This is a genomic window from Sphingomonas sp. (assembly GCF_039595165.1).
Lineage (GTDB): Bacteria > Pseudomonadota > Alphaproteobacteria > Sphingomonadales > Sphingomonadaceae > Sphingomonas.
This window is the reverse complement of the sequence record NZ_JBCNMA010000002.1, coordinates 1-57,671: the sequence shown is the minus strand read 5'-3', so window position 1 is coordinate 57,671 and position 57,671 is coordinate 1. Positions and strand designations below refer to the sequence as shown.

At 66.0% G+C, this 57,671-nt stretch carries 32 protein-coding genes and 3 pseudogenes (1 of these 35 running past the window's edge); 23 read left to right on the top strand and 12 right to left on the bottom strand.

What is annotated here, in order from left to right; genetic code table 11:
* The 5 genes and pseudogenes from ABDV68_RS00625 to ABDV68_RS00605 form a co-directional block, all read left to right on the top strand.
* A protein-coding gene (locus ABDV68_RS00625) for an MFS transporter (protein ID WP_343517704.1) crosses the window boundary here: on the top strand, positions 1-1,133 show its 3' portion. It extends 61 nt beyond the left edge of the window; 1,133 of the gene's 1,194 nt are visible here — the last part of the coding sequence; the start codon falls outside the window, past its left edge; it ends in the stop codon at positions 1,131-1,133.
* 469 nt (positions 1,134-1,602) lie between these two features.
* Entirely contained in the window at positions 1,603-3,390 is a 1,788-nt protein-coding gene (locus ABDV68_RS00620) for a GGDEF domain-containing protein (protein WP_343517703.1), read from the top strand.
* Positions 3,391-3,773: 383 nt separating this feature from the next.
* Positions 3,774-4,013: pseudogene (locus tag ABDV68_RS00615) on the top strand (serine acetyltransferase); the annotation flags it as partial.
* 103 nt (positions 4,014-4,116) lie between these two features.
* Positions 4,117-6,489, top strand: a complete 2,373-nt coding sequence (locus tag ABDV68_RS00610) for a TonB-dependent receptor (protein ID WP_343517729.1) — start codon at positions 4,117-4,119, stop codon at positions 6,487-6,489.
* Positions 6,490-6,549: 60 nt separating this feature from the next.
* A pseudogene (locus ABDV68_RS00605) lies at positions 6,550-7,190 on the top strand (peroxiredoxin).
* A gap of 4 nt (positions 7,191-7,194) precedes the next feature.
* On the opposite strand, the gene epsC reads toward ABDV68_RS00605, so the two are convergent.
* The 6 genes from epsC to ABDV68_RS00575 all read right to left on the bottom strand — a co-directional run bounded on the left by epsC (position 7,195) and on the right by ABDV68_RS00575 (position 16,014).
* Complete coding sequence (epsC, locus tag ABDV68_RS00600; RefSeq protein ID WP_343517702.1) at positions 7,195-8,127, bottom strand: serine O-acetyltransferase EpsC; 933 nt, start codon at positions 8,125-8,127, stop codon at positions 7,195-7,197.
* Between the two features lie 38 nt (positions 8,128-8,165).
* Positions 8,166-9,758: a thioredoxin family protein gene (locus ABDV68_RS00595; RefSeq protein ID WP_343517701.1), complete on the bottom strand. Its 1,593-nt coding sequence runs from the start codon at positions 9,756-9,758 to the stop codon at positions 8,166-8,168.
* A gap of 41 nt (positions 9,759-9,799) precedes the next feature.
* Positions 9,800-11,965 (bottom strand): TonB-dependent receptor, encoded by a 2,166-nt coding sequence (locus ABDV68_RS00590; RefSeq protein ID WP_343517700.1) that lies wholly within the window; start codon positions 11,963-11,965, stop codon positions 9,800-9,802.
* A 185-nt stretch (positions 11,966-12,150) separates the two neighbouring features.
* Positions 12,151-13,347, bottom strand: coding sequence for an OsmC family protein (locus ABDV68_RS00585; RefSeq protein WP_343517699.1), 1,197 nt, complete (start codon positions 13,345-13,347; stop codon positions 12,151-12,153).
* A gap of 523 nt (positions 13,348-13,870) precedes the next feature.
* On the bottom strand, positions 13,871-14,884 hold the full coding sequence (locus ABDV68_RS00580; RefSeq protein WP_343517698.1) for an inorganic phosphate transporter: 1,014 nt from the start codon (positions 14,882-14,884) through the stop codon (positions 13,871-13,873).
* 8 nt (positions 14,885-14,892) lie between these two features.
* A complete protein-coding gene (locus tag ABDV68_RS00575) occupies positions 14,893-16,014 on the bottom strand; it encodes a DUF47 family protein (protein ID WP_343517728.1) in 1,122 nt (373 codons plus the stop codon).
* Positions 16,015-16,202: 188 nt separating this feature from the next.
* On the opposite strand from ABDV68_RS00575, the gene ABDV68_RS00570 reads away from it, so the two are divergent.
* The 6 genes from ABDV68_RS00570 to ABDV68_RS00545 all read left to right on the top strand — a co-directional run bounded on the left by ABDV68_RS00570 (position 16,203) and on the right by ABDV68_RS00545 (position 22,333).
* Positions 16,203-16,391 carry a hypothetical protein gene (locus ABDV68_RS00570; protein ID WP_343517697.1) on the top strand — a complete coding sequence of 63 codons (189 nt, stop codon included), beginning with the start codon at positions 16,203-16,205 and terminating at the stop codon, positions 16,389-16,391.
* A 444-nt stretch (positions 16,392-16,835) separates the two neighbouring features.
* Complete coding sequence (locus ABDV68_RS00565) at positions 16,836-17,546, top strand: response regulator transcription factor (protein ID WP_343517696.1); 711 nt, start codon at positions 16,836-16,838, stop codon at positions 17,544-17,546.
* Positions 17,543-18,868 (top strand): ATP-binding protein, encoded by a 1,326-nt coding sequence (locus ABDV68_RS00560; RefSeq protein ID WP_343517695.1) that lies wholly within the window; start codon positions 17,543-17,545, stop codon positions 18,866-18,868. Before ABDV68_RS00565 ends, ABDV68_RS00560 begins: the two co-directional genes overlap by 4 nt.
* Before the next feature lie 140 nt (positions 18,869-19,008).
* Entirely contained in the window at positions 19,009-19,701 is a 693-nt protein-coding gene (locus ABDV68_RS00555; protein WP_343517694.1) for a carbonic anhydrase, read from the top strand.
* The gene (locus tag ABDV68_RS00550) at positions 19,698-21,212 is read left to right on the top strand and encodes a SulP family inorganic anion transporter (RefSeq protein WP_343517693.1); all 1,515 of its coding nucleotides are present in this window, start codon (positions 19,698-19,700) and stop codon (positions 21,210-21,212) included. The genes ABDV68_RS00555 and ABDV68_RS00550 overlap by 4 nt, the downstream gene beginning before the upstream one ends.
* Complete coding sequence (locus tag ABDV68_RS00545; RefSeq protein WP_343517692.1) at positions 21,209-22,333, top strand: aspartyl protease family protein; 1,125 nt, start codon at positions 21,209-21,211, stop codon at positions 22,331-22,333. Before ABDV68_RS00550 ends, ABDV68_RS00545 begins: the two co-directional genes overlap by 4 nt.
* A 316-nt stretch (positions 22,334-22,649) precedes the next feature.
* Here ABDV68_RS00545 and ABDV68_RS00540 read toward each other — a convergent pair whose 3' ends face one another.
* Positions 22,650-24,620, bottom strand: coding sequence for a glycoside hydrolase family 2 TIM barrel-domain containing protein (locus ABDV68_RS00540; protein WP_343517691.1), 1,971 nt, complete (start codon positions 24,618-24,620; stop codon positions 22,650-22,652).
* Positions 24,621-24,921: 301 nt separating this feature from the next.
* Here ABDV68_RS00540 and ABDV68_RS00535 point away from each other — a divergent pair, with 301 nt between their 5' ends.
* Positions 24,922-26,505, top strand: a complete 1,584-nt coding sequence (locus ABDV68_RS00535) for a DUF5597 domain-containing protein (protein WP_343517690.1) — start codon at positions 24,922-24,924, stop codon at positions 26,503-26,505.
* 55 nt (positions 26,506-26,560) lie between these two features.
* Positions 26,561-29,398 (top strand): TIM-barrel domain-containing protein, encoded by a 2,838-nt coding sequence (locus ABDV68_RS00530; protein WP_343517727.1) that lies wholly within the window; start codon positions 26,561-26,563, stop codon positions 29,396-29,398.
* Between the two features lie 74 nt (positions 29,399-29,472).
* Here the strand turns inward: ABDV68_RS00530 and ABDV68_RS00525 are convergent, their stop codons facing one another.
* Positions 29,473-31,071 (bottom strand): alpha-L-fucosidase, encoded by a 1,599-nt coding sequence (locus tag ABDV68_RS00525; RefSeq protein WP_343517689.1) that lies wholly within the window; start codon positions 31,069-31,071, stop codon positions 29,473-29,475.
* A 185-nt stretch (positions 31,072-31,256) separates the two neighbouring features.
* Here ABDV68_RS00525 and ABDV68_RS00520 point away from each other — a divergent pair, with 185 nt between their 5' ends.
* The gene (locus ABDV68_RS00520) at positions 31,257-33,020 is read left to right on the top strand and encodes a sialate O-acetylesterase (protein WP_343517688.1); all 1,764 of its coding nucleotides are present in this window, start codon (positions 31,257-31,259) and stop codon (positions 33,018-33,020) included.
* Positions 33,021-33,026: 6 nt separating this feature from the next.
* Here ABDV68_RS00520 and ABDV68_RS00515 read toward each other — a convergent pair whose 3' ends face one another.
* On the bottom strand, positions 33,027-35,249 hold the full coding sequence (locus tag ABDV68_RS00515) for a hypothetical protein (protein WP_343517687.1): 2,223 nt from the start codon (positions 35,247-35,249) through the stop codon (positions 33,027-33,029).
* 85 nt (positions 35,250-35,334) lie between these two features.
* Here ABDV68_RS00515 and ABDV68_RS00510 point away from each other — a divergent pair, with 85 nt between their 5' ends.
* The 9 genes and pseudogenes from ABDV68_RS00510 to ABDV68_RS00470 all read left to right on the top strand — a co-directional run bounded on the left by ABDV68_RS00510 (position 35,335) and on the right by ABDV68_RS00470 (position 52,974).
* Positions 35,335-37,776: a glycoside hydrolase family 3 N-terminal domain-containing protein gene (locus ABDV68_RS00510; RefSeq protein WP_343517686.1), complete on the top strand. Its 2,442-nt coding sequence runs from the start codon at positions 35,335-35,337 to the stop codon at positions 37,774-37,776.
* A 178-nt stretch (positions 37,777-37,954) separates the two neighbouring features.
* Positions 37,955-41,050, top strand: a complete 3,096-nt coding sequence (locus ABDV68_RS00505) for a TonB-dependent receptor (RefSeq protein ID WP_343517685.1) — start codon at positions 37,955-37,957, stop codon at positions 41,048-41,050.
* A 53-nt stretch (positions 41,051-41,103) separates the two neighbouring features.
* Positions 41,104-42,642, top strand: a complete 1,539-nt coding sequence (locus ABDV68_RS00500; protein ID WP_343517684.1) for a tryptophan halogenase family protein — start codon at positions 41,104-41,106, stop codon at positions 42,640-42,642.
* Complete coding sequence (locus tag ABDV68_RS00495; protein ID WP_343517683.1) at positions 42,639-44,180, top strand: tryptophan halogenase family protein; 1,542 nt, start codon at positions 42,639-42,641, stop codon at positions 44,178-44,180. The genes ABDV68_RS00500 and ABDV68_RS00495 overlap by 4 nt, the downstream gene beginning before the upstream one ends.
* Before the next feature lie 39 nt (positions 44,181-44,219).
* Positions 44,220-45,821 carry a beta-xylosidase gene (locus ABDV68_RS00490; protein WP_343517682.1) on the top strand — a complete coding sequence of 534 codons (1,602 nt, stop codon included), beginning with the start codon at positions 44,220-44,222 and terminating at the stop codon, positions 45,819-45,821.
* Between the two features lie 63 nt (positions 45,822-45,884).
* Entirely contained in the window at positions 45,885-47,519 is a 1,635-nt protein-coding gene (locus ABDV68_RS00485) for a family 43 glycosylhydrolase (protein ID WP_343517681.1), read from the top strand.
* Positions 47,520-47,580: 61 nt separating this feature from the next.
* Positions 47,581-48,897, top strand: a pseudogene (locus tag ABDV68_RS00480) (non-reducing end alpha-L-arabinofuranosidase family hydrolase).
* Between the two features lie 4 nt (positions 48,898-48,901).
* Complete coding sequence (locus ABDV68_RS00475) at positions 48,902-51,319, top strand: glycoside hydrolase family 2 TIM barrel-domain containing protein (protein ID WP_343517680.1); 2,418 nt, start codon at positions 48,902-48,904, stop codon at positions 51,317-51,319.
* A 23-nt stretch (positions 51,320-51,342) separates the two neighbouring features.
* Positions 51,343-52,974, top strand: a complete 1,632-nt coding sequence (locus ABDV68_RS00470) for an alpha-L-fucosidase (protein ID WP_343517679.1) — start codon at positions 51,343-51,345, stop codon at positions 52,972-52,974.
* Between the two features lie 299 nt (positions 52,975-53,273).
* Here ABDV68_RS00470 and ABDV68_RS00465 read toward each other — a convergent pair whose 3' ends face one another.
* The 3 genes from ABDV68_RS00465 to ABDV68_RS00455 form a co-directional block, all read right to left on the bottom strand.
* Positions 53,274-54,494, bottom strand: a complete 1,221-nt coding sequence (locus tag ABDV68_RS00465) for a glycoside hydrolase family 27 protein (RefSeq protein WP_343517726.1) — start codon at positions 54,492-54,494, stop codon at positions 53,274-53,276.
* A 310-nt stretch (positions 54,495-54,804) separates the two neighbouring features.
* On the bottom strand, positions 54,805-56,106 hold the full coding sequence (locus tag ABDV68_RS00460) for a VCBS repeat-containing protein (RefSeq protein WP_343517678.1): 1,302 nt from the start codon (positions 56,104-56,106) through the stop codon (positions 54,805-54,807).
* Between the two features lie 40 nt (positions 56,107-56,146).
* The coding region (locus ABDV68_RS00455) for a GMC family oxidoreductase (RefSeq protein WP_343517677.1) at positions 56,147-57,671 on the bottom strand (1,525 nt) is incomplete at its 5' end.

Genomic DNA, 57,671 nt, shown 5'->3' with positions numbered 1-57,671 from the left:
GCATTGCGGGCACGGATCTCGTCCTGCCGGCAGTCCCCTCCCTCCCCAGGGCGCTCGACGGCACGGCCGAACATGCGCAATTCGTGCTCTCCGCCTTCACCGGGGGCGCCGCCATCGGCTTGCTCCTCTTCGGCGAACTCGGCGCGCGGATCGACCAGCGGCGACTGCTGCTTGGCTCCCTAACCGTGTATGGCCTCGCATCCCTCACCTGCGCGTTCAGCAACTCGCTTTCCACATTGATCATCCTGCGCTTCATGCAGGGTGCCGCGGGCGCCGCCGCCGCCGTGTTCGCGCCGGGAATGCTGCGGAGCATCTATGGCGAGGCGCGCGCGGTGCGCGCGCTCGGGGCGCTTGGCAGCATTGAAGCGCTTGCGCCCGCCCTGGCGCCGATCGCTGGCGCTGGTCTCCTCATTATCTGGGACTGGCGCGCCTCATTTCATCTGCTCGCGGGGCTGGCGCTGGGGCTGGCGGTGCTGATCGGTTGGCGAATGGACCTCCTGCCCGCTCGGTCGACACCGCAATCGAGCGGGAGCTACCTGCTTCTGCTCTACAACCGCGCTTTCCTCGGCCATTCGCTCGGTTATGCCTTCACGCTGGGCGGACTGCTCGTCTTCGTTTTTGGCGCACCGAGCGTCTTCGTGAACATTCTCGGCCTCGGGCTCGGGACGTTTGTCGCGATGCAATGCTGCGGCATCCTCTGCTTTGCGGTCGCGGCAAATCTGGCCGGACGACTGTGCGAACAATTGGGAGCCATGAAATTGATCTGGCTCGGATCGGCCATGGCCTGTGCGGGGGCGATTGCCCTTCTGGGCTATGGTCTCGCCGGCGGGACTCAGTCTGCAGTGATCGTCAGCCTTTTCACCGTGCTGAATACGGGGCTCGGGTTGCGCGGCGCCCCGGGATTCCACGCAGCGCTGCAGGCGAGCGGTGGTGACGACACACGCAGTTCTGCGCTGATCGTTCTCGCCATCCTCGCGACCGCGTCGCTCGGCACCGCGCTCGTGGCGCCGTTCATTTCATTGGGCCTCTCGGCGATCGCGGGCGGGGCGGTACTCTGTACCCTGCTCGGGCTGTTCGCGCTTTCCGTTGTTCCAGGCTCGGTAAGAGAAACGAGCTCCGGGACACGCCCGTGATGAATCCTGACCAGCTAGCTCGCCACAGCGGGTTGAGCATGACGTGAGCATTCTTGACGCCGAGCGCGTCGCTTTGGTCGATCCGAGGTCGCGTCGGCGGGTCGAGCAGCAAATCTATGGCATTGAGCCATATTTGCTATGACGGTGACGCGAGCCTGATCGAACGCGACGGCGGAGATATTGAAAGTCCGCTAAGGCGTGGCGAGCTGCGGTTCGAGTCGACCCTGCCACCTCCGCAATGCGCTCCGTTTCCGGGTCGTTCCGCCAACAGCAGGCGACGCTGATAGCGGTTGCTCGGTCCCGAATGCATGGATGAAGTTTCCGCGATACTGGGCGCCCGAGCACGGTGCACAGAATAAGGAATCTTAATCACTTATGCCCAGGCTGCCTAGTTAGGGCCGGCTGGAAGGGCCGGTTTGGTCGGCCGTCGAGAGGGACGATGCTACACCTCCAGAATATCATTCTCGAGATGATCGCAAAGGGCGAGACACTCGCGAGTACGATGGAGCGCCTGTGCTTAGAGGTGGAGAAGGTCGCGCCTGACGTGATTTGCTCGGTCCTGGCGGTTGATCCCACGGGGATAATTCGACCGCTTGCAGCGCCGAGCCTGCCCGCTGAATATTCTGCGGCGCTCGAGGGGCTTGCGATTGGGCCGGTGGCCGGATCCTGTGGTACGGCAGCCTATCTTCGCACCGATGTAGCGGTAACCGACATCGAGACCGATCGCCGTTGGGCGCTCTATAAGCATCTCGCTCTACCTCTTGGCCTGCGAGCATGTTGGTCAAGCCCAATTCCCGACGCCGACGGCGTGTCGGTGGGTATATTTGCATTCTATTATCGCGACCGGAGAGAACCGACCGAGGCCGAGAGAGAGATAGTTCGGCATTGTGTCTATCTCTGCGCGATCGCACTTGAGCGCCATCAGCGCGTCCTAGAGCACGAACGGCGCGCGTTCACAGATGCGCTTACTCATCTGCCTAACAGAGCCGCCTTCAATGCTGCGCTTGGTGAGCTGAATTGCGATACGCCTGGTGCCTGGGCCTTGCTGATGCTGGATCTCGATAATTTGAAGATCGTGAACGACACCTTTGGGCATCAGGCGGGCGATCATCTTCTGCAGACAGTGGGCCAGCGCCTCGCTGCCCAAGTCGCGCCCAATTCCACGTTCCGCATCGGTGGCGACGAGTTCGCAATAATCATTCGGCAGACCGAAGCTTTGCTCGATCTCGATCGCACAGCTGGAGAAATTTTGTGCGCGCTTGATGAGGTTGCCGATTGTGCGGGCCATATCGTTGTTCCGCGCGCGACAATTGGCGGTGCAATTCTCTCGGCGGGAGATCGAATTCCCGACCGCGTTCGCCAACACGCCGATTTCGCGCTGTACCACGCCAAGGAGACGGGCCGCGGGGGCTTCGTGCGGTACTGGCCGGGGCTGGGGACCAACATCATGCGCCGTAGAGGCGATATCCGCGAAGTGGATGCGGCACTACGCGAAGGCCGGATCGACGCATTCTACCAACCCATCGTCGAATTAGGTTCGCGCGAGATCGCCGGGCTCGAGGCGCTTTGTCGGATGCGATTGGGCGACAAGATCGTCTGCGCAGCCGACTTCCACGAGGCGACCAAGGACGTTCATGTCGCGACCGCCTTGACGAAGCGGATGGCGGAGCTCGTCGCATCGGATGTGCGTACCTGGCTCGAGATGGGCATTCCGTTCAAACACGTTAGCATCAACGTTTCGTCCGCCGATATGCGAACTGGCAATCTGGGCCAGTTGCTGGAAGCCGCGTTCAGGAAGGAGAACGTGTCCCTGAAGCACGTCGTCCTCGAAGTCACCGAAGCCGTTTACATGGGCGACGGAGATCGGCTCATCCACAAGGCGATAAAAGCCTTGCGTACCAAAGGTATTCAGGTTGCGCTCGATGATTTCGGAACCGGCTTCGCGTCCCTGACGCATCTGTTGACGGTGCCGATCGACATCATAAAGATCGACAAGAGCTTCGTGGACCGGCTTCTAACAGATGGCGCAAGCCTGGCGATTGTCGAGGCGCTCATCCAGATCGCGGGGAAACTCAGCATCCAGTTAATTGCCGAAGGCGTCGAGAACGAGGAGCAGGCCCATCGGCTTCAATCCGCGGGGTGTCTGCTGGGTCAGGGCTACCTGTTCTCCAAGGCAGTTGACCGCTTCGACGCCACCGCATTGCTGACCGGCAACGCGGGCGGGCCGGTAGGACATCGAGCTTCAGGAAGTGGTTAGACTATGCGGTGCGCTCCGACCGGATGAGGAAATGCGAATTTCACCCTGTGGCACGGAATGAAACTCGACGCTTTCACGTCTTCCAACCGGGCAGCTAAGCGCCCTCATTTCGGCCGTTCAGCCAGTTCGCGGCCCGCCCCGAAAGACGCCATTGCATACATTGGCGATTCTATCGTTGATTGGCTCTCGACAGCTTTGAGGCGAGAAGGACTATTGTGGAGTCCTTGCGCTCTCCAACTGACACGCGCGATCAAAGCAGTCGCGCCGTCGGTACGGTTCACTTAAGATCACGAATGCCGAGCGATCCTGATTGATGGCGATTTTGAGATGACCGATCCTGAGGAAGCGATTGGCGGCGAAAGCCGCGAAGGCGGGGCCTGGGACAGCTTGAGCTCGCCCATTCGCAGCCGGCCAGCGCCGAGGACGAAGCGGCACGGATCGTCGGCGGGTTGGCCGCGTCGCTGCCAACGCTTCGCGAAGCGCTCGACAGCGATGTCGAAGCGGCCCTCACCGGCGATCCGGCGGCGCGCAGTGCCGAGGTGCTGCTGAGCTATCCCGGCGTCCTGGCGGTCATCCATCACCGTCTCGCTCATCGCCTGCGCGTGCCAGGCGCATCATTGGTGCCGATAGCCAGCATTCATTGCCCAACAGCTTTTCTAAGCTGAAAGCACATGCAGATAATGGGAATTTATTCCTCTGAATTTGAAGGGGTTTTCAGTGCGCAATCTGTCTCTCAACATTGCCCTTGTCGCCACGGCGTCGATCCTTGCGCTTACACCGGCGGTGGCTGCCGCGCAGGAAACGCAAGGTCAGAACGTCGCGGGAGATACGGCGGAGGACGGCGAGATCGTCGTGACGGGTACTCGCGTCGCGGGGCGATCGAGGCTCGAGACCGCAGCGCCGGTCGACGTGCTTTCCGCGACCAGCCTGCGCCAGCAAGGCACCACCGAGCTCGCTCAGGCGCTCTCGAACGTTGCGCCCTCGGTCAGCTTCGCGCGCCCTTCGGCGACCGATGCCACCGACGCGATCCGTCCGGCGACGCTGCGCGGCCTCTCGCCCGACCAGACGCTGGTCCTGATCAACGGCGTGCGCACCAACGCCTCGGCGTCGCTCAACGTCAACGGCACCATCGGCCGCGGCTCGGCAGCGGTCGACCTCAACACCGTGCCCACCACTGCGCTCGACCGGGTCGAGGTGCTGCGCGACGGTGCGTCGGCGCAGTATGGATCGGACGCGATCGCCGGCGTCATCAACCTGCGCCTGCGCGAAGCGCGTTCCGGTGGCGGCGCGAGCGTCACCTATGGCTTCTACAACACGGAGTTCGAGACCGCGCGCGCTCGTCGCAACGTCACCGGCGAATCCACCGTCACCGTGGCAGGCTGGCAAGGCATCGGCCTCGGCAGCGAAGGGTTCCTGACGCTGTCGGGCGACTATGTGCGCCGCAATCCGACCAACCGTTCGGATGCCCCGGCCGCCAATGCGCCCACCGGCGCCAGCGGCGTCGCCCTGCGCGGCCGGTTCGGCGACCCCGAGGTCGATCAGTATACGCTGTTCGCCAATGCCGGCACCGGGTTTGGCGACGGCTGGAATCTCTACGGCTGGGCCGGCTATCAGCAGCGCGACACGTCGAGCGCGGCGTTCCCGCGCCCGAACAATGCAGGGGTCGTCCAATATCTCGCCGCGGTCGGCTATCCCGACGGCTTCATCCCGCTGATCGAGACCAAGTCGACCAACTTCACCTCCGCGCTGGGCGTGAAGGGAGAGGTCGCGGGCTGGTCGGTCGATCTCTCGGCCGGCTACGGCCGCAACAAGGTGGCGTTCCGCACCGAGAATTCGGCGAACTTCGCCTGGGGCGCCGCCTCGCCGCACAGCTTCTACGACGGCGCGGTGATCTACGACCAGTGGACCGCCGGCCTAGACGTGTCGCGCCAGTTCGACGTGCTCGGCTCGCTCAACGTCGCTTGGGGCCTGGAGGGCCGGCGCGAAGGCTATAAGATTACGCCGGGCGAGCTCGCCTCCTATGCCGCCCCCGCAACCGGCGCCGTTCCTGGCGCGCCGACGATCGCGCAGGGCTTTGCCGGCTTCTCCCCGCTGAACGAGATCGAGCGCAGCCGCCGGTCGGGCAGCATCTATCTCGACCTCGAGGCGCAGCTCTCCGACAGCTTCCTGATCGCGGTCGCGGGGCGCGGCGAGAGCTATTCGGACTTCGGCGAGATCGCGACCGGCAAGGTCTCGGCGCGCTACGACATCACGCCCGGCATCGCGTTGCGCGGCACGGTCTCGACCGGCTTCCGCGCGCCGTCGCTCCAGCAGCAATATTTCACCTCGATCTCGTCGGTCATCTCCGGCGGCAATGTGATCGAGACCGGCACCTTCCCGTCGAACGATCCGCGTGTCGCTTCGCTCGGCGCGCGCGCGTTGAAGCCCGAACGTTCGACCAACTTCTCGGCGGGCACGGTGCTGCGCTTCGGCGGGTTCGACCTGACCGTCGACGGCTATTACATCAAGCTGCGCGACCAGATCGCGCTGTCCGAGAACATTCCGGTCACGACGCTGCCCAACATCAGCGCGGCGCGCTTCTTCATCAACGGCCTGCGTTCGACCACGAAAGGCATCGACGTGGTTGCCCGCTACCGGTTGCCGACGCAGGGCGCGGGGATTTTCGACCTGACGCTGGCCGGCAACTTCAACGACGTCGAACTGACGTCGCGCCCCGGCACCGCGCTGTTCGGTCGCAACCGCGTGCTGACGCTGGAGGAAGGCACGCCGCGCGAGAAGATCGCGGGCACGATCGACTGGACCGACGGCCCGCTCGGCGCGACGCTGCGCGCCACCTATTATGGCGACGTCAACCAGCCCGCGACGACCGCCGCGGGCGACATCCACACCGGCAAGCATACGATCACCGATCTCGAGCTGCGCTATCGCGCGCAGAAGGGGCCGGAGATCGCGCTGGGCGTCAACAACCTGTTCGACGTCTATCCCGATCGCGTCGCGGCGTCGCTCAACGGGCCGAGCGGCGTGCTGGGTTTCCCCTATTACTCGCCATTCGGGTTCAACGGCCGCTACCTCTATGCGCGCCTTGGCCTGAACTGGTGAGCGACGTGCCGGCCTGAATCCGAAGGAGCCTGCGACCCGTTCAGCCCAAGGAGACGACGCATGTCACTCAAGCTCTTCGATACCGTCCCGGACTTCACGCAGGAATCGACCGAGGGGCCGCTCAACTTCTATCGCTGGCGGGCAATGACTGGGTGCTGCTCTTCTCGCATCCCAAGGATTTCACGCCGGTCTGCACGACGGAGCTGGGCGCGGCGGCGAAGCTCAAGCCCGAGTTCGACAAGCGCGGGGTCAAGCTGATCGGCCTGTCGGTCGACTCGGTCGACCGGCACCTCGAATGGGCCGGCGATATCGAGCGGACGCAGGGCGCCGCGCTCAACTTCCCGCTGCTCGCGGACGTCGACCGGCGCATCGCCAACCTGCTCGGCCTGATCCATCCAAACGCGTCGGATACCAACACGGTGCGCAGCGTGATCGTGATCGATCCCGCGCGGCAGGTCCGGCTCACGCTGACCTATCCCGCCTCGACCGGCCGCAACTTCGCCGAGATCCTGCGCAGCATCGACAGCCTGCAGCTGACCGACCGCCACCGGGTGGCGACGCCGGCGGACTGGAAGCAGGGCGACAACGTCATCATCCTGCCCTCGGTCGATCCGGCGGAGGCGAGATCGCTGTTCCCGCATGGCTGGGACGAGCAGACGCCCTATCTGCGCAAGGTGCGCCAGCCCGGGATCGGCGCCTGATCCGTCAGTCCCGCCCGGCGAGCTGGGCCTCCAGCCGCGCTTCGTCCGCGCCGTGGAGCCGCACCGCACCGGGCTGGACGACGATGCTGCCCGCCGGCACGTCCTCGAGCAGCCAGACATTGCCGCCGATCGTGCTGCCGCGGCCGATCGTCACGCGGCCGAGGATCGTCGCGCCGGCATAGATGATCACGTCGTCCTCGACGATCGGGTGACGGGCGTAAAGTTCGCGCGGTCCGGCGGGCGCGAGGCCGAGCGGACTGCGCGCGCCCAGCGTCACATGCTGGTAGAGGCGCACGTTGCGGCCGATGATCGCGGTCTCCCCGATCACGACGCCGGTGCCGTGATCGATGAAGAAGCCCGGGCCGATCGTCGCGCCGGGATGGATGTCGATTCCGGTTCGCGCATTGGCGAGTTCGGAGACGAGGCGCGCGACTACCGGCACCCCGAGCGCATGCAATTGGTGGGCGATGCGGTGGTGCAGGATCGCGGTGGCGCCGGGATAGCTGATCAGGATCTCGTCGACCGTGCGCGCCGCCGGATCGCCGACGAACGCCGCCTCGATATCCTGGTCGAGCTGTGCGCGTACATCGGCCAGCGCCGTCGCGAACAGGCGCACGATCCGGTCGGGCTGGTCCGCATCGAACGGCTCGCTCGCGAAACCCTGCCAATAGCGGAACTCGCGCGCGATCTGCTCGCGCAAGGTCGCGAAGGCGCGGGCCAGCGCCTCGGCGACGAAACCGTCCTCACCCGCCGGCAGGCCGTCGTAGCGGCCGAGCCGGACCGGGTAGAGCGCCGCGGAAAGGTCCGCGACCGCGGCGGCAAGCGCATCGGGCGCAGGAAAGCGGGAGACATCATGCTCCCGGCGCTCGTTGCGCCAGGCGAGGCGGGCGGCACGCAATGCGGTAACGGTATCTTCGATCTCGAATGCGTAGGTCATCAGGCTCTTTTCGATGGGGCAGACGGCGACGACCTCGCTCAGGCTCTGGCGAGCCAGCCGCGGCATGCAGCCGACGCCACTTTGTCGGCCTGCTTGGCGCAGACCTTGTCGGTCTGGCTGCGCAATTGAGCGAGGACCAGCGCGCCGTCATGCTTTGCGCTCCATTGCGCGAGCGACTTGCCGAGCCCTTCCAGCCGCTGGCGCGTGCGCTGGCGATAGCCGGCCGGCTGTTCCGCGAGCTCGCCGACGACTTGCCCGGCGGCCTTCTCGATCGCCGCCTTGTTGCCCGGATCAAGGCGGATCAGGCCCTCGACATAGGTCACGCCCCATTGCACGCGGCTCGCCGGCCCTTCCGAGGTTTCGTAGCCGCGGCGCAGCCACGCCACGGCGCCGGCCGTGTCCCCGCGCTGCTCAGCAAGCCTGGCGAGCGACGGCATGTAGTAATAAGGGCTGGCCGACTTGGCCAACTCGGCCTTCAGCAGCTTCTCGGCGCCGGCCCTGTCGCCGATGTCGGACAGCAGATGCGCGGCCGAACTGATGAGCGACTGGCGCGCGTAGCGGTCCGTGGTCTCGCGATCGGCGCGCGCGACCTGCGCCTTGACCTTGTCGACGAGCGCCTGGGGCAGCGGAGCCTTGTCGCCGGCGCGCGCGCGGAACAGGTCGAGCTCGGCACCCGCCAGCGAAAGGCGATCACCGGCATCCAGCTTGGCTTCCGCCTCAAAGCCCTTGAGCACGGCGGCATATTTGCCGGCGAGCTGGTCTCGCTCCGCGCCCGGAGCGCTCGCCGCCGCGAGGATGGCGCCGCTGCGGTCAATCAGCGTGTCGCGATTGCTCCGCAGTTCGGCGGGGTCGGCGAGCACCGCTTCCACCGCGCGGCGCGCCTCGATGCGCCGGGCTGCGTCGAGCGGCGGCGAATCCGGCTTTCTCGATGCAAGCGACTGTAGCACGAAGCGGCGTTGCAGCGGTGCTGCCGGTGCTGCCGCGGCGAGCTTCGCGAGCACCCCGGTCGTGTCACCGCCCTGCACGAGCCGGCCATTGTCGAGCGACCAGCCATAACCTGCCAGCAGCGTCCAGTCGTCGGCCGAGAGCTGCTTGGGCCGGGCGAGGGCATCCTTGAAGATCGCTTCCACGTCGCGCCCGCCGCGCTTGACCGCATCCAGCACCGCCTCGACCTGTGCGGTGTCGCCGCTGCTGAACAGGCGCGTGATCTCGCGCCGGTCGGGGCGAAGCACGATCAGTGTCGGATAGCCCTGGATGTTGAACCGCTCGCCCCAGGCCTGCGCGCCCTTGGAATCGCCGTCGAGATAGACCGGGATGAAGTCGCGCGTGCGCTCGATGAAGTCTGGATTGCGAAACAGGCCCGCCTTCAGCCGGTTGCAGGGCGGGCACCACACCGCGCCCCAATAGAGCAGCACCGGCTTGTCCTGCTCACGCGCCTCGGCAAATGCGTCCTCCACGTCGCCGTGCCGCCAGGCGATCTCGGTCGCCTTGGCCTCGGCGCCGGATTTGACCTCGGCCTGATTCTGTGCGGCGGCTTCCTTGTCGATGCTTCCGCATGCGGAAAGGGCGAGAAGCGCCGCGGCGCTGCCCAATGTGACGCGGGTCAGATGGCGGGGTCGGGACACGATCATGGCTGGTTCTCCGGATAGGCGGGGGGAGCAAGGGCGCGGCGTCACAGGTCGATGCTGAGATCGAGCGAGAAGGTTCGCGGCTGGCCGGGCGAGAGCGAGTAACAGCAGGTCGCGGTCCCGCTGTTCCAGTAGCTGGTGTCGAACAGGTTCTGGACTTGCCAGCGCAGCGTCAGCTCGCGGCCGCCGACGTCGAAGCGATAGTCGCCGCCGACATTCGCGAGCACCACGTCGGGCGTGTAGACCGTCCAGTCCTGCGCCTGGTTGTTGTAGATAGCGGCCTTGCCCTGATAGCGGACCAACCCACGAAAGCCGAAGCCGGGCAGGAATTCCGGGCGGTAATCGACATCGACCACGCCGGTCCAGCGCGCGGTGCCGTGGACCGGCTTGCCGACCAGCCAGGCGTTGGTCGCGCGATGATGCTTGCCGTCGACGAACGCGCCGGACGCGCCGAACGAGAGTTGTTCGAACGGCGTGATGCGCGCCGCAGCCTCGACGCCCTGGAACCGCTCGACGCCGTCCTGCACCAACCGGTTGTCGGCCGTCACCAGATTGGCGCCGCGATCGAGGCGGAACACTGCGATGCTGGCGTCCCAGCTCGCCCGCGACCATTTCGCGCCGATTTCGTACTGCTTGCTCTTCAGCGCAGGCAGGATCTCGCCGAAATTCTCGTAGGCGTTGCCGACGATCGTGCCGGCGCCGAGCGCCTCGATATAGCTGGCGTAATAGGTCGATCCGCTGTCCGGCTTGACCAGCAACGCGAAGGTCGGCGTGGCGCCGTCGCTCCTATAGTCGTTGGTCAGCGCGCGCGAGAGCCAGTTCCACGCCTTCGCCTCATAGGCGGCGTAGCGCAGGCCAGCGAGCAGCGAGACCGTGTCAAACACGGTCACGGTGTCGCTGATGAAGGCGGATTTCTCCTGCTCCCAGCCGGTTCGGCGGGTCTCGATGTTGCGCGACTTGTCGTACTGCCAGCGCGCGGGAACCGGGTTGAACAGGTTCGAGCCGGCCTGGATCGTCGCGAGGTTCTGCGCGCCGACGGTGACGCCGTCGCGCCAGTCGACTCCGGCGGTCACCTGGTGCTTGATGCCGCCGGTCGAGAAGCTGCCGTCGAGATAGGCGAGCGCGAGATTATTCTCGTTGATGTTGAGGCCATCGAACAGGCGCAGGCCATAGTCGCCCGCCCGGTTGATGAGCATGATCCGCTCATAGGGTAGCCGCTGGTTGTTGCTCGACCGGCCATAGCTGACGCGCGCTTGCCAGCCCGGTGCCAGATCCCAGGTCACGCCGGTGCTGACGTTGTACAGCCGCCCATCGGTGTAGGTGTCGTCCGAAGCGAAGCGCGTGCGGCCGCTGACCGGATCGGGCACCTCACGGTCCTGGTAGGTCGGCACGACGGGCGAGGCGTTGCCGCCGACGACGAAGCTTGGCTCGGCGCGGTCGATGCGGTTGTTGTTGTAGAAGCCCTCGGCTTGCCAGACGAGGCCCGGAGCGAGCTCGGCCCTCAGCGCCAGCGCCACGCCGCGGCGCAGCAACTTGCCATGGTTATAGGTCTCGCCGAACTCCTGAACCAGATTGAGCCGCGCGCCGAACTCGCCGAAGGTCTCGCTGACGTCGACGTGCTGGCGGAACAGCGAAGCGGACTGATAGCCCAGCGTGACGCGCAGCAAGTCGTCGGTCGGCTTCTTGGTGATGTAGTTGATGATCCCGCCCGGGACACCGAATCCGTAGATGAATCCGCCAGCGCCTTTGAGCAGCTGCACTTCCTGCAGGAATTCCGGCGGCGTGTCCGCGCCCTGCGTGCTGCCGATCGGAGTGCCGTTGTAGAGGTGGGTGCGCACCGCGGCGCCGCGGACCGTCACCCATTGCGCATGGATGTTGTAGCGACTGCCGCCGTCGCGGGTGACCGCGGCGTCGCCCACAAAATAGTCGGCGATCGAGTGCGCCCGCAATTTCTCGATATCCTCGGCCGTCGCGGTGTTGACCGAGAACGGTGTGTCCAACGCGCTCCGGTTGCCGAGCGCGCCGGAGCTGATTGCGGGCGCCTCAGCCCTGCCGGTCACGACGATATCATCGTCGCCGTCCTCGTCGGATCCCTCGGCTTCCGATCGCGGATCTTCTGTGGGATCGAAGCCATCCGCTGCCATGGCGGGCGAGACGCCCAGCAACGCGACAGCGGGAACGAGGGCGAACGAAGCGATACGATCAAGCACAGGAACCCCTTTTCCGTTGCGGGAAGCTGCCGACGCGCTCGGGAACGCGGCCGGCGATGCCGGTCGCGCGCTCCGCCAGCGCATTCTCTGTGATCCTCTCGCTTCGCCCCCGCTCGCCGGCGGGTGGCTGAATTTGGTGCCGAGCCGATTCGGGGCAGGCGATCTCTGCGCACCTGCCCGATCCATCAGCTCGGCGTTTCGCGATAGGGTCCGCGAACCACGCGGCTTTCGATGCCCTGCGAGTCCTTGAGCAGGTTGTAGATCGGGCAGCTGCCCTCGACGGCCTCGCGCAGCTCGGTGATCCGGGCGGCCGGCTCGGGCGAGGTGATGTCCACGCTGTAGGAGACGTCGCGGAACCGCGCTGGACCGCTCGTCGAGCGCGGCACCAGCGTGGCGCGAGTGCGCAGCTCTACGCCGTCGAGCACGATCTGCTTCTGCGCCGCCTGCACCTCGAAAATGTGCGTGAGGCAGGTACCGAGCACCCCGATGATGTGCTGCTCGACGCTCGGCGCGCGCGGGGATTCGCCGGGGCGCCGCCAGCCATCGTGCAGGATCACATGGCCGCCGGTCCGGGTCAGCCGGATCCCGGTTGCCGGATCGACGCGCGCATGGGCGCGCAGACCGGCAGAGGGCGGCCGGGGAGTTCCGCTCCTGGCGGCATCCGCGGCACGCTGTCGTCTGCGCAGGATCGCGGTGCGCTTCTCGACGAGGAAGTCGCGCAAGCCAGGCGGCAAGTTGGGATCGCGCTTGGCGGGGCTGGCCGTGAGGTTAACGGTGCCATGGGCGAGCGGAACCGGCTCGCGAACGATGCCGAGGACCGATGAAGCCTGATCCACGGCCTTGCGCAGCGCGTCGAGCTGAGCGTCGCTCGCCGGTGAATCGATATAGGCCACATAGGCCAGATTGCGGGGATAGGAGACCTTGTGCGTCTTCGCGACCTCAGGCGTGTCGGGCCGGCTCGTGAAAATCACATCGATCGAGTTCACGGGGATTTTCGCGATCGCGGCTTGGGTGACGAACTCGTCCGCGACCGCGCTGCCCAGCACCGCAGCAAACGTGTCCCATGATCCGGCGCCCAAGTCATAGCCGGCATAGTCGCGTTCGCTGTCGCTCAGATACTGGAAGTCGCCGATACGCAGCCGTCGCACCCCGGCGCGGCTTTCGGCCGTCGTGCGCGTTTCGATCGTCACCGGTTCCTGCGGCTCGCTCGACGCGGTCTTGCGCGCGAACAGGTCGTGGAAATTGCCGTCCGTCCCGTGCTGCGCGCTTAGCGCTGCGGGCGAAGCGGCACCGAGCAGGAACAGGCCGGCAAGGACGGTCGATCGCGCGCCGAGCCTGCGGAAAGAAGCCGGTTTGCGGCGGTGGACAAGATGATCGACCAAGGCTGTTCCTCCGTTTAGACAGGCATTCGCTGCCTTCATGAGCCTGGCGACTCATTTCCCACTTTTTTAGTAGGAAATTAGATTCCGCGGGAACAGGATAGAAAATCTAGTCCTATATGCGTGCTGCGCTTGCGAAGGGGTCGGCCCCTTGGATCGCAGGCGGGAAGGCTGGACAATTTGTCGATGGCCCCGTGGCTCATCAATTCAACCTCCAGACTGCTGCGGTCTAAATATGGTCCTCGCTGGAATATCCGAAGCTTTCGCTGTCGCGCTTGGAAGCTCTGAGGCTGGTGCCGCGACTTGTGTCTGCTACCGTGTCTCTCGGCGAGAAGGCGATGGAAATCGCGCTTCGAAGTCAGCTAGTTGGGCGCCCATTTGGTTTCCTCGTCTGGGCACCATTTTCCCAGTCCATTGACGTCCATCAGCCTTGCGTAAGTGGCTGGGGAAGAAGCCTTTTTCAAATATCTTTCCGACGAGATTTGGGCGGGTCCGCCAGACGCGTATCCGCGGCAAACGCCGCCAGTCAGAATAGTCTCGTAATTGCGTAGAAGGCAGCGCCCACTGCCGCCGAAGCGGGGATGGTAATGACCCATGCCCAGACGACGTTGCGCGCAACGCCCCAGCGTACGGCCGAGGCGCGGCGCGCGGTGCCGGCGCCGACGATGCTGCCTGTAATGGTGTGGGTGGTCGAGACCGGAATACCGAGCAGCGAGGCGGTGAACACCATGATCGAGCCGCCCATCGACGCACTGAACCCCTGATGCTGCGACAGCTTGGTGATGCGGCTGCCCATCGTCTCGATGATCTTCCATCCGCCCGATAGCGTGCCGAGCGCGATCGCGACATAGCAGGCGATCGCGACCCAGTGAGGGACGTGGAACTCGCCCGAGAGATTGCCAGTCGAGTAGAGCAGCACGGTGATGATCCCCATCGTCTTCTGCGCGTCATTGAGGCCGTGGCTGATCGAATAGGCGGCGGACGAGAAGAGATGGAGGACGCGGAAGCTCTTCTCCGCGGTGCGGTTGGTGGCGCGGGCGAACGCCCAGCTCGAGATCAGCATGACGAGCATCGCCAGCAACATGCCGAGCAGAGGCGAGAGAACGATCGCGATGAGCGTCTTGTTGAGGCCGCTCCACTGGATGCCGGTGAAGCCGGCATGCGCGACGCCCGCGCCGACGATGCCGCCGACCAGCGCGTGGCTGGACGAGGAGGGGATGCCCTTGAGCCAGGTGACGACGTTCCAGAACATCGCACCGACCAGCGCGCCGAACACGACGGCGGGGGTGACGAGGTCCTTGTCGATCAACCCCTTGCCGATGGTTTCCGCGACCTTGTGCAGCTCGGGGAAGCCGAGCGTCAGGAAATAGGCGGCGAAGTTGAAGAAGGCCGCGAAGGCGACCGCCTGGACCGGGCCGAGCAGGCGCGTGGCGACCACCGTGGCGATCGAGTTGGCGGCATCGTGCAGGCCATTGAGGAAGTCGAATGCCAGCGCGACGAGGATGAGGCCGATGAGGAGGGGGAAGGCGAGTTCGTGCATCGTGCGGCTTACGCGTGATCGATGACGATGCCATCGATCTCGTTCGCGACGTCCTCGAGCGCGTCGGTGATGCGTTCGAGATGCTTGTAGATCTCGCGCGCGACGATGAACTTCATCGGATCGTCGCCATAGGCCTTGAACGCGCGCTTGATGCCGGCGTCGTGGATGTCGTCGGCATGGCCCTCCATGCGCACGAGGCGCTCGGTCAACTCGTGGAGGCGGACGCCGTTCCTGGCGACGTCGCGCAGCAGCGGCATCGCCTCGGCCGTCAGGCGCGCGGCGTCGACGATGATCGCGGCCATGTCGCGCATCTCGGGCTCGAACTCCTTGACCTCGTAAAGATCGACCGCGGCGGCGCCCGCCTGCATCTCGTCCACGGCGTCGTCCATCGCGCCGATCAGGCTGGTGATCGCGCTGCGGTCGAACGGGGTGAGAAAGGTCTTGCGCACGGTCTGCAGGACCTCGCGGATGATGTTGTCGGCGTCATGCTCGCGCTCCATGATCTCGCGGATATGGTCGGCGGTGGCGCCGCCCTGGAACAGCCGGGCGAGCGCGTCCGCCGCCGCGGTGATCGTCACCGCATGCGCCTCGAACAGCTCGAAGAAATTGCCCGTCTTGGGAAGCAGGCGCTGGAACCAGGCGAACATGTCGGAAACCCTCGATTTTTCGGCGGCGGCGGCGAGCACGCCGGTGCGGCGCGCGGCCGCGTTGAATTCGGATGCGCCGAAGCTGCGGATGAGATCGGCAAGATCGGGCTCGTCGACCGCGTCGGCAGCCTCGGTCAGCGTGAACCAGCGGCGCTCACGCTGGTGCTGCTCCTTCCATGCGGGCAACTCGTGCGTGACGGCGAGCGGAAAGACGTCGACGTCGACCATCAGCGACGCGCCGTTGCCGCGTGTCTTGCGGTAGCGGAACGAGCCGAGCGGAGTGGGACAGGCGGCGCCGTGGACGCCGGCCTCCTCCTCCGCCTCGCGTGCGGCGCAGGCGTGCGGCGCGGAACCGGCGGCGGCGGCGTTGCCCTTGGGAATCACCCAGCGCCCGCTGCCGCGCGAAGTGACCAGCAGAATGCGAACGGGCGCATCAATTGCCGTGCCCTCTGCACGGTAAGGTAAGGCGGCGATTTGGCGAATATCGGGCACTCCGTTTGATGCGCGAATGCCCGATCCGCGCAAATGTTACAATCGTGTGAAATCGGGGCGCGGGGTCTTTGTGGCAAGGCGGGCGCCCTATTCGGCTAGCCAGTGGAAAACGCGGGGCAACCGCTAGCCAGGCGCCCGAACTCGCTTTGCGACGAGTCGCAGGAACTCGGACAAGCTTGATGCGCTGGACCGCCCAGAGCGGAGGTTTCATGGGTTCGATGAAGAGTTACGCGCGGCTCCTCGCCGCGGAGAAGGCTCGCGCACAAATCTGCGCGCCGCCCACTTTGATCGAGGGCGGCGAGGGCTTCGGCAAAGACCGGCTGGCGTCGGCCCGCGCTGTTCGTGCCTCATGTGACCGTTTGCGTTGAGCGTTCGAGACACAGTCGTGAGCAGCCATCCTCGAAGTCGATGCATCCCGGCAACGGTACGCCCATGAGGTCGGACATTTCAGTGCACCCGCCGGCCGGCAATTGCGCTCTCATAGCGGTCGTTCGGCGATGCCGCAGGCGACCTTGAACCTTGCAGTCGGTCCGGAGTCTCCGCGGCGTCACTTGGTTAGCCGCCCGTCGACTGCATTGGTGGCCAGTGCGTGATCACGCGGATGTTGGGAAGCTTTCGTGCTCGCGGCGTGGCCGAGCCGAGGAGGCGGTCGGCAGCGAGTCGAGGGCGTCCGGCATCCGTGTGAAAAAATGTTTCCGGGCTTCGGCCATGCTGGCACTTCGCGAGTACACGTCCTAGTTGACGCCCCAGTCGCATTCTCGATGCGTTGTGGAAGCGCGCGAGGCGCGCTCAGTTCAGTACAGATTGTTGGTATGACCGCTCCCGTTATCCTGCTCGTCGAAGATGATCCCGCCTTGCGCACGTTGACAGCGCGCGCGCTTCAGCAAAACGGCTATCAGGTGCGCCCTGCGGCCTCGGCTCCCGAAATGTGGGTGGCGTTCGAAACGGGGCCGATCGATCTCGTGCTGCTGGACGTCATGCTTCCCGGCACGAACGGCCTGGACCTCTGTCGCGAGCTTCGTCAGCGCAGCGGCGTTCCGATCATCTTCATCAGTGCCAAGGGCAGTGAAACCGATCGCGTAGTCGGTCTCGAGCTCGGTGCCGATGATTATCTCGCCAAGCCGTTCAGCGCTCGCGAACTGATCGCGCGAGTGCGTGCAGTGCTGCGTCGCGGCCAGCTTGACCGCCGGCACGGGGACAATGGACATGGCCTTGCGCGCTTCGCCGGTTGGACGGTCAATTTCCCACGCCGAGAGCTGCTGTCGCCAACCGGCGCCGTGATCGACCTCACCGGGGCCGAGTTCGATCTGCTGTCGAGCTTCCTTGAGAACTCCCAGCGCGTCGTTGCGCGGGAACGGCTGATCGAATTGTCGCGAACGCGGCTGGGCGACGCGTCCGACCGGAGCATCGACGTGCTCGTCAGCCGACTCCGCCGCAAGCTCTCGCACAAGGACTCCAGCGCGCCGATCGTCACCGTGCGAGGCGTCGGCTACATGTTCAGCGCCGAAGTCACACGCCAGTGACCAACAGGACGCGGCTGTCATTTGGGCTGCTGGGCCGTGTCTTTGCGATCCTGCTGATCGCGATCGCCATCGAGTTCGTGGTCAGCACGATACTCTACGAACGCGCGGGGCAGCTCCGCGTACGCGAAGACGAGGCGCATCGCGTCGCCGAAAAGCTCGCCATTGCCAGCCGCCTGATGAACGCACAGCCGCGCATGCAACGCGCCGATCTCGCCGAACGGCTGTCGAGCGAGGCCTTCGTCGTCAAATGGCATCCGACGCGGGTTCCGCCCGTGCTGTTGGCAGCCGAACTTGGCGAGATGCGCGCCCAGATCGTCAGTCTGGAACCCGCACTCGCCCGCAGCAACCTCCATCTGCACCTGAAATCGCCGGGCCGCAGCGGGATCGTCATGGGGCAGCTGGGCCTCAATGATGGCAGCTGGCTCGAATTCAAGGCGACGCAGCTCGTCCATCCTTCCAAGCTGCGCTTCAACCGTTTCCTGCTCGCGCTCATTCCGGCGGTCGCCCTGATCCTGATCGGCGGTCTGCTGTTGCGCCGGGTGCTCGCTCCGATGCGGATGCTCACCGGCGCGGCCGAGCGCATCGGCCGGGGCGAGCGAGTCGTGCTTCCCGAAATCGGGGTATTCGAGATCCGCCGCGTGGTGCGCGCCTTCAACGTGATGCAGGCCCGGATTCACCAGCTCATCATCGATCGAACCGAAGCGCTGGCCTCGGTCGGACACGACCTGCGAACGCCGCTGGCGCGGCTCCAACTTCGCGCTGAAGGAATCGAGGACCCAGCGTTGCGCACTGCGATCGCCAAGGACCTGGACGAAATGGAGGCGATGGTTGCCTCGCTGCTCGCTTTCTATGGCGGCGACAGCGATCCCGAAAAGCCCACGCAGACCGATGTCGCCATCCTCGTCCAGACAATCGTCGACGATGCGACCGACATGGGCCACCCCGCCAACTATAGCGGTCCCGATCACCTGGAGGCGATGCTGCGTCCGGGTGCGCTCAAGCGCGCCGTCGGCAATCTCGTCGAGAACGCGATCAAATATGCCGACGGTGCGCAGGTCAGCCTCGAGACGGCGGGCGACCGGATCGTCGTGCGCGTTGAGGACAATGGCGGCGGCATCCCGGAGGAAGAGCTGCTCCACGTGCTCGAGCCGTTCGTCAGGCTCGATCTGGCACGCAGTCGCGATACGTATGGCTTGGGCCTCGGCATTCCGATCGCTCACCGCTTCGCATTGCGCGAGGGTGGGGTGCTCCGACTAACCAACCGGCCAAGCGGCGGGCTGCGCGCCGAGCTCGATCTGCCGCGCCATGCGCCGCAGCGCTGAGATCGCCTGAATTGCTGCGCCGCCACAGAAACATTTCCTTACGGATTTGAACACTTCGTTACAAAGGCGCTGCAACGCAGCAAAATCCGACGACTAGCTTGAGTGCGCGCCTCCCCCGGCGTCAGTCAAGGAGTCCTCCCGTGAACGATCTCATCGGCCGCGTCTTTTCGTTCGAGAAGCAGGTCTTTCCGAACCAGAGCGCACTTTACGGACAGCTCGCCAGCGACGGGCAAAGCCCCAAGGCATTGATGATCTCGTGCGCCGATTCGCGCATCGTACCTGAGCACATCATGCAGGCCCAGCCCGGCGATCTCTTCGTCTGCCGCAATGCTGGCAATATCGTTCCGCCCTTCGCCACCCAGAATGGCGGCGTGTCATCGACCGTTGAATATGCGATCGCCGTTCTCGGCGTGCGCGACGTCATCGTATGCGGCCACTCGGACTGCGGCGCGATGAAGGCGCTGGCAATGAAGCAGGATCTAACCGGCATTCCGAATGTCGCCGCCTGGCTGCGCCATTCGCACGCCGCGCACAAGGTCGTGACCGACAGCTATCCCGACATGGACGATGGGCAGCGCATCCGCGCCGTCTCGCTCGAGAATGTCGTCGCCCAGCTCGCTCATCTGCGCACGCATCCTTCGGTTGCAGCGGGAATCGCGCGGGGCGAGATCGCGCTGCACGGCTGGTTCGTCGACATCCATGCCGGTTGTGTGCTCGGCCTCGACGGGGAAACCGGCCGCTTCGTGCCACTGCGCGAGGATGCGCCGCTGCCCGTCGCGCTTCCCCATGCCCCGCGCCGCGCGGCTGACTTTACCGCGGAGGTGGCGGCATGAATCTCTCGCTCCCGCTACCGGGGAAGACGCTGTCGCGGGACTTCACCGCGTCCATCGTTGTCTTCCTCGTCGCGATGCCGCTCTGCATGGGCATTGCGATCGCTTCCGGCGTCGCGCCCGAAAAGGGCCTCATAACCGGTATCATCGGCGGCATCGTCGTCGGCGCGCTCGCCGGCTCGCCGCTTCAGGTCAGTGGTCCTGCCGCTGGCCTTGCGGTCATCGTCTTCGAGATCGTGCGCGATCAGGGCCTGTCCGCGCTCGGCCCGATCCTGATCCTGGCCGGTCTCATCCAGGTCGCGGCGGGCGTGTTCAAGCTCGGCGGCTGGTTCCGCGCGATCTCACCCGCCGTGGTCCACGGCATGCTCGCGGGCATCGGCCTGCTCATCGTGGTGGGACAGTTCCATGTCCTGTTCGACGCCAAGCCGCTGCCAGGCGGGATCGACAATCTGCTCGCGATGCCGGGGCGCCTCCTCGGTCTTGCCCCCGGCGGACAAGGCGCGGCGGTCGCCGCCTTCGCCATCGGCATACTGACGATCGCGGCGATGCTTGGCTGGGAGAAGCTGCGCCCGCAGAGCCTGCGGCTGGTGCCCGGCGCGCTGGTCGGCGTCGTCGTCGCGACGCTGGCGGCGTGGGGTCTGAATCTCGACGTCATCCGCGTCGACGTGCCCGAAACGATCACCGGCGCCGTCGCGTTGCCCGACGCCGGAATCCTTGCCCAATTCGCCCAGCCCGCGATCATCCTCACCGCGATCGCGATTGCCTTCATCGCCAGCGCCGAGACGCTGCTGTCGGCCGCCGCGGTCGACCGGATGCACAACGGCGCGCGCACGAACTACAACAAGGAACTGCGAGCGCAGGGCCTGGGCAACCTGCTGTGCGGCGTTGCCGGCGCGCTCCCGATGACCGGGGTGATCGTGCGCAGCTCCGCCAACGTCCAGGCGGGTGCGGTGACGCGCCTCTCGGCGGTGCTGCACGGCGTCTGGATCCTAGGTTTCGTCGCGCTGCTGCCGTGGCTGCTCCGCGAGATCCCGATGGCAGCACTCGCCGGCGTGCTCGTCGTCACGGGCGCCAAGCTGGTCAGCGTGGTGCATGTCCGTCATCTGCTCCACCGCTACGGGCCGCTGCCCGCGCTGATCTGGGCGGGGACGTTCATCATGATCGTCGCGACCGATCTGTTGACCGGCGTGCTCGTCGGACTTGCACTTTCGCTGGTCGAGCTCCTGCCGCACGCGACCAAGCTTCGGCTGGGAATCGACGAGCGCCGCGAGGACGACATGCACGAGATCGTGCTCGACGGCACCGCGACCTTCATCATGCTGCCCAGGCTGACGGCGGCGCTTGAGCGCGTGCCGGGTCCGCACCGCCTGCGCCTCGATGTCGAGCGGCTGCGGCATATCGACCATGTATGCGCTGAAATGCTCGGGGAGTGGATCCAGCGCCGCCGTGAGGCGGGGCATATCGTCGAGCTGAAGGGAGCTGGCAGTCGGCTCAAGGGTCTCGCTGCCGCATGAATCGTACCTTGTCCCTGACGGAACTCGCCCAGGGCCGTGATCCCGCTGCGCCAATCACCGGAGAGTCGATGGCGCTCACAGACGGGGATGACGATCCGCTCGTCATCCCCGTCTCAATCGGAGGGGTCAGCGCGCGCGCCGTGCTCGATTGCGGGGCGACGCGCTCGCTCGTGGACGCACGATTTGCCGCGCTTCAAGGCATCAAGGCGGCGGCCGCGCGCCGCCTCATCGGTTTCACCGGCAACGCCTCGGCGGGCCTTGCTCCGCCGCTCGACATCGTTGCCGGACCGGTGCGGCTACCCAGTATCGAGCCGCTGATCTTCGATCTGGAAGGCATTGCGCGCGCCGCTCGAACGATGTTCCAGGCGGTGCTCGGCCGCGAGCTCTTCCTGCAGGCGGTCGTCACGATCGATCCGGACGCACAGCGGTTGCAGCTCGGCCACGACGCCGACGCCGGGGAAGGGGAGGCGCTCGCCGTCGCCCAGTCGTCCGAACGCCATTTCAGCACCGAAATCGAACTGCGCGATGGCCTGCGGGTCGAGGCGGTGATCGATCTGGGATCGACCGTGCCGATGTATCTCAGCCAACGCTTGGTGCAGCAACATGGTCTGTTCGCCGGTCTCGCCCGCGGATCCACTGCTGCGATCGGCATCGAGGGGATCGCGATAAGCGAGCTCGGCCGCATGCCGCAACTGAAGCTCGGCAATCTTGAACTGACGGACATTCCATTCGCGGTGCCGCCCCAATGGAACTTCGCGGCCCCCGTGGTCCTGGGGCTACCGGTGTTGAGGCGCTTCCATAGTCAGCTGGATTTCGGTCGTGGCCGCATGCGGCTCAGGCGCGCTCGGGCAACCGACCGGCCATTTATGCGCGATCGGTCCGGACTGAGCGTCATCCCATCGGGCAAGGGTTTGCGGGTTGTCCACGTCGCCGCCAGCAGTCCGGCGGCACAAGCCGGCCTGGTTCCGGGGGACCTGATCATCACGATTGACGAGGGCGAAGGCGCTGTCCGGCCCAACAACACCCATCGCGGCATGAGCAACCGCGCGCCGGGAACGCGGCTACTTCTGTTGGTCGAGGGGCGGCGAACGCATGAACTGGTGCTGGCGGACTATTATTGATGCCGGGATAGGATAACCTGCACGTCAGCTGTGGGCGGTAGAATGCCGTTAACGCTGCGAACGGCAGGCATATGAAAGTCAGCCAAGCACTAGTGCGAGGTCTAAATGACTTCGTGGTACATCGTCTAACGTCACTCCAACGTCCGCAATGGGTCGTGAGCCGCCGAGCGTCGGCCATCCTCTGAGCACGTTAATCCGCGGCCAATAACGGCCGTGGGGAGGAAGTGACCGGGGAAGAATCCTTTTTCGAATATCCTTCCGACGAGATTTGGGCCGGTTCGCCGGACGGGGGCCCAGGTTTCGATCATAGGTCCGATCAGTCCGCTGGCGCTAGGATCGCGGGCGTTGGGAGGTAACTCCATTCGGTGACGTCGCTTCCGGCGGGTGTGCGGACCTCAATCCGGTTCAGCCCAGGCCGCAAGCGCAACTTCCAACGCGCGATCCGTCCCTCGACCGGGATCGTCGCCACTGTCGCGCCATCGACCAGCAATGTCGCGGCATCAGCGTTGGTATAGGCCTTCACCTCGACATCGGGGGTGCGGCGGATGTCGTGTCGATGGCCGGCGATGTGGACCATCGGTTTGTCGGACCAGTTCGCCTGATACCAATAGAAGGCATCCTTACGCGTCCGGCGGTCATAGGTGACCAGGCCCTTGTCGTTGATCCCGCGCCGATCGCCCTCATGCCGCCCTGCTGACGCGAAGTCGAACGCAACCCATATGAACGTGGCGAAGAGATAGGGCTTGTCGGCCAGATCGCGCCAATTCCGCTCGTGATACTCGGTCTGATATTGTTCGGGATGCCAGCCCGAGGCGGGCTCCACCTCGCCGGGCGGATCGGCCTGGTGCTGGATACTGGCCCCTGCACCATATTCGCTGACTGCGAAGGCGCGTCCCGGGTGGGCTGCGTGGAAGCCGGCTGCCCACCGCCCCAGCGTCTGGCCGCTCTGGTCCTTGTACCATCCGAAATAGCGATTGAAGCCGATCACGTCGCTGACCATCGCCTTGGGATGGCCGTCGGCCTGGCAGCAATGCGCATAGGCAGTCGGACGGCTGGGATCCGCTTCCTTCGCCACCTTCTGCAGATATGCCAGCAACTGCGCGACGCGGGGATCGTCGGCATAGATCTCGTTTCCGATCCCCCAGATCATCACTGACGGATGGTTGTAGGTCTGGGCGATCAGCTCGCGGAGCTGCTGCGCGGCATTGGCGCGAAACGCCGGGCTATCCTCGATCTCGGCAACCGTGCCAATCTCGGTCCAGACTCCAAGGCCGAGCCGGTCGGCTTCCTCATAAGCCGCTTGCGGATGCTGGAAATGGGCGAGCCGGACGCCGGTCGATCCCAGCTCGCGCAGGATCGCGAAATCCTCGGCGATCTGCTCGCGCGAAACGGCCGTGCCGGTTCCGGGCCGCGCGCTGTGCTGCAGGTTGGCGCCGCGCAATTGATAGGGTCTGCCATTGAGAAGCAGCCCGCGTGCCGGGTCGATGCGGACGGTGCGGATGCCGAGCGGAACCGTCACCTGATCGCCGGCCGCGCCGATCTGGGTGACGACACGGTAGAAATATGGGTCGCGGACGCCGTCCCAGCGTCGCGGCGAGGCGACCTCGCCGTGCAACTCGACGGCGGTTGCCCGGGCCGGCGCAACCGTGACCGCGCGCTGCATTCGTGCGACCTCGCGCCCCTCCGCATCGAGTATGCGGCTGAGGATCGTCGCGCGTTTGCGCGCGCGGCCCTCGTTCGAGACGCGCGCCAGAACCGAAATGCCGGCGCGCTCCGGGGTGAGGCTCGCGACCCGGGCATAGATGCCGGGTCCGCCATGATCCATCATGTCGAAGTGGAGATCGCCGGTCTCGATCAGCGAGACGGGGCGGTAAAGACCGCCGAAGATCGTGAAGTCGCCGCCCAGCGGCGCGACCGTGCGCGTGGCGCTGTTGTCGACGCGCACGGCGAGGATGTTGTGGCCGGGGACCAGCGCGGCGGTGATGTCGAAGCGGAACGCCGAATGGCCGCCTTCGTGCCGGCCGATGTGCTTACCGTTGAGCCACACGTCGGCGACACTCGCCGCGGCATCGAACTGGATGAACAGTCGGCGCCCCGGCGCGCGCGGGGTGACGTTCAGCACGCGCCGGTACCAGGCCGGGCCGCGATAATAGCTCCCGTCGCCGGTTTCCGCGGCGTTGAAGCTGTGCGGAAGGGTGACCCTGGTCCAGTGCTTGTCGTCGAACGCGATCGCGCTCGCCCCGGGATGGTCTCCGCGGGAGAAGTGCCAGCCGGGACCAAGCGTCAATACGGCACGGGGCGAGGCGGGCGATATCGGCTCCGCGCTTGCCCCGTATGCCATCGGCACCAGAAATGCGAACACGGCCGCCCACAGCCATCGTGCCATCGTCACGGGTGTTTCCCCCTCAGGCATCAGCCTCGTCTAATAGTCCGACTCAATTTCCGCGGACAAGATAGACACGCCGATTCAGAAATGATACCGCTACCATAAGGGCGCCAAGTCGCTCGTCACATCATGGGGAGGAACCAGCTTGTTTTGCCGCGAGAGCAGTCCGAGCCGTGCGCCGCGCAAGCTCGCCATACTGGGCATGGCCGTCGCCGCGCTGTTCGCCGCTGCCCATGTCCATGCGGACGAATTGCCCCGGCTGGAGACTCGCAACGGCCGCCATGCGCTGATCGTCGATGGCGCGCCGTTCCTGGTGCTGGGCGCGCAGGTCAACAACAGCAGTGCCTGGCCGGCAATGCTGCCTCAGGTTTGGCCGATGGTAAATCGGCTGCACGCCAATACCGTGCAGGTGCCGATCGCCTGGGAGCAGATCGAGCCCGAGGAGGGGAAGTTCGACTTCTCCTTCCTCGACCAGCTCCTCAAGGAGGCACGCGCCAATGACAAGCGGTTGATCCTCCTCTGGTTCGCGACCTGGAAGAACACCGCGCCCGCCTATGCCCCGGCCTGGGTGAAGCTCGACAACAAGCGCTTCCCGCGGATGCTGAACGCCAAGGGCGAGACGCACTACGCGCTGTCGCCCTTCGCCAAATCGACGCTGGAGGCGGACACCAAAGCGTTTGTGCGGCTGATGGAGCACCTCAAGACCGCCGACCCGCAGAACACGGTGATCACCGTGCAGGTGCAGAACGAGCCAGGCACTTATGGCAGCGCGCGGGACCATTCGTCCGAGGCCAACCGGCTGTTCGCCGGACCGGTGCCGGACACGATCCGCAATCGCTTCGGCAAGGGGCCGGGCGCCTGGACGCAATTGTTCGGCCGCGACGCCGAGCTCTATTTCCATAGCTGGGCGGTGGCGTCGTACATCGACAGGGTCGCGGCGGCAGGCAAGAAGGTGAAGCCGCTGCCGATGTATGCAAACGCGGCGCTGCCCGGCAACCCGTTCGACTGGCAGGATCCGAACAGCTTCGCCTCGGGTGGTCCATCGCCAGCGGTGATCGATATCTATGAGGCGGCAGCGCCGAACCTCGACTGGGTATCACCCGACATCTACAACCCCGACCACAAGGCCTATCTCGGTTTCCTCGACAAATATGCGCGCAGGGACAATCCTCTGTTCGTCGCGGAGACCGGCAATGCGCGCCACTATGCGCGCTATTTCTTCGCGACGATCGGGCGCGGGGCGATCGGCTTCTCGCCCTTCGGCATGGACGCGACGGGCTATGCCAATTTTCCGCTCGGCGCGCCCAAGCTCGACCCTGAGACTGTCGAGCTGTTCGCGCGCAATTACGAGCTGTTCGCGCCGATGCAGCGGGTCTGGGCCAAGGCTGCTGCCGAGGGCAAGGTGTGGGGCGCGGCCGAGCCGACCGATCCGGCCGCCAAGTTCACGCAGGTGCTGAACGTGGGTGGCTATATCGCCACCGTCACGTTCGGCCGGCCGCAATTCGGCTTCGATCTGCCCAAGGGCAATGAATGGCCCTCGGGCGGGGCGGCGATCGCCGAGCTGGGACCCGATGAATATCTCGTCACCGGTTTCAATGCGCGGGTCGAGTTCGCCCGCGTCGCGACCGATAAAAGGCCGCTGCTCTTCGACCGGGTCGAGGAAGGATATTACGACAAGGGCAAATGGGTCTTCATGCGCCGCTGGAACGGCGACCAGATCGATTACGGCCTGAATTTCACCGGTGCGAAGCAAGTATTGCGCGTCAAGCTCGCCACCTATCGCTGAATCAAAAGAGAGTATCGGAGAGATGAGGAAATTCGCCGTTCTGCTGGGCGCCAGCATGATAGCGTTGTCGACAACCGCCGCGGCCCAGACCGCCGGGGGCTGGCGCAAGACGGGCACGGGTTTGGTCGTGACGCCCGCGGGAGGAAGCGAGAAGCGGGTCGAGCTCCAGGTCTATGGCGACGGGCTGATCCGCGTGACCGAGAGTGACAAGGCCGATCCCAAGGTTCCGGACAGCCTTCAGGTGATCGCGCCGCCCGCGAAGCACGGCTTCACCGTCAGCGAGGGCAGCGGCACGGTGACGCTGGCGACCCCGAGCCTGTCGGCGACGGTGCGGCTCGCGGACGGCAATGTCGCGTTCCGCGATGCCGCGGGCAATGCGATCCTCAACGAAGCGGCGAGCGCCAGCTTCCGGTCCGCGCATGCCGAGGGGCAGAATTACGTCGCGGTGACTCAGCAGTTCAACCGCGGCACCGACGAGGGCTTTTACGGCCTCGGCCAGCACCAGAACGGGCAGTTCAACTATAACGGCGAGGACGTCGAACTCGCCCAGTACAATTTCGTCGCGGCGGTGCCGTTCGTCGTCTCGACGCGCAATTATGGCGTGCTGTGGGACAATAACGGGATCAGCCGCTTCGGGAATCCCAAGCCCTATGCGCTCGCCGGCGCGCCAGGCGACAGCCTGCGCGTCGAGGGCAAGGACGGCCGCCCGGGCTGGGACGCGCGCTATTATCTGGGCACCCGGTTGGCGGTTTCGCAGAGCGAGCAGACGATCAACTACCAGCATATCCGCGACCTCAAGAACTGGCCGGCGGACGCCAAGGCCAAGACCGTCGCGGCGACTGGCGGGCAGAACACCGCGGGCAACGCGGTCGAGACCCAGCGCGTCGAATGGACGGCGAACGTGACGGCGGACAAGGGCGGGCCGCACCGTTTCCGCCTCTATGGATCGAGCTATTTCAAGCTCTATGTCGACGGCAAGCTGGTAATGGATCGCTGGCGCCAGAACTGGCACCCCTGGTACCATAATTTCGACGTGCCGATGACCGCGGGCAAGCCGGTCGCGATCCGCATCGAATGGGAGCCGAACGCCGGCTATATGTCGCTCCACCACAGCGATCCGCTGCCCGAGGCGGAGCGGCACTCGCTCACCCTGACCTCCGACCTCGCCCATGCGATCGATTACTATGTCGTCGCGGGCAAGGACATGGACGGGGTGATCTCGGGCTATCGCAAGCTCACCGGCAAGGCGTCGATGCTGCCCAAATGGGCCTATGGTTTCTGGCAGAGCCGCCAGCGTTACGATACGCAGAAGGAGATCCTGGACGTCGTGAGGACCTATCGCGACCTCAAGATCCCGCTCGACAACATCGTGCTCGACTGGCGCTACTGGCGCGACGACGACTGGGGCAGCCATCGGCTCGAGCCCAAGCGCTTCCCCGATCCAAAGGGGATGATCGACGCGCTGCATAAGCAGCACGCCAATTTCATGATCTCGGTCTGGCCCAAATTCTACCCCGCCACCGACACCTATAAGGAACTGGCGGCGGCGGGCGGCGTCTATACGCGCAACATGACGATGGGGAACAAGGACTGGGTCGGCCCGGGCTATCTCAACACCGACTACGATCCCTACAATCCCAAGGCGCGCGCGATCTATTGGCGGCAAATCCGCGACCGGCTCGCAGTGCTCGGGGTCGACGGCTGGTGGCTCGATGCCAACGAGCCCGACATGCACTCCAATCTCTCGCCCGAGGAGCGCGCCTGGATCATGGGGCCGACCGCGCGCGGACCGGGCGGCGAATTCTACAACAGCTTCTCGCTGCCCCATAACGAGAATGTCTATAAGGGCCAGCGGGCGATGCGGCCCGATGTACGGCCCTACATCCTCTCGCGTTCGGCCTTTGGCGGCATCCAGCGCACCGGCGCGACGATCTGGTCGGGTGATATTGCCGGCCGCTGGGACGATCTGCGCGAGCAGATCCCGGCGGGGATCAACTTCTCGATGACCGGCATTCCCAACTGGTCGCACGACATCGGCGGCTTCGCCCTCGAGGACCGGTTCACCAACCAGGATCCGGCGCATGTCGCTGAGTGGCGCGAGCTCTACCTCCGCTGGTTCCAGTTCGGCGCCTTCTCGCCGATCTTCCGCAGCCATGGCGAATTTCCGTATCGCGAGACCTACAACATCGCGCCTGCGGGCTCGCCGGTGCGCAACGCGCTGATCCGCTATACCGAGCTGCGCTACCGTCTGATGCCTTACATCTACACGCTTGCCGCCGACACCAACCAGAAGGACGGCAGCATGATGCGCGGGCTGGTGATGGATTTCCCGGCCGACCCGAAGGTGCGCGACATCGGCGATCAGTATCTGTTCGGCCCTTCGCTGCTGGTGACGCCGGTAACTGAATTCAAGGCGCGCAGCCGCGACGTCTATCTCCCCGCCGGAACCGACTGGTTCGACCTCCACACCGGCAAGCGTGAGCGCGGTGGGCGAATGGTGAAGGCGGATGCGCCGACTGCGATCATCCCGGTCTATGTCCGTGCGGGCAGCATCATCCCCACCGGGCCGGTGATGCAGTACACCGACGAGAAGCCCGACGCGCCGCTCACCATCCTGGTTTATCCAGGCGCGGACGGCAGCTTCTCGCTCTATGAGGACGATGGCCGCAGCCACCAGTTCGAGAAGGGCGCCTTCAGCCGCATTCCCTTCGCCTATGACGACGCCACCGGCACGCTGGCCATCGGCGTGCGCGAAGGCAGCTACAAGGGCATGGTCGCCAACCGTCAGATCGTCGTGCGCTGGATGAAGGACGGCAGCGGCATCGACGGCACGGACGGCCGGTCGGCGCCGATCGCCTATTCGGGCCGGGCGGTGACGGTGAAGCGGCCATGATGTGCGGCCGGTGGCCGATGGCGTTGGAATGAGTGCAATCCTCCCCCGCGAGGGGAGGATCGTTCGAGGCGCTCCTAGATGATTCCGCTGCCCTCGATCCGCAGCATAGGCACGAACGCGTCGGGGCCGGGCGGGGGCAGGGTGATGCGGAGGCCGCCCTGCGTCTGTTGCAGGTCGAGCGGCCCGCCGCCGAGCAGCGTGACGCGCTGGACCTGCGCGCCGGCCAGCGATGCCATTGTCACCGGCTCCTGCGGCCAGTCCATCAACGCCGCATAGAGCTTGCCGCGGTTGGTGGTGAAGCGGACGTCGCGGGCGGAGAAGGCGGTTTGGTTCTCGTTGTGCATACCATCCCCCGTGCGAGCCGGGCCCTCGCCGTAGCGGCGCCATGGGCGGCTGCCGTGAATCGCTTCGGCATTCACCGCCATCCAGCGCGCCATGCCGTCGAGCAACTTCTCTTCCTCGTCATCGATGCTGCCGTCGCCGCGCTGCGGGATGGAGAGGAGCAAATTGCCGTTCTTCGACACGACATCGAGCAGCCGCTGGATCACTTGCTTCGCGGTCTTGTAGCCCTTCCGCTCATAGAGCGGCCGGTCATAATGCCATTGGCCGATGCAGGTGCAGGTCTGCCACGGCTCGGCGCGGATACCCTCGGCGAAGCCGCGCTCGACATCGTCGGTGATCGCGCGGCGCTGCTCGGCGGAGAGTTTCTTGCCGGTCAGCACGACGTCGACCGCGCCGCTCGCGGCGACCGACTGGTTGTAGTAATGCGCGGCCGCTTCAAGGCCGTAACGCTCGAGCGGCAAGCCGTAATTGTCCATATAGACGAGGTCGGGCCGGTATTTCTCGACCAGCTCCTTTTGCCGCGCCAGCCAGTTGGGCGCGAAGCCGGGATTGCTCGCCGGCACCGTCTCCAGCCACTGGCCGTCATGGGCGTCGTGCCAGGCGTTCATCGCGGCGATGCCGGCGATGCCGTCGGGCGCGACCATCGAGGGGCCGGTGTAGAGCAGGCGCGGGTCGAGCCCCTGCCACCATTTGCCCTTGCCGTCGGCCTTGCGCAGCCGGAAGGCGTCGTAGCGGACGCCGCGCATCGGTCCCTCGGCGTCATAGCCATAGGCGGTCTGCCACCAATGCCAGGCATGCGCGCCGTGATTGGAGACGCCGAACCGCAGCCCCGCAGCGCGTGCCGCACGCGCCCATGTTCCCACGATATCGCGCTTCGGCCCGACCCGCATGGTATTCCAGGCGTGGTGGGTACTGGCGAACATGTCGAGATTGTCGTGGTGGTTCGCCATCGACACGATGTAGCGTGCGCCCGCCGCCTTGTATTTGGCCACCAGCGCCTCGGGCCGCCACTTGTCGGCGCGCCAGCGCGGGATGAACTCCATGAAGCCGAACTTCGACGGATGGCCATAGCTGCGCAGGTGATGCTCGTAGGTGGGATGGCCCTGGACGTACATCAGCCGGCCGTACCAGTCGCCGAACTCGGGCACGCATTGCGGTCCCCAATGCGACCACATGCCGAGCTTGGCATCGCGAAACCAGTCCGGGCTGCGAAAATGATCAGCGAGCGAGGCCCAGTCGGGACGCACCGGATCCGTGCCGCTTCGCGCATGGGACGCTCCCCCCGTCAGCGCGGCCGCGCCGCCGGCGAGCACGCCGCGTCTCGTGATCATGTTATCCTCTCCATCACCACTTGCGTGATCCGATCCATGTGATAGCGCTATCATAAATTCAAATCGAGGGGATTGTGATGGCGAGGCGAGTTGGTGGGACGGCGCTTGCGCTGGTGTTGGCATGGGCAGCTCCGGCTGGAGCGCAAACGCTCAAACTCGCGCCGGTCTTTTCCGATCACATGGTGGTGCAGCGCGATCGTTCTATTCCGGTCGACGGCATTGCCGCGCCGGGAGCGGAGGTCATTGCGCAGCTCGGCGATTCCCCCGCGGTTACCGGCCGCGCCGACGACGCGGGCCGCTGGCGGATCGAGCTGCCCGGGAGCGGGACGCGCGCCTCGACCACGCTCACCGTGCGCTCGGGCGGCGAGACGCTGCGGCTTGCCGATGTAGCGGTGGGCGACGTCTTCTTGTGTTCGGGCCAGTCGAACATGGAGTTTACGCTGCGCGTCGCCACCAACGCCGATGGTGCCGTCGGCGCGAGCGCCAATCCGGCGCTTCGCCTGTTCAACGTTCCGCGCCAAAGCAGCACGACGCCGCAGGCGCAGTTCGCGGCGCCGACCCTCTGGCAGCCGTCCGCCCCGGCAAGCGCACGCGACTTTTCCGCCGCCTGCTGGTTCATGGGCGCCGAGCTGCAGCGCCGCCGCAAGGTACCGGTCGGGCTGATCGCCGCCTCCTGGGGCGGATCGATCATTCAGGACTGGCTGAGCGAGGCCGGCCTGCGCCGCAATGGCGGGTTCGACGACGGACTGGCCCTGCTTGCGCTCCGCGGTACCGATCCGGCAGCCGCACAGCGGGTGTGGGAGGCGGAGATCGATCGCTATCTCAAGCGCGCGATGGCGACGCTCGCGCCCCCGGTCCCGGCAGATCCCGGCCGCTTCTGGGAGGAGTGGGGCGGTGAGCTCGCGACCTTCGACGGCACCGGGGCGTTCACGACGCAAGTGACGCTGACCGCCGATCAGGCGCGGCGCGCGCGGCGAATCCATCTCGGCGCGGTCGACGATCTCGACCGCACGCTCGTCAATGGGCAGCGGATCGGCGCAACCACGGGATGGAACACCGATCGGGTCTACGCGCTTACCCCCGGCCAGCTCCGTGCCGGCGTCAACCGGATCGAGATGCAGGTGGTCGATACCGGCGGCGGGGGCGGGATGTGGGGAAGCACGCCGCGCCGGATCGAGCTGGACGATGGCAGCTCGGTCCCGCTCAATGGCCCCTGGCAATTTCAACGCGGCGCGGACCTTCGCCGGGCGGGACCTGCGCCCTATGTCCCCTGGGTCGGCGCGAACGGCCTGACGACCCTCTACAATGGCATGATCGCGCCGCTGGGCCGCATCCCCCTCGCCGGAATCGCCTGGTATCAGGGTGAGGCCAATGTCGGAGATCCGGCGGGCTATGCGAAGCTACTGCCCTCGCTGATGGCCGACTGGCGCGAGCGTTTCTCGACCAAGCGGTTCGCGATCGTCCAGCTGGCCAATTTCGGGCCGATGCAAAGCCAGCCGATCGATTCCGCCTGGGCAGCGCTGCGCGACGTCCAGCGCGCGACCGTCGCGGCAGATCGCGACGCCGGCATGGCGGTGGCGATCGATGTCGGCGACCCGCGCGACATCCACCCGACCGACAAGAAGAGCGTCGGCCTCCGCCTCGCCCTAGCCATGGAGGGGGCGAGCAATGCGCAGCTCCCGGCGGCGGCGCGCGCGAGCGACAAGGTCCGGCTGACGTTCGACCGTCCGCTGCAGGTGATCGGCGGCGCCGGACCGCTCGGCTTCGAAACCTGCGGTGCGAGCGGGTGCCGCTTCGTCACGGCGCGGCTGGTCGACGCCTCTACCGTCCTCGTCGATGCGGCGTCCGGCGACAGCAAGCTGCGCTATCTCTGGGCCGACAGCCCGATCGCCAATCTCTACGATCGCGACGGGCTGCCGGTGACGCCGTTCGAGATCGCGCTGCCCTGAACCCGCTCAGCGCGGCTCGCCATAGAGCAGGCCGCGCCCGTCGGTGCCGACATAGACCCGGCCGAAGATCCGCGGATCGCCCTCGATCACGCGGATTCGGTTGCCCCATTGGTTGGCGTCGTCATTGACCCGCAGCCAGCTCTTGCCGGCGTCGGTCGATCGCCAGATGCCGGTGACGCCGGCTTGCGTGCCGAAGGCGAAGAGCGTCGGTTCCGCCAAGCCTTGCGCAGGCTTGCCGAACGCGAAGCGCCTGATCTCCAGCCCCTTGCTCGCGACGGCGAAGCTGCGTCCGCCGTCGCGGCTGCGGTGCAGCGTGCCGTCGATATTGAGCCACAGGTCGCCCGCGGCAAACGGAGAGGCAGCCAGGGGCCACGGCGACTCGACATTGAAGGTGCGCGCCTTCGAGAGATCGCCGGGCAAGGCCGCGGCGGCGCGGAACCTGCGCCCGCCGTCATTGCTGACGAACAGCTTCGCCGAGCTGAAGTCGAGCATGTAGAAGCGCCTGGGATCGACCTTGTCTGCGACCGCGCGGGTTTCGCGGGGCGCATTGAGGCCCGAGGTCCAGGTGATGCCGCCATCATGCGAGAAGAACGGGGTCGGCGTCGCCACCGCGAGCACTGCGCCATCGGCGGAGACGGTGATCGCAGGCGTCTTGATGAGGTCGTGGCGCTTGACCTCGCTCTCGCCCACCTCGGCATAAGGCGGGAGCAGGACCGGCTCCCATGACCGCCCGCCATCCCGGGACAGCGCGAGCGTCGCTTCGGTCTTCTGCCCTTGGTGCACGCGCCCGCTGCGAACCATGATGGCGGGCGCCTGCCCCGCATAGTCGAGGTTGATGGTGGTCACGAGATGAGGGGTGAGGTGCATGGTGGGTGGCGAGACCGCGAAATCGTCGTGCACGAACCCGGCGATATCGCCGAAACCGGAGATCAGGTTGGCGCCGCCTGTCGGGCTGGCGAGCGAGACGATCGCGGTCTCCTCGACTCCCTCGGTCCAGGGTTTCCACAGGCCGGTGCGCCAGCCGTCCGTCGCATAGACAGTCGCGCCGGTGGTGTAGGCAATGTGCCCCGCATCGAACGGATCGACCGCGATGCCCGCGATCCAGTGGCCGAAATCGGCCTCCTTCTCGTCGAACCGCAGCCATGGCGCGGCGGCGATGTCGCGGCGACTGCCCTTGCCGATATCGGTCCAGGTCGTGCCCCAGTCGGTCGAGACATAGGCGGTGTCGGGGTGTGCGTTCATCGTCGCCACCGCCAGCGTGCCGGGCGCGCTGTGTGCAAGGCTGATCGCCATATAGCCGCCGCCGTGCGCGCTGCCCTTGCCGGGCGTGATGTCCGTCCACTGCCCGCCCGCCAGCCGCCACACCGCTCCGCCGGATACCCCGTTCGGCCCTATCCCGTTCGAATAGGCGACCACCAGCCGGCCGTCGTCGGAGATGTCGCCCTTTGCGGGCATCAGTCCGGTGGGCCCGCCAGGCACCCTGGCCCAGCTCGAGCCGCCATCAGACGAGCGGTAAAGGCCTTGCCCATCCGGATCGGCCACCGCGGCGTAGATGGTCCGCGACTTGCCGCCCTTTGCGCTCGACCGGTCGAACAGCACGAAGCTGACCCCGGCGTTGCTGCTCCAGCGCTCGGCCGGGACCGGTTTGCCGGCATGGGGGAAGCCGGCGACCTTGCTCCATGTCGCGCCCGAATCGGTGCTGCGCCACAGTCCGTCGAAACGCGATCCGAAATAGAGGATGGCCGGGTCGGCGGGATCGATCGCGAGCCGCTCGCCAAGCCCGCGCCCCGGCTCGTTGCCGCCCATCCTGAACGGAACAGGGACGATCGTCCAGGTTGCCCCGCGATCCGCCGAACGCAGAATCGCGGCAGGTCCGCGATGGTACATGCCCGCGGCGAGATAGACGATGTCCGGGTTGCGCGGGTCGGCGGCGATGCTCTCGATCCCATGATAGTTGCTCTCGCCCATTCCGTCCTGAAGCGGGATCCAGCGCCTTGCCTTCGCGTCCCAACGATAGGCGCCGCCGATATCGGTGCGCAGATAAGCGAGCCCGCGCTCCGCGCGGCTGAAGATCACGCCGGGCGAGAAGCCGCCGCCGCCGACCTTGACGTTGCTCCAGCGATAAGGGACGGATTGCGCCGGGCCGGCCTCCCGCGCGGGGGCAGGCACGGCGAGGATGACGGCCATGGCGGACAGGGCGCCGAGAGCGATTCGGAAAAATGTGGACATGGCCTCCCCTCGCATTATGGTAGCGCTCACATTTTCATCAACGATCCGATAAAATCAACCTTGGGAGAGCGCCGTGAAGGCAGGAATGGCATGGTTGCTGTTGGCGGGGACAACGCTGTCTGTCGGCGGCGCGGCGGGCCAGGACGGCCCGGCCTCGACCGCGCACCCCGAGCTATGGCCGGCGGCGAAGAGCGTCGGGCTGGTCGATCCGGCGACCGAGAAGAAGATCGACGAACTGCTCGCCAGGCTCTCGATCGAGCAGAAGGTCGGCCAGCTGATCCAGGCCGATATCGGCACGATCAAGCCGGAGGATCTGCGCAAATACCCCCTCGGCAGTATCCTGGCGGGCGGCAGCTCGCCGCCGCTCGGCGCCCCCGATCGCTCGGCGATCGGCCCATGGCTCGCCTCGGCGCAGGCGTTTCGCGCGGTCTCGCTCGAGCGACGCCCCGGCTATGTGCCGATCCCCAACATCTTCGGCATCGATGCCGTCCACGGCAACAGCAACATCGTCGGCGCGACGATCTTCCCCCATAATATCGGCCTTGGCGCGACCGACGATCCGGCGCTGATCGAGAAGATCGGGCGCATCACCGCGCTGGAGACGGCGGCGGCGGGGATCGACTGGGCGTTCGGCCCGACGCTGGCGGTGCCGCAGGACGATCGCTGGGGCCGCGCCTATGAGGGCTATTCGGAGAAGCCCGACATCTCCAAGGCCTATGCCAAGGCGCTGATCGACGGGTTGCAGGGCGCGCGCGCCGGCGGGACGATCCAGCAGGGTCATGTCGCCGCATCGGCCAAGCATTTCCTGGGCGACGGCGGCACCACCGGCGGCACCGACCAGGGCGACACGCAGGTCGACGAGAAGACGCTGATCGCGACTCATGCCCAGGGCTATGTCGCGGCGATCGATGCGGGGGTTATGACCGTGATGGCGTCGTTCAACAGCTGGAACGGCGAGAAGATGCACGGCAACAAGTCGATGCTGACCGACGTGCTCAAGGGCAAGATGGGGTTCGACGGCTTCGTCGTCAGCGACTGGAACGGCCACGCCCAGATCCCCGGCTGCACGCGCACCGATTGCGCGCGCGCGATCAATGCCGGCATCGACATGGTGATGGCGCCGGACACGTGGAAGGGGCTGTACGAGAGCACGCTGGCGCAGGCGAAGAGCGGTGCGATCCCGATGGCGCGGATCGACGACGCGGTGCGCCGCATCCTGCGCGTCAAGTTCAAGCTCGGCCTGTTCGACGCGCCGCGTCCCTATGACGGCCGCGCCGGGCTGATGGGCGCGCCGGAACATCGCGCGGTCGCGCGCGAGGCGGTGCGCAAGTCGCTGGTGCTGCTCAAGAACGAGGGAAAGCTGCTTCCCGTACGGGGCAGCGCCAAGGTGCTGGTGGCAGGCGCGGCGGCGAACGACATGGGGCCGCAGGCGGGCGGTTGGACATTGAGCTGGCAGGGCGACGGCAACCAGCGCAGCGACTTCCCCAACGCCCAGACGATCTGGGAAGGGATCGACGAAGCGATGCGCACGCAGGGCGGCAGTGCGACGCTCAGCCTCGACGGCAGCTTCACCGCCAAGCCGGATGTGGCGATCGTGGTGTTCGGCGAGGCGCCCTATGCCGAGATGCGCGGCGACATCCGTTCGCTCGAGTTCGAGCCGGGCGACAAGCAGGCGCTGGCGACGCTCAGGAAGCTCAAGGCGGCGGGCATCCCGACCGTGTCGGTGTTCCTCTCGGGCCGGCCGCTCTGGGTCAACCCGGAGATCAACGCTTCCGACGCGTTCGTCGCGGCATGGCTGCCGGGCAGCGAGGGCGGCGGCATCGCCGACGTGCTGATCGGGGACAAGGCGGGCAAGCCGCGCCACGATTTCCAGGGGCGGCTGAGCTTCTCCTGGCCCAAGACCGCGGGCCAGTTCGTGCTCAACCCCGGCCAGCCGGGCTATGACCCGCTGTTCGCCTATGGCTTCGGGCTCGACTATCGCACCCCGGCCAAGCCGCTCGGCGCGCTGAGCGAAGTGTCGGGCGTCGACGCCAGCCTGTCCAACCGCTCGGTGTTCTTCGCGCGCGGCGCGACACCGGCGCCGTTCACCGTCGCACTGGGTGCCGGAGTCACGCGGACGGCGGTCGATTCGCCGACTCAGCAGGAGGGCGCGATGCGCCTCACATGGTCGGGCGGCGCGCCCGCGGCATTCGCCATCGCCGGGCCGGAAATGGACTGGTCGCGCGAGAGCAACGCCGATCTGTCGCTGCGGATTCTCTATCGCGTCGACACCACGCCCGTGGGGCCCGTCGAGCTGGCAATTCCTGACGGCGCGGGCGGCAGGGGGCTTGCCGCGACCGCGATGTTCAGCCGCAAGCCCGGCGAATGGCAGACCGCCACGATCAGTCTCAAATGCTTCGCCAAGGTCAATCCAGGCCTCAAGAAGGTCGCCTCGCCGCTGCGCATCACTGCCGCCGCGCCGTTCACGGTCAGCATCGGCGACGCGCGGATCGTCTCCGATCCGAACGCCAGCGAGTGTCCGGGGTGAGTCCGGAAGAGCATTTGAAAAGAACTATCAAACGCAAGCAAACTGTCACAATTTTCGGTTGACAGCGCTGACCGGGGCTGGAAGGTTAGCGCTATCAAAAAGAGGGAGTCGCATCCGAGGTAGATGCGGCCCACGGCGTCGCCGTTTATTTCAAGGGGAGGGTTCGTGAATGTCGAACATGTCTGTTAGCGCTAACATTTCCGACAAGATCAGCGCGAGGCTGGGGGCGTCCTGGCTGGCGATTGCCGCGATGGGAATCGCACCGCCTGCTTGGGCGACGGACCCGGAAGCGGCGTCGCCGGCCGAGGGAGTGGCTGCCTCGCAGGATGGTGGTCAGTCGAGCGAGCAAGACGTCATCATTACTGCTCGCCGTCGCGCTCTCGAGGCGGCTGACGCGCGCAAGCGGGCGTCGGAAAGCATCATCAGCTCGGTGGTCGCCGACGAGGCCGGCAAGCTGCCCGACAACTCGATCACCGAAGTGCTGCAGCGCGTTTCAGGCGTGAGCATCGTGCGCTTCGCGGCGCTGGGCGATCCGGACCATTTCTCCGTCGAGGGGTCTGGCGTCCAGGTGCGCGGCCTTTCCGGCGTCGCCTCGCGCCTCAACGGCCGTGAGATCTTCAGCGCCAATGGCGGACGCGGGCTGATCTGGGGCGACGTCACGCCCGAGCTCATGTCCGCGGTCGACATCTACAAGTCGGCCACCGCCGATCTGATCGAAGGCGGCACCGGTGGCCAGATCGATCTGCGCACCAAGCTGCCGTTCGACTTCTCGCCCGGCTGGCATGCCGCGGGCAGCCTCGAGGTCAGCATGGGCGACCTGGTGGAACAGACCGACTATGCCGGCTCGTTCCTGCTCTCGAACCGCTGGAGCACCGGCATCGGCGACATCGGCCTGCTCGTCGACCTGGCACACAGCCGGTTGACCTCGCGGTCGAATTTCTTCCGCACCGAGCCCTATTTCCGCCGGCGCCTGCCGGGCGATACCGAGGACGTGTTCATCCCCGGCGGCTATGATTATGGCGACGAGCAGTTCAAGCGCGACCGCACCGGCATCTATGTCGCCGGGCAGTGGGCGCCGAGCGACGATTTCACGCTGACCGGCATCTTCTTCCAGTCGCGCTACAAGAACCACAACCAGTCGCACTTCGCGATGCAGGCGTTGCAGAACCTGTCGGTCGATCGTGCCGGGAGCACGTTCGACGAGAATGGCGCGCTGCTCTCGACCAACTCGATGTTCCTGCGCCGTGTGACGGATTTCCAGCCCTCCGGCGCCGCCATCACCGGCGGCGGCGGCACCGAAGGGACGCGCTCGAAGTCGCTGACTCGGGATATCTCGGCCGAGTTCAGCTGGCAGCCGGGCCAGGGGCCGTTCAAGCTTTCGGGCGCTTATCAGAACGTCCTGTCGACATCTCAGGCCGACCGTCTCGCGATCTTCCGCGAGGTGCCCTTTCCCTCGTCGTTCGGGTTCGATCTGACCGGCGAGTTTCCGAAGGTCACTCTCCCCGCGATGGCCCCGGGCCAGTTCAGCAACCCGGCCAATTACATCTGGGCCGCGGCGATGCCGCACAACGAGCGCAACCGCGGCACGATGAACGCGGCCAACCTCGACGCGGAATATCTGTTCGAGGACAGCTTCTTCAAAGCGGTGAAGGTCGGCGGCCGCTGGTCGGACCGCCGGGAGCGCGATCTCAACAACGGCTATACCTGGACTGCGCTCGGCCGCGGCTGGACCGGCGTCCCGACGCCCTATTCGCCGCAGCTGACCTTTGCCAATGCGGCGCCGGGGGATACCGAATTCTACGCCTTCGACAATTTCTTCCACGGCCAGATCGCGGTTCCCGCGAATACGCTGTGGCCGTCAATCGCCTTGGTCGAGGGCGTCAACCCCGACGACCTCCACCAGGCGCCGCCGGCCAATTTCTGCGGGCCGGCCGACTGGGGCAATCCAACCTACTTCAACTGCGCGTCTGCCGGACCGCTCTCTTCGAGCACCTATGGCAACCCGCGGGCACGCACGGCCGCATTCCTGCCGCAGGATCTTGGGACGTGGCGGACTCAGACTTTCGCGGGCTATGCCCAGGTTCGCTTCGGGCGCGACTATGAGGAGGGCAAGCTCGGCTTCTCGGGCAATGTCGGCGGACGCATCGTGCGGGTGAAGAACGAGTCGCAGGGTTTCATCATCCAGAACGCGCTCACCTATATTCGCAACGGCCAGACGGTGACCCTGGACCGCCGAGTCGATCCGCGCGGCGGCAGCGCGACCTTCACCCGGTTCCTGCCGGCGGTGAACCTGCAGCTCCAGCCGAGCGAGGACGTCAAGCTGCGGGCGGCATACAACATCACGATGGACCTGCCGACCTTCAACGCGACGCGCGGCGGCGGTGAGATCGGTGTCGGCACGGTGGCCAATCCGGTTCAGGGCCAGCCTGCCATCTTCAGCAACTTCACCGCCTCGACGGGCAATCCGTTCCTCAAGCCGGCCATGTCCAACAATGTGGATATATCGCTGGAATGGTATGCGAAGCCGGGAACGTTGTTCTACGTCAACGGCTTCTACAAGCACATCAAGGACCTGCCGATCTACTCGCTCGGGGAGCGTGAGGTCACGATCCGCTATCAGGACGGGACGACCGAGACCGCGCTGGCGGCGGCTTCGGACGTTGTCACGGCCACGGAGGCGGCGACGGTGAAGGGCATCGAAGTCGGCGGCCGCACCTTCTTCGACATGCTGCCAGGCTTTCTGGCGGGGTTCGGCATCGAGGCCAACTATACGTTCATCAACAGCAAGAACCCGGGCGATCTGTATCGCGACATCTTCGGCACGATCCGCAACGATGCTCCGCTCCAAGGGCTCTCGAAGCACAATTACAACGTCACCCTGCTCTATGAACGGAGCAATCTCTCCGCGCGCGTGGCCTATAGCTGGCGGTCGAAATATCTGCAGACGACCAACGCGAACGGCACCAATCAGGCGTACAGTTACTACCCCGCTCCCGGGGTCCCGGCCGAGGACTTCGACTGCGCCCAGCCCAACAACGGCTTCTGCTCGCGCATCCAGACCGCCTTGCCGACCTACGGCGACGCCTATGGCCAGGTCGATGTGGGCGTAACCTACAAGGTGACCGACCAGCTCTCGTTCACCGTGAAGGGCACCAACGTGCTCAACGCGACCCAGCGGACGCTGATGGGCGGCTACAAGAACGACGCCATCTATACGCGCAGCTGGTTCCAGAGCGACCGGCGCGTCAGCCTCGGCGCGAACCTGTCCTTCTAGTATAGGGTCCCTGGGGCGGCCGGCCAATTGCCGGCCGTCCTCAGGAGGGGCGGATGAAAAAGCAGATCCTCATCGTCGGCGGCGGTACCGCGGGGTGGCTCGCTGCGGGCTATCTCGCCAAGCGGCTCGCTGCCGACCTTCCGGGCGGCGTCGATATCCGCCTGGTCGAATCCGCCGGGATCGGCATCCTGGGCGTCGGCGAGGGCACCTTTCCCACGATCCGCAAGACGCTGGGGACGATCGGGGTAGACGAGGCCGAGCTGGTGCGCCGCTGCGGCGCCACCTTCAAGCAGGGCGCCAAGTTCGTGAACTGGCGTACCGGAAGCGACGACCGGTATCTGCACGCCTTCCAGACGGCCGACGATCGTTCGGGGCTGGAACTGCTTCCTTACTGGCTGTTTGGCATCGCCGGCGACGAAGGCTGGGACATGGCCGCGACCCCGCAGCGCAAGGCGGCCGACGCGCATCGTGCGCCCAAGCTGCCCGCGCATCCCGACTATGCGGGACCGCTCAACTACGCGTTTCACTTCGACGCGGTGAAGCTGGCGGAACTGTTGCGCGACCAGTCGGTCGCCAATGGCGTCGCCCACCTTGTCGATACGGTCTCCGAAGTCGTGCTGGGCGAGGACGGCGCGATCGCTGGCGTGCGGACCGAAGCCAATGGCGTGCTGGAGGCTGACCTCTACATCGACTGCACCGGCTTTCGCGCGGAGCTGATCGGCAAGGCGCTCGGCATGCCCTGGCGTTCGTGCCGCGACGTGCTGTTCTGCGACAGCGCGATGGCGATGCAGGTGCCCTATCCCGCATCCGACAGCCCGATCGCCTCGACCACCGTCTCGACCGCGCAGGAAGCGGGGTGGATCTGGGACATCGGCCTCGATCATCGCCGTGGCGTCGGCCATGTCTATTCCTCCGCGCATACCGACGACGCGCGGGCAGAGGACGTGTTGCGTGGCTTCGCCGGGCCGGCGGGCGCGGATCTCGATGTTCGGAAATTCCGGTTCGAGGCGGGCTATCGCGAGATCAGCTGGCACAAGAACTGCGTCGCGATCGGGCTGTCGAGCGGGTTCTTCGAGCCGCTGGAGGCTACGGGAATCGTCTTCTCCGAAGTCGCCGCCGCGCTGGTTGCCAACCTGTTTCCCTGGGGCGGCGACTTCGAGACCTCCGCCCGCCAGTTCAACAAGATCATGCGCCGCCGCTATGAGCGCGCGCTCGACTTCATCAAGATGCACTATTTGCTGACACAGCGCCGTGACACCGCGTTCTGGCGCGACAATACCGAGCCGGGAAGCGCGCCCGACAGCCTGCACGAACTGCTCGACCGCTGGCGCTTCCGTCCGCCGAGCGAGCTCGACATCGATCCCAATATCGACATCTTTCCCGAGGCGAGCTGGCAATATGTGCTCTATGGCATGGGGTGGAAGACCGACCTGAGCGCCAGGGCCGGTGCCTATCGTTATTTCGATGACGCACGCGCCGCCTTTGCCGAGGTGCGGCGACAGGGCGACTATGCGGTGGCCAATCTCCCCACCAACCGCCAGCTCGTCGAACATGCGACGAAGCATGGTTTCGGATCGAAGGCGGCGGCATGACGGCCGGGGGTGTGGCACGGCCGATCACCAGCGTCGTGATCGTCGGCGGGGGAACCGCCGGTTGGATGACCGCCGCCACGCTCTCGCGGCTCGCCGCCGCGGGGGTGTCGGTAACATTGGTCGAATCCGACGAGATCGGTACGGTCGGCGTGGGCGAGGCGACCGTGCCGCCGCTCCACGACTTCAACGGCCTGCTGGGCATCGATGAGGACGAATTCGTCCGCGCCACCCAGGCGACGTTCAAGCTCGGCATCGAGTTCGTCAACTGGGGCCGGGAGGGCGATCGCTACATCCACCCCTTCGGCATCCACGGCCGTGACACCCAGGGGGTCAAGTTCCACCAGATCTGGCTGCGCCAGTCGCGGCTCAATGGATCGGACGGTGAGGTGGGACCGCTCTCCGATTATTGCCTGCCCACCGTCGCGGCGCGGCTGAACCGTTTCTCCCGCCCCTCGGCGAACCCGGCGGCGGTGCTGTCGTCAATGGCCTATGCCTTCCATTTCGACGCCGGCCTGTATGCGCGTTTCCTGCGCGGCTATGCCGAGGATCGCGGCGTCAAGCGCGTCGAGGGCAAGATCGCGACGGTCGAGCAGCATAGCGAGACCGGTTTCATCACCGCGGTCGTGCTCGGCGACGGCCGTCGCGTCGAAGGCGAGCTGTTCGTCGACTGCAGCGGCTTCCGCTCGCTGCTGCTCGGCGAGGCGCTGGGCGTCGGCTATCGCAGCTGGCTTCACTGGCTGCCGTGCGACCGCGCGATCGCGATTCCGTGCGAGAGCGTGGAGCCGCTCACGCCCTATACGCGTGCGACCGCCGGCAAAGCGGGTTGGCGGTGGCGCATCCCGCTGCAGCACCGCATCGGCAACGGCCATGTCTATTCGAGCGCGCATTGTGGCGACGAAGATGCGTTGCACGACCTGCTCGGCGGGCTCGACGGCGCGCCTGCCGCCGAGCCGCGCTACCTGCGCTTCACCCCCGGCCGGCGCGAGCGGCTGTGGGAGAAGAACTGCATCGCGATCGGCCTGTCGGGCGGCTTCATCGAGCCGCTCGAATCGACCAGCATTCACCTCATCCAGTCGGGCATCTTCCGCCTGATGGCGCTGTTCCCCGACACCGGCTTCGGCGAGGTCGAGCGTGACGAATACAACCGCTGGCTGACGCGCGAATACGACCAGGTGCGCGACTTCATCATCCTCCACTACCACGCCACCGAACGGAGCGATTCCAGTTTCTGGGACTATTGCCGGACGATGCCGGTGCCCGAGAGCCTGACCGAGCGGATCGAGCTGTGGCGCGGCAAGGCGCGCAACTTCAAGGCGCATGGCGATCTGTTCGGCGAGGACAGCTGGATCGCGGTGCTGCTCGGGCAGAATATCGTGCCGCGCGGGTACGATCCGCTCGCCGAGTCTTTGCCGATCCCCGAAACCGGCCGCTTCCTGCATCACCTGCGCGACGTGATCGGCAAGACCGCGGCTGCGATGCCCACCCATGAAGCGTTCATCGCACAGCATTGTGCGGCACGACCGCCCGGCGCGGCCTGACATGCGCCGCCCCGCCGCCAGACCAGTCAGGGATATGAAATGAGACGGAGTCGCTCCGCATCCAATCTGTTCGCCGGCGTGCTGCTGACCATTGCCGGCGCCGGCGCGGGCGCCGGCCCCGCGGCGCATGCGCAGGAGGTACGCCGCATCGAGATCGATGTCGCCAAGGCGGGCGCTCCGCTCGATCGCTCCTTCAACTTCTCGGTGGGCGCGGACTATCCCGGCACCCTGATCCGGCCCGACAGCCTGACGCAGCTCAAGACCGCGCGGGACGAACTCGGCTTCCGCTACATCCGCTTCCACGCGATCTTCCACGACGTGCTCGGCACCGTCCGCGTCGTCGACGGCGAGACCGTCTATGACTGGACCAAGATCGACCAGCTCTATGACGCGCTGCTCGGCATGGGGATCAAGCCGTTCGTTGAGCTGGGCTTCACGCCCGAGGCGATGGCGAGTTCGAAGCAGACGATCTTCTACTGGAAGGGCAACACGTCGCATCCCGAGCCCAAGGCCTGGGCCGCGCTGGTCGACGCGTTCGTGCGCCATCTGCGCCAGCGCTATGGCGAGGCGGAAGTGCGCAGCTGGTATTTCGAGGTGTGGAACGAGCCCAACCTCGCCGGATTCTGGGAGCGCGCCGACCGGAAGGCCTATTTCGAGCTCTATGAGAACAGCGCGCGCACGATCAAGGCGATCGACCCGGCGCTGCGCGTCGGCGGACCTTCCACCGCGGGCGCGGCCTGGGTCCCCGAGTTCCTCGACTATGCCGCCAGCCGCGGCATCCCGGTCGATTTCGTGACGACCCACACTTATGGCGTCGACGGCGGCTTCCTCGACGAGAAGGGCGAGGACGACAACAAGCTCTCGACCAATCCCGATGCGGTGACCGGCGACGTGCGGCGGGTTCGCCAGCAGATCGCGGCGTCCAAATTCCCCAACCTGCCGCTGTTCTTCACCGAATGGAGCGCGAGCTACAATCCGCGCGATCCCGTCCACGACAGCTATATCAGCGCCGCCTATGTCCTCTCCAAGCTCAAGGCGACGCGGCCTTATGCCCAGGGGATGAGCTACTGGACCTATAGCGATTTGTTCGAGGAAGCGGGGCCGCCGCCGAGGCCCTTCCATGGCGGCTTCGGCCTGGTCAACCGCGAGGGCATCCCCAAGGCCACGTTCTTCGCGTACAAATATCTGAACCAGCTCGACGGGCGCGAGGTGCCGTCGGCGGACGAGTCGGTGGTCGCCGCGACCGGAAAGGGCCGCACCGGCGTGGTGTTCTGGAACTGGACCCAGCCCGAGCAGACGCTGAGCAACCGGCCCTTCTTCACCGAGGTGCTGCCGGCACAGCCCGTGGCCCGGGCCGAGCTGCGCTTCGCCGGCCTTGCGCCGGGCACCTACCGGGTGACGGTGCGGCGCACGGGGTTCCAGGCGAACGACGCGCATACGCGCTACCTGCAAATGGGCTCGCCCAAGGACCTCAGCGCCGGGCAGCTCGGCGAGCTTCGCGCGCTGACGCAGGACAAGCCGGAAACGCGCGCGACCGTCCGGATCGGCGCCGATGGGCGCTACACGCTGCGCGTCCCGATGCGGACCAATGATGTGGTCTTCGCGCAGCTCGAGCCACTCGGGGCCGCGCCCCGCAAATAGCTTCGGGCCCCGCGCTCGGAATCGCCGCATCGGCGCATGCGCGCCGCGTTGGAGTTGAAGTCGATGGAAACCACGCGCCGCCAGACCCTTGCTCTTGCGCTGGCCGGGGCTGGTCTCACGCTGCCGGGCGGTGCGCGCACCGCCGCCGGATCGCCGCAAACGGACAGCTGCGGCGATCCGGCACCCGCGTGGAAGCCGGGGATCGAAGGCCAGCGCAAGGCGGATCTGGGCGACGGGCGCTACCTCAATCCCGTGCTCGCGGGCGACCGGCCCGACCCCAATGTGCTCAAGGACGGTGAGGACTATTACGCGACTTTCTCATCCTTCCAATATTATCCGGGCATCCCGATCTGGCATTCGCGCGACCTGGTGAACTGGACGCCGCTGACCAGCGCGCTCAAGCAGCATATCGGCATCGTCTGGGCGCTCGACATCGCCAAGCATGACGGGCGCTATTTCATCTACATCCCCGCGCTCGATCCCGGCGACGCCAAGCGCGGCATCAAGACCTGGGTGATCCACGCCGACAATATGGCCGGTCCGTGGAGCGATCCGATCGACATGAAGATCGACAATCTGATCGACCCGGGCCACGCCGTGGGCGAGGACGGCAAGCGCTATCTGTTCTTCAACGCAGGCAACCGCGTGCGGATCAGCGACGACGGCTTGTCGGCGGCGGGACCGGTCGAGCATGTCTATGGCGGCTGGCCGATCCCCGACGACTGGATCATCGAGGGCTTCGCGCTTGAAGGCCCCAAGGTGATGCGCCGCAACGGCTGGTTCTATCTCTTCTCGGGCCAGGGCGGCACGGCAGGCCCGCCGACCAGCCACATGGTGGTCGCGGCGCGCTCGCGCTCGATCGATGGCCCGTGGGAGAATTGCCCGCACAACCCGATCGTCCGCACCGCGAACCGCAAAGAGGCGTGGTGGTCGCGCGGCCACGCCACGCCGGTCGAGGGACCGGGCGGCGACTGGTGGATGATCTATCACGGCTATGAGAACGGTTTCCGCACTCTCGGCCGGCAGATGCTGCTCGAACCCATGGAATGGACCGCCGACGATTGGCCGCGCGCGCTGGGCGGCGACCTGTCGCGGCCGCTGGCCAAGCCACGCGGCACGCGTGCGGGGAAGCATGGCGCCGCGCTTTCGGGCTTCACCGGCGACATGTTCGCGACGCGCATGGCGTTCCAGACCATGGACCGCGACTATGCCGACCGGGTGCAGCTGAAGAACGGCACGTTGCGCCTCGCCGGCCGCGGCGCCGGGCCCGCCGATTGCTCGCCGCTCACCTTCGTCGCGGGCGACCGCGCCTATCAGATCGAGGTCGAGGTCGAGGTCGAGGGTGGCGCGCAAGGCGGCCTGCTGCTGTTCTACAACGAAAAGCTGTTCTGCGGCATCGGCCTCAGCGACGGCAAGCTCCACGCCTGGCGCATCGGTCAGGAGGAGCGCTGGCCCCCCGGCGGTCCCGCCTCCAGCCGCCGACTGCATATGCGGGTGGTCAACGACGAGAATATCGTAACCTTCTTCCACAGTCTCGACGGCAGAACCTGGACCAAGGAACGGTCGGTCGAGGTCGCCGGCTACAACCACAATGTGGCCGACGGCTTCCTCAGCCTCCGGCCGGCTTTCTACGCGGCGGGGAAGGGGGACGTGATCTTCCGCGCGCTATCCTATCGCGTACCCGTGCGTGGCGCGTAGCGGCGCCTCCGGCGACCAAGCGTAGCCGAGAGACCGGCTCAAGGGAATCCTGCCCCTCACAATGGATCCGACCGCCATGCGACGAATTCGAAACCGCACAAGCCGCCCATCGGCCTTCGTGATGCTCAGCTCTCTCCTCGGAGCTGCGTCCGCGACGATCGCGCTCCCGGCCTATGCGCAGATCACGACGGGACAAGCCGCGGCCGTCGAAGCATCCCCGGCTGAGCCTCGCCCATCCGTCCCGGCATCGGCGCGGCCAACGGAGGGCGGCAGCCGCTTCCAATGGTCCTCGACCGCGCCGCTCATCCTGCCCAGGTCAGATGCGGCGCATCGGCTGGTTGCGGTCAAGGATCCGTCGGTCGTCTATGCGAACGGCAAATTTCATGTGTTCATGACGACGGCCGGCCCTCAGGGCTGGGGACTCGCCTATACAAGCTTTCGCACCTGGCGTGAGGCGCGAGGCGCGCGCCTGACGTTCCTCGACCGGTCGGGTATCGGCCCGGGGTATCGCGCCGCGCCCCAGGTCTTCTACTTTGCGCCGCAGAAGCGCTGGTACATGATCTTCCAGGGCGGCGACCCCCTCTATTCAACGACCAGCACCATTGACGATCCGCTATCCTGGAGCGCGCCAAAGCCCTTTTTCACGTCTGTGCCGGATATGGTCAAAGGGGACGATGGCCGGCCGATCTGGCTGGATTTCTGGGTGATCTGCGACGACAGTCGCTGCCATCTCTTCAATACCGGAGACAATGGCCGCCTCTATCGGTCCGAGACCTCGCTGCAGCATTTTCCGCGGGGTTTCGGAAATATGCAGGTCGTGTTGAACGATACGCGCGACCGCTTGTTCGAGGCCAGCATGACCTACAAGGTCGCGGGTACCGGCACCTACGTCACGATGGTCGAGGCGATCGGGCCGAAGGGGCGCTATTTTCGCTCCTGGACCAGCGATCGGCTCGACGGATCCTGGACGCCTTCGGCTGACAGCCTGGCCGATCCGTTCGCTGGATCGGGCAGCGTCGATTACCCGGGCGGGCGCTGAACGCTCGACATATCGCATGGCGAGCTGATTCGCGCGGGCAACGACCAGAGCTTGACCATCGATCCCTGCAACCCGCTGCGGTTTCTCTACCAGGGAGTCGATCCGCGCGCGGACCCGAGCGATTATCTCAATCTTCCTTATCGGCTCGGCTTGCTCACCGCCGCGAGGCCAAATCCGATTTCGGCGATGTGCCGCGCAAAGACGGCGCCCGCGCATCTCTCCGGCACCAAAGTCACGTGGTCCAAGGCGCCGAACGGAATCCGGATCATGGTGCCGGCAGCATCGCGCGGCGCGGCCGTGACCGCCGTGGAGGCGAAGGGCGGCGATGCGGTTCGTTAGGTGGATGACCCACGCGTTGGCCGCCGCGGCGGCGGTCGCCGGCATGGCTGCTCCGGCCTCGGCCCAGATCCGCAACCTGTCGCAGGACTGGCTGTTTCATCGCGGCGACGTTGCCGGCGGCGAGCGGCCGCGGCTCGACGACCTGCGCTGGCGGAAGGTGGTCGTGCCGCATGATTGGGGGATCATGGACAGGCCCGACGGCTCGCCTCCCTTCGATCCCAAGGCGGTGGCCGGACAGGACTCCGGCTATCTGCCCGGCGGAAAGGGCTGGTATCGTCGGCATCTGACGCTGAGCGCGGCCGAGGCCGCCTGCATGGCGCGGCTCAAGTTCGAGGCCGTGTACATGGACGCCGATATCTGGCTCAACGGCGAGCATCTCGGCCGGCATCGTTACGGCTATACCGCGTTCGCGTTCGATCTCACCGGAAAGCTGCGCGCGGGGCGCAATGTCATCGCCGTTCGCGTGAACCACGAGGATCCTTCCTCGCGCTGGTATGCCGGGTCCGGCATCATTCGCCCGGTCACGCTCGAGTTGTCGAGCCGCGTCCATCTCGATCCGGACAGTATCTTCGTCGCCACGCCGGTCGCCACCCAACAGCGCGGCGTGGTTTCGGTGCGCGCCGCCATCGCGAACCGGTCGAACGAGCCCGCGCGCGTCGAGCTGATCTCGCGCGTGGTCTCTCGCGCGGGCAAGGTGGTCGGCGAGGCCCGCGAGGTCCGGTCGGTCGCGCCGGGCGGGCGCGACGAGGGCGTGCAGACGCTGGAACTCGCCCGCCCCTCCTTGTGGTCGCCCGACGCCCCGAACCTCTACACGCTGGTCCAGCAAGTGCGCGTCGGCGGCGAGCTGGCCGATGAGCGCCGCACGCGCTTCGGCCTGCGCACCATCACGATCGACGCCCGTCAGGGCCTGCGCATCAACGGCGCGCCGGTGAAGCTGCGCGGCGGCAACATCCATCACGACAATTACATGATCGGCGCCGCCGGCGCGCCCAACGCCGACCGGCGCAAGGTCCGGTTGATGAAGGCGGCGGGCTACAATGCGATTCGCAACGCGCACAACCCCGCCAGCCAGGCGACGCTCAATGCCGCCGACGAGCTCGGGATGCTGGTCATCGACGAGGCCTTCGACGCCTGGACCAAGAGCAAGCGGGACCGCGACTATGCCCGCTTCTTCGCCGAGAACTGGGCGCAGGACATCGACAGCATGGTGCGCAGCGGCCGCAATCATCCGAGCGTGCTGTTCTGGAGCATCGGCAACGAGATTCCCGAACAGGGCGCCCCTGAGGGCGTCGCGACGGCGCGCCAACTCGCCGAACGCATCCGGCAGCTCGATCCCACACGACCGGTGACTCAGGCGGTAAGCATCGATCCCCCGCAAAGCCGCGCGCAATCCGCGGTTCTCGATGTGGCCGGCTATAACTATCGGGCGCATCTGTTCGAGGAAGAGCACAAGCGCCTGCCCGAGCAGGTCATGTACACGTCGGAATCCGTGTCCAAGGATGCGTTCTCCTATTGGCGCACGGTCGAGACGAATCCCTGGGTCATCGGCGACTTCGTGTGGACGGCGGTGGACTATCTCGGAGAGAGCGGCATCGGCTGGATGGGCTATAGCCAGGACTGGCAGAAGCTCGGCCCCTATCCCTGGCACCTCGCCTATTGCGGCGAGATCGACGCGACCGGCCGGAAGCGGCCGGCGGCCTATTATCGTCAGATCCTGTGGAAGACCGGCATCGATCCGATCGCCGCCTTCGTCCGCCAGCCTGCCGGGACCGAGGATCTGCCCGATCGCTTCTTCTTCCCGATCAAGCCGCCGCATCTCGATTGGTCGCTCGAGGACGTCCATCCGAGCTGGAGCTGGGCGGGCCAGGAGAAGAAGCCGCTCGAGGTGGTGGTCTATTCCGAGTTCCCCGAAGTCGAGCTGACGCTGAATGGAAAAAGCCTTGGTCGCAAGGCTGTCGGTCTCGCCACCCGGTATCAGGCGCTGTTCACGGTGCCGTATGAAGCGGGCGAACTCGTCGCGATCGGCTATCGCGAGGGGCGGCCGGCCGGCCGGTGGACGCTGCGTACCGCGGGCGACGCCGCTCGTGCCGATCTGTCGTCGGACCGCCGGCAACTGCCCGCCGACGGCGAGGCGCTGGCCTATGTGGCGATCGAGCTGAAGGACGCGGCCGGCACGCCGCTTTACGCTCGCGCCGGGGATCGCCGGGTGCGCGTCCGGGTGAGCGGTGCGGGAACGCTGGCAGGCATCGGCAACGGCGATCCGCGCGATGCCGCCAGCTTCCAGTCCGGGGAGCGCAGCACCTTTCACGGACGAGTCTTCGCGGCGATCCGCGCCGGAAACAAGCCAGGCCCGATCGTCATCGAGGTCGAGGCCGACGGGCTCCCTTCACGGCAGATCCGCCTGAACGCCGTCCGTCCATAGCTGCTCTTATTTGGGAGACGACGATGATTTCGAAGCGTGACTTTCTCAAGGCCGGCGCTGCGACCGGCGTGTCCGCACTGGCTGCCTCGGCTCATGCCGGACCCGGCCTGGCTCAAGCGGCCGGGCCATTCCGTCCGAGCTGGGATTCCTTCACCTCGACCTATCAGGCGCCGGACTGGTTCCGCGATGCCAAGTTCGGGATCTGGGCGCATTGGAGTGCGCAATGCGTGCCCGAAGCGGGCGACTGGTATGCGCGGCACATGTATATGCAGGGCGAGCCGCAATATGAGCATCATCTGAAGCATTTCGGCCATCCGGCCGATCTCGGCTTCATGGAGATGAACAACCGCTGGAAGGCCGAAAAGTGGAATCCCGACGATCTGCTGGATCTGTATCGCAGTGCCGGCGCCCGCTATTTCGTCGCGCTGGCGAACCATCACGACAATTTCGACAATTATGCATCGAAATACCATGAATGGAACTCCACCCGCGTCGGGCCGAAACGGGATCTGATCGGGATCTGGGCCAAGGCGGCGCGCGCCCGCGGCCTGCGCTTCGGCGTGTCCAACCATTCAGCGCATGCCTGGCACTGGTTCCAGACCGCCTATGGCTATGATCCGGTCGGACCCCGCGCGGGACAGCGCTATGACGCCTGGAAGCTGACCAAGGCCGATGGCCGCGGGAAATGGTGGGACGGGCTCGATCCCCAGAACCTGTATTGCGGCCGCAATGCCGCGCTGGCCGACGGGATCACGACGCTCGCGGCCGCCAGGAAGTGGCAATGGGAACATAACGGCAAATGGGACGAGAACCCGCCCGCGAAGAATCCGGAGTTCGTCAAACGCTGGTATCTGCGCTGCAAGGATCTGATCGACAGCTATCAGCCCGACCTGCTTTATTTCGACAATTTCGACCTTCCGCTGGGTCAGGCCGGGCTCGACATCACCGCCTATTTCTACAACAGCTCGCACAAGCGGCACGGCAAGCTCGACGTCGTCGTCAATGCGAAGAACATGCCCGAAGCGCGCCGCGCCGCCTTGGTGGAGGATGTGGAGCGGGGCTTTCGCAGCGGGATCCAGCCGCATCCCTGGCAGACCGATACCTGTCTCGGCGACTGGCACTACAACCGCCAGCGCTTCATCGACAAATCCTATATGGGCGCCGCGGCGGTCGTGCACCGGCTGTGCGACGTGGTCGCGAAGAACGGCAATCTGCTCCTCAGCGTTCCGCTACGCGGCGACGGCTCGATCGACTCCGAAGAGCGCCGCATCGTCAAGGAAGTCGGCGGCTGGACCAGCCGGTTCGGCGAGGCGATCTATGGAACCCGCCCGTGGGGCGTCTTTGGCGAGGGACCGACGGAAGTGGAATCGGGACAATTCGGCGAAGGCAAGGTGAAGCCGTTCACGGCAGCCGACATCCGCTTCACCACCAAGCGCGGGGCGCTCTATGCGATGACGCTCGGCCGGCCTCAGTCGGGCACCGTGCTGATCCGTTCGCTGGCGGGCAGGCCGGTCGACAGGGTCGAGGTGGTCGGTGCTGCGGCGCCGCTGCGATTCCAGTCGCGGCCTGGAGGCATCGAAATCTCCCTGCCGGACTCGGCGAGCCACGCATTCGGCGTCGCGCTCAAGATCATGGGACCGGGATTGGTCGGCTGACCTGATCTGGAGGCGATCCGAAAGAGAACAGTGCCCGGAAAGCCTGCGATCTCCAATCTGTGGGACAGCAGCGAACGCAAGGGATTCGACTATCTGGCCAGCTACCGATGGCCGCACGCTTTATGTCAACACGACCATCGAACCCAAGCTGGTCGCCATAAAGGGACGCCAATCCGGCTGCTGGCCGGCAAGACACGGAATGCCACCCTGCGCCTAGAGCCCTATGGCGTTGATTGGCTGCGCTAATACGACCGGTGCTGCCGCTTCGGCGACGGCACCGGCTGATAGGTTGGAGCACCTCAGCTAAGTTTGAAGAACGCCGATTGGTGGTCGCGGAGCTCGAGTGAAATCCGGGTATCGACGTCGCCGGTGCGCCCTGTCCACAAATCCGTCGCCTTCGCCGTTCGTGGCGCGCCGATCGCCTTCAATTCCTGTTCGATCACCCGCGGATGGTCGCCGATATTGAACAGCGCGAGATAGCGGCTCTTGCCGTCGGCGGCTTCGGCGGTCCAGACGACCCGCTCGCCATCGTTCGAGACCTGGACATTGTTGCGGCTATGCTGGTTGACCGCGATCACCTCGCGGTTGGTGAGCAGCTTCAGCGTGGCCTCGTCGAGCGCGCGGAGGTCCCCGCCCATGATGAGCGGCGAACGCGCGATCGACCAAAGCGTCATCAGGGTCTGCTGCTCCTCCGCCGTGAACTTGGTCTTGCGCGATCCCATGGCGAGCACGCCAAGGGGGAGCATGTCCGCGTCGGGCCATGCGCCAGGCCGGCGATAGATGTTCCAAGCGGCAAGCCGCGCGAACTGCTCCTTGAGCAGTTTCCATTCGTCCCAGAAATCATCGGAGATGCGCCACATCTGCGCATGCTGCTGCGCGTGCGGCCCCCATTCCAGATCGGTTTCTCCCGGAGAGAGGCTGAGGATCATCGGCCGGCCCGACGCGCCGATCGCGGCCTGCGCGGCCTCGATCTCCGGCCAGTTGATGCCATATGGACGGCTCATGTCGTCCATCTTCACGAAATCGACGCCCCATTCGGCGAACAGCCGGAACACCGAATTGTAATATTCTTGGGCGCCCGCTTTGCTCATGTCCACGCCGAACATGTCGGTGTTCCATGTGCAGACGGAATTGGGATTGGCGATGTCGCGTGCCGTATAGCCAGTGCCGAGGATCGGCAGATCGCGTTCATAGGCGAGCCTCGGAATTCCGCGCATCAGATGCACGCCGAATTTCAGGCCCAGCGCATGAATCCGATCGGCCAATGGCCGGAAGCCACGGCCGCCGACCGCGGAAGGAAAGCGATTGGGCGCCGGGAGCAGCCGCCCGTGACCGTCCATCGCCGGTTCTGCACCCTGGCGGTACGTATAGCCGGTCGCCCCCGGTTCATACCATTGGATATCCACCGTAAAGACATCGTACCCGAAGGGGAGCAGCTTGCCGGCCATGATCTTGGCGGTCTCGATCGCCTGGGCCTCTGTCAGCGTTGTCGCGAACGAGTTCCAGCTGTTCCATCCCATCGGAGGAGTGGGGGCCCGAACGCCTCGCGGTTCCGCGTCCTGGATGCGCGCGGCCGCTGCGCTCGACTCGGCGATTGCGGCAACTGAGAACAGCGCTGGTAACACGACAAGCTCACGACGGTTGACGACCACTCTGTCCTCCCTTTTTGTCGACTATTGAATGCCGCGGAACGCCGAGCGCCATCGCTGGCGGCTAGCGAAGGTTTGAGGGCGAAGCGGCACCGGCACCTGCCGTCCCGCCCAGGCCGGCGCGTCCGAGCGCGGCGCTCACGCGCTGTGGCTGCGACCCCGCAGCGTCGGCGCGGCCGCTTCACCGCTCCCCGAACAGCAACCGTAGCTGCGTACCCCAGCCTCCGATGAAAAGATCGTCGATTCCGTCCCGGTTCACGTCGCCCACGGCCATGCTCCAGCTCCGGCCGGACACGGTGTCGGGTAACGCGGAGGTCGTCACGTCGCGGAAACGGCCGGTGCCGTCATTGATGTAGGCGCGGAGCTGGAGCGGCTTGAAGCCCGGCACTTCGATCGCACCGATGAGCAGGTCGGGATGGCCGTCGCGATTGACGTCCATCACCGCACCGCCCCAGCTCGAAAAGCGATTGGCGGGAAGCCGCTGTGCGGTTTCGTCAACGAACCGTCCCGATGCGTCCTGCACCAGCAGCCGCGCCTGAGGATCCTTTTCCCATTTCCCCGCATTGCTCGTCAGGTTGAGCAGGAGGATGTCCGGCCGTTGGTCGCCATTGGCGTCCAGCACATGCGCCTCGCGCGTCTCGAGCGGCGTGAGCTGCTGGAGCTTCTCGGAGGCTTCGGTGAAACGGCCCCTGCCGTCGTTGACCAGCAAGCGGGTAGGGGGCGCCTCGGTGGCGACGATCATGTCGAGGTCGTGATCGCCATCGATATCGGCGAGCGCCACGCTCTGGGCCTGATTGCGGATGGCGGGCAGATGCGTGCTCGTCGCGTCGATGAACCAGCCGGGGCGGCGGGGGTCGTTCAGCCACAGGAAGTTGCCGCCGCCCTGCTCGCCCTTCTCGCCCGAAATGCCCGAATTTCCAACGACGATGTCTGGCAGGCGGTCGCCGTTCACGTCGCCCACCGCCAGCCCGTTGCCGACGCTCCGCCCCGGCAGCCGCTCGCTCGCGTCGACGAAGCTGCCATCGCCGCGGCCGAGGAAGAACTGGTGCGTCCGATCGTCTTCGGCGACAAAGACCAGATCGACGTGGCCGTCCCGATCGAAATCGGCGGCGCGGACGTGTTCGGTATCGTGCGGGCGTTTCCCGAACGCCCCCTCGCGCCATATGTAGCGGCCCTGGCCGTCGTTCAAATAAAGCCGGTTGGGAGCGCCCTCGACCGCAAGCGCCGCATCGAGATCGCCGTCATGGTCGAAATCGGCCAGTGCGATGTCGAGCGCGTGCAACTCGGGCGCTTGCGGCACATGGGTCGCCGTCACGTCGCGGAACGCCGGGCGCGCGGTTTCTTCCGCGGGGCCTTGCGCGCGACACGCCCCCGCCGTCATCAGCGCTACCGCGCAAAGCAGCGGCCGGAGGCGGCGTCGGGGTTTGTCGGCAGTCGGATCCATCGCGCGCTCCCTTCCGTCCCCCGGCCCAACCGCCGCCATGCCCGTGCAGGGGAATGGCGGCGAGGAGGCAAGACCCGTTCTAGATTGCGCCCGCCTTCAACTGCTTGACCGCCTGGTCGGCGGCGCGCGCCGTGAACGCCATGAAGGTCAGCGACGGGTTGACGCACGAGATCGAGGGCATCTGCGCGCCGTCGGTGACGAAGAGGTTGGCAGCATCGTGCGCCTGACTCCATTTGTTGAGCACCGACTGGCGCGGATCGGCGCCCATGCGCGCCCCGCCCATCTCGTGGATGGCGTCGCCGGGAACATGCTCGCCGCGGTAACTCGTCACGTTGAGCAGGCCCGCCGCCCTGAGCATCTTCTCGCCCTCGGCTCGCGCGTCGTCCATCATGCGGATCTCGTTCTCGCGGAAGGTGACGTCGAAGCGCATCAGCGGGATGCCGAACCGATCGACCTTGTCGGCATGCAGGCTGACGCGATTATCCTCATAGGGCAGGCATTCGCCGAACGCGCCCATGCCGAACTTCCACGGGCCGTAGCGGCGCATGCCGTGCTTCATCGACGCGCCGAATCCCTCGGGATAGGCCGGGGAGCGGGATGCCCCGCCCTGGTACCCATAGCCGCGGCGGAAGCCCACGCCCTCTTCGCCACCGACATTGCGGAAGCGTGGGATATAGACGCCGCCGGGACGTCGGCCATATTCGATGAAATCGGTGAATCCTGGGACCTCGCCGGAGATGCCGACGCGGAAGATATGGTCCATCACATAGCGGCCGAGCGTGCCGCTGGCGTCGAAATGGCTTTTGCCGCTGCCTTCCGGGCGCGAGTTCATCAGGATCTGCGTCGATGCCATCGCGGAGGCGCAGAGGAATACCAGCCGCGCGGGAATGACCTCAGCCTTGCGGGTCTTGGTGTCGACCAGGCGGACACCCGTCACCCTCTTGGTCTTGGTGTCATATTCGAGATTGGAGACGACCGCGTCGGATCTGAGCGTCAGGCGGCCCGTGGCGCGCGCGGCGGGCAGGGTGACCGCCTGCGTCGAGAAATAGGCGCCGAACGAGCAGCCGCGCCCGCATTGTGCGCGGAACTGGCACTTGGTGCGTCCCTGATCCTCCTTGTCCTCGGTCATGTTGGACATGCGGCAGTTGATCAGCTTGCGCCCCGGCATATTCGCTTCGAGCCGTTCCTTGATCCACTTCTCCGCGATATTCATCGGGATCGGAGGCTGGAACTGGCTGTCGGGGAGCTGCGGGAGGTTCTCGCGCGAGCCGGAGACGCCGGCGAACTTCTCGACATAGTCATACCACGGTGCGATGTCGTCATAGCGGATCGGCCAGTCGATCCCGACATTCTCGCGCTTGTTCGCCTCGAAATCCTCGGGGCTCCAGCGAAAGCTCCAGCGCCCCCAGATCAGCGATTTGCCGCCGACCGCCCCCGGGCGAATCCAGTAGAATTTCTCGCCTTCGCCATAGGCATAGGGATTGAGCCGGTCATTGTTGTAATGCTTCTGGCTGCTTGGCGAGACATAGCCGTTCTTGGCGATGAAATAATCGCTCTCGATCAGCCGCTTCGGCATCATGTCTCGCCAAGCAGCCAGAAGCATT

Bases quoted from the DNA above. Each gene is read 5' to 3' on its own strand.
- ABDV68_RS00525 (WP_343517689.1), bottom strand. From the start codon at position 31,071: ATGATCACGAGACGCGGCGTGCTCGCCGGCGGCGCGGCCGCGCTGACG.
- ABDV68_RS00510 (WP_343517686.1), top strand. From the start codon at position 35,335: ATGGCATGGTTGCTGTTGGCGGGGACAACGCTGTCTGTCGGCGGCGCG.
- epsC (WP_343517702.1), bottom strand. From the start codon at position 8,127: ATGACCTACGCATTCGAGATCGAAGATACCGTTACCGCATTGCGTGCC.
- ABDV68_RS00535 (WP_343517690.1), top strand. From the start codon at position 24,922: ATGGCCGTCGCCGCGCTGTTCGCCGCTGCCCATGTCCATGCGGACGAA.
- ABDV68_RS00500 (WP_343517684.1), top strand. From the start codon at position 41,104: ATGAAAAAGCAGATCCTCATCGTCGGCGGCGGTACCGCGGGGTGGCTC.
- ABDV68_RS00570 (WP_343517697.1), top strand. From the start codon at position 16,203: ATGCGCTGGACCGCCCAGAGCGGAGGTTTCATGGGTTCGATGAAGAGT.
- ABDV68_RS00470 (WP_343517679.1), top strand. From the start codon at position 51,343: ATGATTTCGAAGCGTGACTTTCTCAAGGCCGGCGCTGCGACCGGCGTG.
- ABDV68_RS00515 (WP_343517687.1), bottom strand. From the start codon at position 35,249: ATGTCCACATTTTTCCGAATCGCTCTCGGCGCCCTGTCCGCCATGGCC.
- ABDV68_RS00565 (WP_343517696.1), top strand. From the start codon at position 16,836: ATGACCGCTCCCGTTATCCTGCTCGTCGAAGATGATCCCGCCTTGCGC.
- ABDV68_RS00595 (WP_343517701.1), bottom strand. From the start codon at position 9,758: ATGATCGTGTCCCGACCCCGCCATCTGACCCGCGTCACATTGGGCAGC.
- ABDV68_RS00485 (WP_343517681.1), top strand. From the start codon at position 45,885: ATGGAAACCACGCGCCGCCAGACCCTTGCTCTTGCGCTGGCCGGGGCT.
- ABDV68_RS00545 (WP_343517692.1), top strand. From the start codon at position 21,209: ATGAATCGTACCTTGTCCCTGACGGAACTCGCCCAGGGCCGTGATCCC.
- ABDV68_RS00505 (WP_343517685.1), top strand. From the start codon at position 37,955: ATGTCTGTTAGCGCTAACATTTCCGACAAGATCAGCGCGAGGCTGGGG.
- ABDV68_RS00475 (WP_343517680.1), top strand. From the start codon at position 48,902: ATGACCCACGCGTTGGCCGCCGCGGCGGCGGTCGCCGGCATGGCTGCT.
- ABDV68_RS00465 (WP_343517726.1), bottom strand. From the start codon at position 54,494: ATGGGATGGAACAGCTGGAACTCGTTCGCGACAACGCTGACAGAGGCC.
- ABDV68_RS00460 (WP_343517678.1), bottom strand. From the start codon at position 56,106: ATGGCGGCGGTTGGGCCGGGGGACGGAAGGGAGCGCGCGATGGATCCG.
- ABDV68_RS00495 (WP_343517683.1), top strand. From the start codon at position 42,639: ATGACGGCCGGGGGTGTGGCACGGCCGATCACCAGCGTCGTGATCGTC.
- ABDV68_RS00620 (WP_343517703.1), top strand. From the start codon at position 1,603: ATGATCGCAAAGGGCGAGACACTCGCGAGTACGATGGAGCGCCTGTGC.
- ABDV68_RS00490 (WP_343517682.1), top strand. From the start codon at position 44,220: ATGAGACGGAGTCGCTCCGCATCCAATCTGTTCGCCGGCGTGCTGCTG.
- ABDV68_RS00580 (WP_343517698.1), bottom strand. From the start codon at position 14,884: ATGCACGAACTCGCCTTCCCCCTCCTCATCGGCCTCATCCTCGTCGCG.
- ABDV68_RS00550 (WP_343517693.1), top strand. From the start codon at position 19,698: ATGAATCTCTCGCTCCCGCTACCGGGGAAGACGCTGTCGCGGGACTTC.
- ABDV68_RS00530 (WP_343517727.1), top strand. From the start codon at position 26,561: ATGATAGCGTTGTCGACAACCGCCGCGGCCCAGACCGCCGGGGGCTGG.